Annotated in this window: 50 protein-coding genes, 2 tRNA genes, 2 pseudogenes and 1 riboswitch (2 of these 55 cut by a window edge); of the genes and pseudogenes, 34 read left to right on the forward strand and 20 right to left on the reverse strand. The window is 66.9% G+C overall.

The genetic code is table 11. The features are described from left to right. The 4 genes from GEMRO_RS0111825 to GEMRO_RS0111840 form a co-directional block, all read left to right on the forward strand. Window positions 1–524 carry the 3' portion of an ABC transporter permease gene (locus tag GEMRO_RS0111825; RefSeq protein ID WP_027134154.1) on the forward strand. The gene continues 466 nt to the left of window position 1, outside the view, so the window shows 524 of its 990 coding nt (coding positions 467–990); the start codon falls outside the window, past its left edge; it ends in the stop codon at window positions 522–524. Between the two features lie 81 nt (window positions 525–605). Further along, entirely contained in the window at window positions 606–1,622 is a 1,017-nt protein-coding gene (locus GEMRO_RS0111830; RefSeq protein WP_027134155.1) for a galactitol-1-phosphate 5-dehydrogenase, read from the forward strand. Between the two features lie 46 nt (window positions 1,623–1,668). Then, window positions 1,669–3,186: an FGGY-family carbohydrate kinase gene (locus tag GEMRO_RS0111835; protein ID WP_027134156.1), complete on the forward strand. Its 1,518-nt coding sequence runs from the start codon at window positions 1,669–1,671 to the stop codon at window positions 3,184–3,186. After that, entirely contained in the window at window positions 3,186–4,175 is a 990-nt protein-coding gene (locus GEMRO_RS0111840) for a sugar-binding transcriptional regulator (protein WP_051328980.1), read from the forward strand. The genes GEMRO_RS0111835 and GEMRO_RS0111840 overlap by 1 nt, the downstream gene beginning before the upstream one ends. Window positions 4,176–4,315: 140 nt before the next feature. Here GEMRO_RS0111840 and GEMRO_RS0111845 read toward each other — a convergent pair. Next, window positions 4,316–4,391 (reverse strand) — tRNA-Ala (locus GEMRO_RS0111845). Between the two features lie 147 nt (window positions 4,392–4,538). On the opposite strand from GEMRO_RS0111845, the gene GEMRO_RS0111850 reads away from it, so the two are divergent. The 5 genes from GEMRO_RS0111850 (at window position 4,539) to GEMRO_RS0111870 (ending at window position 7,871) form a co-directional block, all read left to right on the forward strand. Beyond that, window positions 4,539–4,862 carry a YggT family protein gene (locus GEMRO_RS0111850; protein WP_027134158.1) on the forward strand — a complete coding sequence of 108 codons (324 nt, stop codon included), beginning with the start codon at window positions 4,539–4,541 and terminating at the stop codon, window positions 4,860–4,862. 44 nt (window positions 4,863–4,906) lie between these two features. After that, complete coding sequence (locus tag GEMRO_RS29215) at window positions 4,907–5,173, forward strand: DUF167 family protein (RefSeq protein WP_169728371.1); 267 nt, start codon at window positions 4,907–4,909, stop codon at window positions 5,171–5,173. 67 nt (window positions 5,174–5,240) lie between these two features. Next, window positions 5,241–6,128 carry a bifunctional 5,10-methylenetetrahydrofolate dehydrogenase/5,10-methenyltetrahydrofolate cyclohydrolase gene (locus tag GEMRO_RS0111860; protein ID WP_027134159.1) on the forward strand — a complete coding sequence of 296 codons (888 nt, stop codon included), beginning with the start codon at window positions 5,241–5,243 and terminating at the stop codon, window positions 6,126–6,128. 195 nt (window positions 6,129–6,323) lie between these two features. Continuing rightward, a complete protein-coding gene (locus tag GEMRO_RS0111865; RefSeq protein ID WP_027134160.1) occupies window positions 6,324–6,992 on the forward strand; it encodes an MBL fold metallo-hydrolase in 669 nt (222 codons plus the stop codon). 93 nt (window positions 6,993–7,085) lie between these two features. Beyond that, window positions 7,086–7,871 (forward strand): DUF1194 domain-containing protein, encoded by a 786-nt coding sequence (locus GEMRO_RS0111870; RefSeq protein ID WP_027134161.1) that lies wholly within the window; start codon window positions 7,086–7,088, stop codon window positions 7,869–7,871. Window positions 7,872–7,936: 65 nt separating this feature from the next. Here GEMRO_RS0111870 and efp read toward each other — a convergent pair whose 3' ends face one another. Beyond that, complete coding sequence (efp, locus tag GEMRO_RS0111875) at window positions 7,937–8,506, reverse strand: elongation factor P (protein ID WP_027134162.1); 570 nt, start codon at window positions 8,504–8,506, stop codon at window positions 7,937–7,939. 129 nt (window positions 8,507–8,635) lie between these two features. On the opposite strand from efp, the gene epmA reads away from it, so the two are divergent. Then, window positions 8,636–9,688 carry an EF-P lysine aminoacylase EpmA gene (gene epmA / locus GEMRO_RS0111880; protein ID WP_027134163.1) on the forward strand — a complete coding sequence of 351 codons (1,053 nt, stop codon included), beginning with the start codon at window positions 8,636–8,638 and terminating at the stop codon, window positions 9,686–9,688. 354 nt (window positions 9,689–10,042) lie between these two features. Then, window positions 10,043–12,061 carry an acyltransferase family protein gene (locus GEMRO_RS32625; protein ID WP_084506849.1) on the forward strand — a complete coding sequence of 673 codons (2,019 nt, stop codon included), beginning with the start codon at window positions 10,043–10,045 and terminating at the stop codon, window positions 12,059–12,061. A gap of 557 nt (window positions 12,062–12,618) precedes the next feature. On the opposite strand, the gene GEMRO_RS29225 is transcribed toward GEMRO_RS32625, so the two are convergent. After that, window positions 12,619–14,433, reverse strand: coding sequence for an ABCB family ABC transporter ATP-binding protein/permease (locus tag GEMRO_RS29225; RefSeq protein ID WP_035485204.1), 1,815 nt, complete (start codon window positions 14,431–14,433; stop codon window positions 12,619–12,621). A 101-nt stretch (window positions 14,434–14,534) separates the two neighbouring features. Here GEMRO_RS29225 and GEMRO_RS0111895 point away from each other — a divergent pair, with 101 nt between their 5' ends. Next, on the forward strand, window positions 14,535–15,716 hold the full coding sequence (locus GEMRO_RS0111895; RefSeq protein ID WP_027134164.1) for a YbfB/YjiJ family MFS transporter: 1,182 nt from the start codon (window positions 14,535–14,537) through the stop codon (window positions 15,714–15,716). 63 nt (window positions 15,717–15,779) lie between these two features. Here GEMRO_RS0111895 and GEMRO_RS0111900 read toward each other — a convergent pair whose 3' ends face one another. Beyond that, the gene (locus GEMRO_RS0111900) at window positions 15,780–15,956 is read right to left on the reverse strand and encodes a DUF1328 domain-containing protein (protein WP_027134165.1); all 177 of its coding nucleotides are present in this window, start codon (window positions 15,954–15,956) and stop codon (window positions 15,780–15,782) included. Between the two features lie 151 nt (window positions 15,957–16,107). Between GEMRO_RS0111900 and GEMRO_RS0111905 the strand changes: the two genes are divergently transcribed. The 4 genes from GEMRO_RS0111905 to GEMRO_RS0111920 all read left to right on the forward strand — a co-directional run bounded on the left by GEMRO_RS0111905 (window position 16,108) and on the right by GEMRO_RS0111920 (window position 18,958). Then, window positions 16,108–16,443, forward strand: coding sequence for a Lin0512 family protein (locus GEMRO_RS0111905; protein WP_027134166.1), 336 nt, complete (start codon window positions 16,108–16,110; stop codon window positions 16,441–16,443). Between the two features lie 502 nt (window positions 16,444–16,945). Continuing rightward, on the forward strand, window positions 16,946–17,476 hold the full coding sequence (locus GEMRO_RS0111910; RefSeq protein WP_027134167.1) for a methanogen output domain 1-containing protein: 531 nt from the start codon (window positions 16,946–16,948) through the stop codon (window positions 17,474–17,476). Beyond that, a complete protein-coding gene (locus GEMRO_RS29230; RefSeq protein WP_051328983.1) occupies window positions 17,476–18,474 on the forward strand; it encodes a sensor histidine kinase in 999 nt (332 codons plus the stop codon). Before GEMRO_RS0111910 ends, GEMRO_RS29230 begins: the two co-directional genes overlap by 1 nt. Window positions 18,475–18,508: 34 nt before the next feature. After that, on the forward strand, window positions 18,509–18,958 hold the full coding sequence (locus GEMRO_RS0111920) for a response regulator (protein ID WP_027134168.1): 450 nt from the start codon (window positions 18,509–18,511) through the stop codon (window positions 18,956–18,958). Between the two features lie 6 nt (window positions 18,959–18,964). Here the strand turns inward: GEMRO_RS0111920 and GEMRO_RS0111925 are convergent, their stop codons facing one another. Continuing rightward, complete coding sequence (locus GEMRO_RS0111925; RefSeq protein WP_027134169.1) at window positions 18,965–20,353, reverse strand: aldehyde dehydrogenase family protein; 1,389 nt, start codon at window positions 20,351–20,353, stop codon at window positions 18,965–18,967. A gap of 131 nt (window positions 20,354–20,484) precedes the next feature. Between GEMRO_RS0111925 and GEMRO_RS0111930 the strand changes: the two genes are divergently transcribed. From GEMRO_RS0111930 to GEMRO_RS0111960, 7 genes and pseudogenes are all read left to right on the forward strand, one after another. Further along, window positions 20,485–20,560: transfer RNA gene (locus GEMRO_RS0111930), tRNA-Arg, on the forward strand. Between the two features lie 239 nt (window positions 20,561–20,799). Continuing rightward, window positions 20,800–21,807, forward strand: a complete 1,008-nt coding sequence (locus tag GEMRO_RS0111935; protein ID WP_027134170.1) for an alpha/beta fold hydrolase — start codon at window positions 20,800–20,802, stop codon at window positions 21,805–21,807. An 819-nt stretch (window positions 21,808–22,626) separates the two neighbouring features. Beyond that, window positions 22,627–22,881, forward strand: a pseudogene (locus GEMRO_RS35940) (amidase family protein); the annotation flags it as partial. Window positions 22,882–22,969: 88 nt separating this feature from the next. Continuing rightward, entirely contained in the window at window positions 22,970–23,641 is a 672-nt protein-coding gene (locus tag GEMRO_RS34205; protein WP_051328984.1) for an amidase family protein, read from the forward strand. A 244-nt stretch (window positions 23,642–23,885) separates the two neighbouring features. Next, a complete protein-coding gene (locus GEMRO_RS0111950; protein ID WP_027134171.1) occupies window positions 23,886–24,398 on the forward strand; it encodes a TRAP transporter small permease subunit in 513 nt (170 codons plus the stop codon). Next, window positions 24,395–25,720, forward strand: a complete 1,326-nt coding sequence (locus GEMRO_RS0111955) for a TRAP transporter large permease (protein WP_027134172.1) — start codon at window positions 24,395–24,397, stop codon at window positions 25,718–25,720. Before GEMRO_RS0111950 ends, GEMRO_RS0111955 begins: the two co-directional genes overlap by 4 nt. Window positions 25,721–25,823: 103 nt before the next feature. Next, the gene (locus GEMRO_RS0111960; protein WP_027134173.1) at window positions 25,824–26,876 is read left to right on the forward strand and encodes a TRAP transporter substrate-binding protein; all 1,053 of its coding nucleotides are present in this window, start codon (window positions 25,824–25,826) and stop codon (window positions 26,874–26,876) included. An 81-nt stretch (window positions 26,877–26,957) separates the two neighbouring features. Here GEMRO_RS0111960 and GEMRO_RS0111965 read toward each other — a convergent pair whose 3' ends face one another. Further along, entirely contained in the window at window positions 26,958–27,221 is a 264-nt protein-coding gene (locus GEMRO_RS0111965; protein WP_027134174.1) for a DUF4242 domain-containing protein, read from the reverse strand. A gap of 146 nt (window positions 27,222–27,367) precedes the next feature. Here GEMRO_RS0111965 and GEMRO_RS29240 point away from each other — a divergent pair, with 146 nt between their 5' ends. Beyond that, a complete protein-coding gene (locus GEMRO_RS29240; RefSeq protein ID WP_035485205.1) occupies window positions 27,368–28,246 on the forward strand; it encodes a LysR family transcriptional regulator in 879 nt (292 codons plus the stop codon). A 10-nt stretch (window positions 28,247–28,256) separates the two neighbouring features. Here the strand turns inward: GEMRO_RS29240 and GEMRO_RS0111975 are convergent, their stop codons facing one another. The 6 genes from GEMRO_RS0111975 to GEMRO_RS0112000 all read right to left on the reverse strand — a co-directional run bounded on the left by GEMRO_RS0111975 (window position 28,257) and on the right by GEMRO_RS0112000 (window position 34,665). Continuing rightward, window positions 28,257–29,153: an RNA polymerase factor sigma-32 gene (locus GEMRO_RS0111975; protein WP_027134175.1), complete on the reverse strand. Its 897-nt coding sequence runs from the start codon at window positions 29,151–29,153 to the stop codon at window positions 28,257–28,259. A gap of 67 nt (window positions 29,154–29,220) precedes the next feature. After that, complete coding sequence (gene lpxK / locus GEMRO_RS0111980) at window positions 29,221–30,201, reverse strand: tetraacyldisaccharide 4'-kinase (RefSeq protein ID WP_027134176.1); 981 nt, start codon at window positions 30,199–30,201, stop codon at window positions 29,221–29,223. 10 nt (window positions 30,202–30,211) lie between these two features. Then, entirely contained in the window at window positions 30,212–31,477 is a 1,266-nt protein-coding gene (locus tag GEMRO_RS0111985; RefSeq protein WP_027134177.1) for a 3-deoxy-D-manno-octulosonic acid transferase, read from the reverse strand. Next, the gene (locus GEMRO_RS29245; protein WP_169728372.1) at window positions 31,477–32,187 is read right to left on the reverse strand and encodes a lysophospholipid acyltransferase family protein; all 711 of its coding nucleotides are present in this window, start codon (window positions 32,185–32,187) and stop codon (window positions 31,477–31,479) included. The genes GEMRO_RS0111985 and GEMRO_RS29245 overlap by 1 nt, the downstream gene beginning before the upstream one ends. A 63-nt stretch (window positions 32,188–32,250) precedes the next feature. Continuing rightward, window positions 32,251–34,071 carry an ABC transporter ATP-binding protein gene (locus GEMRO_RS29250; protein ID WP_276202854.1) on the reverse strand — a complete coding sequence of 607 codons (1,821 nt, stop codon included), beginning with the start codon at window positions 34,069–34,071 and terminating at the stop codon, window positions 32,251–32,253. 3 nt (window positions 34,072–34,074) lie between these two features. Next, window positions 34,075–34,665 (reverse strand): class I SAM-dependent methyltransferase, encoded by a 591-nt coding sequence (locus GEMRO_RS0112000; RefSeq protein ID WP_027134178.1) that lies wholly within the window; start codon window positions 34,663–34,665, stop codon window positions 34,075–34,077. A gap of 296 nt (window positions 34,666–34,961) precedes the next feature. Between GEMRO_RS0112000 and GEMRO_RS0112005 the strand changes: the two genes are divergently transcribed. Beyond that, window positions 34,962–35,708: a sugar phosphate isomerase/epimerase family protein gene (locus GEMRO_RS0112005; RefSeq protein WP_027134179.1), complete on the forward strand. Its 747-nt coding sequence runs from the start codon at window positions 34,962–34,964 to the stop codon at window positions 35,706–35,708. Window positions 35,709–35,826: 118 nt separating this feature from the next. On the opposite strand, the gene GEMRO_RS29255 is transcribed toward GEMRO_RS0112005, so the two are convergent. Then, window positions 35,827–37,122, reverse strand: coding sequence for a M24 family metallopeptidase (locus tag GEMRO_RS29255; protein WP_084506850.1), 1,296 nt, complete (start codon window positions 37,120–37,122; stop codon window positions 35,827–35,829). A gap of 174 nt (window positions 37,123–37,296) precedes the next feature. Here GEMRO_RS29255 and GEMRO_RS29260 point away from each other — a divergent pair, with 174 nt between their 5' ends. The 4 genes from GEMRO_RS29260 to GEMRO_RS0112030 all read left to right on the forward strand — a co-directional run bounded on the left by GEMRO_RS29260 (window position 37,297) and on the right by GEMRO_RS0112030 (window position 44,996). Continuing rightward, window positions 37,297–42,117, forward strand: a complete 4,821-nt coding sequence (locus GEMRO_RS29260; RefSeq protein ID WP_169728373.1) for an NAD-glutamate dehydrogenase — start codon at window positions 37,297–37,299, stop codon at window positions 42,115–42,117. Between the two features lie 75 nt (window positions 42,118–42,192). Beyond that, window positions 42,193–43,266 (forward strand): NAD(P)/FAD-dependent oxidoreductase, encoded by a 1,074-nt coding sequence (locus GEMRO_RS0112020; RefSeq protein WP_027134180.1) that lies wholly within the window; start codon window positions 42,193–42,195, stop codon window positions 43,264–43,266. Between the two features lie 66 nt (window positions 43,267–43,332). After that, window positions 43,333–44,547: a chromate efflux transporter gene (chrA, locus tag GEMRO_RS0112025; RefSeq protein WP_035485206.1), complete on the forward strand. Its 1,215-nt coding sequence runs from the start codon at window positions 43,333–43,335 to the stop codon at window positions 44,545–44,547. Between the two features lie 65 nt (window positions 44,548–44,612). Next, a complete protein-coding gene (locus GEMRO_RS0112030; RefSeq protein WP_035485208.1) occupies window positions 44,613–44,996 on the forward strand; it encodes a VOC family protein in 384 nt (127 codons plus the stop codon). Between the two features lie 30 nt (window positions 44,997–45,026). On the opposite strand, the gene GEMRO_RS0112035 is transcribed toward GEMRO_RS0112030, so the two are convergent. After that, the gene (locus tag GEMRO_RS0112035) at window positions 45,027–45,251 is read right to left on the reverse strand and encodes a DUF3072 domain-containing protein (protein WP_027134183.1); all 225 of its coding nucleotides are present in this window, start codon (window positions 45,249–45,251) and stop codon (window positions 45,027–45,029) included. Window positions 45,252–45,336: 85 nt separating this feature from the next. Continuing rightward, window positions 45,337–45,918 carry a TetR/AcrR family transcriptional regulator gene (locus GEMRO_RS0112040; protein ID WP_027134184.1) on the reverse strand — a complete coding sequence of 194 codons (582 nt, stop codon included), beginning with the start codon at window positions 45,916–45,918 and terminating at the stop codon, window positions 45,337–45,339. 87 nt (window positions 45,919–46,005) lie between these two features. On the opposite strand from GEMRO_RS0112040, the gene GEMRO_RS29265 reads away from it, so the two are divergent. Then, window positions 46,006–46,812, forward strand: coding sequence for a crotonase/enoyl-CoA hydratase family protein (locus tag GEMRO_RS29265; RefSeq protein ID WP_035485211.1), 807 nt, complete (start codon window positions 46,006–46,008; stop codon window positions 46,810–46,812). Here the strand turns inward: GEMRO_RS29265 and GEMRO_RS0112050 are convergent. From GEMRO_RS0112050 to hutH, 3 genes are all read right to left on the reverse strand, one after another. Further along, complete coding sequence (locus GEMRO_RS0112050; protein WP_027134185.1) at window positions 46,772–47,302, reverse strand: hypothetical protein; 531 nt, start codon at window positions 47,300–47,302, stop codon at window positions 46,772–46,774. The two genes, GEMRO_RS29265 and GEMRO_RS0112050, sit on opposite strands and share 41 nt — an antisense overlap. A 137-nt stretch (window positions 47,303–47,439) precedes the next feature. Next, window positions 47,440–48,513, reverse strand: a complete 1,074-nt coding sequence (locus GEMRO_RS0112055; RefSeq protein ID WP_027134186.1) for an AI-2E family transporter — start codon at window positions 48,511–48,513, stop codon at window positions 47,440–47,442. A 97-nt stretch (window positions 48,514–48,610) separates the two neighbouring features. Beyond that, window positions 48,611–50,119: a histidine ammonia-lyase gene (hutH, locus tag GEMRO_RS29270; RefSeq protein WP_407645374.1), complete on the reverse strand. Its 1,509-nt coding sequence runs from the start codon at window positions 50,117–50,119 to the stop codon at window positions 48,611–48,613. Window positions 50,120–50,491: 372 nt separating this feature from the next. Between hutH and GEMRO_RS32630 the strand changes: the two genes are divergently transcribed. After that, window positions 50,492–52,984, forward strand: a complete 2,493-nt coding sequence (locus GEMRO_RS32630) for an ATP-binding protein (protein WP_051328989.1) — start codon at window positions 50,492–50,494, stop codon at window positions 52,982–52,984. A 194-nt stretch (window positions 52,985–53,178) separates the two neighbouring features. On the opposite strand, the gene GEMRO_RS0112070 is transcribed toward GEMRO_RS32630, so the two are convergent. Next, window positions 53,179–53,820, reverse strand: coding sequence for a TenA family protein (locus GEMRO_RS0112070; RefSeq protein WP_035485214.1), 642 nt, complete (start codon window positions 53,818–53,820; stop codon window positions 53,179–53,181). Between the two features lie 80 nt (window positions 53,821–53,900). Then, a riboswitch (TPP riboswitch) is annotated at window positions 53,901–54,022 on the reverse strand. Window positions 54,023–54,183: 161 nt separating this feature from the next. Here GEMRO_RS0112070 and GEMRO_RS0112075 point away from each other — a divergent pair. Then, entirely contained in the window at window positions 54,184–54,948 is a 765-nt protein-coding gene (locus GEMRO_RS0112075) for a glucose 1-dehydrogenase (protein ID WP_027134188.1), read from the forward strand. 114 nt (window positions 54,949–55,062) lie between these two features. On the opposite strand, the gene GEMRO_RS36060 is transcribed toward GEMRO_RS0112075, so the two are convergent. Then, window positions 55,063–55,728, reverse strand: coding sequence for a hypothetical protein (locus GEMRO_RS36060; RefSeq protein WP_240476674.1), 666 nt, complete (start codon window positions 55,726–55,728; stop codon window positions 55,063–55,065). Window positions 55,729–55,897: 169 nt separating this feature from the next. Here GEMRO_RS36060 and GEMRO_RS32635 point away from each other — a divergent pair, with 169 nt between their 5' ends. Both GEMRO_RS32635 and GEMRO_RS35820 read left to right on the forward strand, forming a co-directional pair. After that, window positions 55,898–56,191 (forward strand): hypothetical protein, encoded by a 294-nt coding sequence (locus GEMRO_RS32635; RefSeq protein WP_157505556.1) that lies wholly within the window; start codon window positions 55,898–55,900, stop codon window positions 56,189–56,191. Window positions 56,192–56,392: 201 nt separating this feature from the next. Beyond that, window positions 56,393–56,587: pseudogene (locus tag GEMRO_RS35820) on the forward strand (IS5/IS1182 family transposase); it runs 574 nt beyond the window's last position.

The following is a 56,587-nucleotide window of genomic DNA, read 5'->3' on the forward strand; positions in this document are numbered from 1 at the left end:
TACCGCTGGGCGAGCCCGGACAGGCGTTTCAGTCGTTCGGCTCCGGCTTCCTTTATGGCATCCCGCAGCCGGTGATCCTGATGTTCCTCGTGTTCATCGTCGGCGGGGTCGTGCTGAACTTCACCCGCTTTGGCCGGATCATCACGTCGATCGGTTCCAACGAGGAAGCCGTCCGACTCGCAGGCATCGCCGTGCCCCGCTACATCCTCGCGGTCTACGTGATCTCCGGCATGCTCGCCGCCACCGCCGGCATCATCTCGTCCAGCCGCACCGGCGTCGGCTCGGCGCAGGTCGGCGTGGGGGCGGAACTCAGCGTGATCGCCGCCGTGGTGATCGGCGGCGCCAGCCTGATGGGCGGACGCGGCAGCGCGTTCAACACGCTGCTGGGCGCGCTGGTCATGGGGATCATCGGCAACATCATGAACCTCGCTGGTGTGCCCGGCTATCACCAGCAGGTCTACATGGGCGCGATCATCGTCGTGGCGATGCTGCTGCAGTTCGGCGCCGGCTCGCTCAAACGCTGAGCCGCGCCTTCCACCGCAATGCGGGCGCCCGCCAACGGCCCGGCGATGGCGCTCGATCTACCGACAAGGACCAGACCAGCCATGCGCGCTGCCGTGATGTACCAGCCGGGCGATATCCGCCTGGAAGACCTGCCCAAGCCCTCGCCCGGCAAGGGCGAGGTCCTGTTGAAGGTCGCGGCGGTCGGCGTGTGCGGCTCGGACATCCCGCGCATGCTGATCAAGGGTGCGCACCGGATGCCGATCGTCTGCGGCCACGAATTCTCCGGGGAGGTCGTCGAGCTCGGCGAAGGTGTCGAGGGCTTTGCCGCCGGCGATCTGGTGGGCGTCGCGCCGATGCTTCCCTGCGGCGTCTGCGACCAGTGCGCCACCGGCAATTTCTCCCGATGCCGCGACTATGACTATTTCGGGAGCCGCCGCGATGGCGCCTATGCCGAGTTCGTCTGTGCGCCGACCGCAAACCTGCTGAAGGCGCGTCCGGGAACCGATTTGCGCGCCGTTGCGATGACCGACCCCGCCTCGATCGCGCTGCACGCGATCTGGAAGGCCAAGCCGACCCTGGGGGACCGCGGCGGCGTCATCGGCTGCGGGCCGATCGGCCTGTTCGCGATCCAGTGGATGAAGCTGATGGGATGCCGTGACATCGTCGCGGTGGATGTCTCGGAGCGCAAGCTCGAGCAGGCGCGCGAAGCCGGCGCCAGCCATACCTTCCTGGCCACGGCCGAGATCCCAAGCGACCTGAAATGCGACCTCATCGTGGAGGCGGCCGGGCACCCGTCTTCCATCAACCTTGCCGCCAACCTGGCGGCACCTGGCGGGCATGTCGTCTTCATCGGGATTCCCGTCGGCGACGTCACCCTCGCCAACAAGACCTTCCAGCACTTCCTGCGCCAGGAGGTGTCGCTGCATGGCGCCTGGAACTCCTTCGGAGCTCCCTATCCCGGTCCGCAATGGACAGTCACCCTGGACTATCTGTCCTCGGGCGCGCTGCGCTGGGAGTTCATGATCAGCCATGAGCTGAGCCTGGACGAGTTGCCGGGCATGTTCGGGAAGATCAAGGCGGGCGGGGAATTCTTCTCCAAGATCATGTTCCGGCCCTGAGGCCCGTCTTGGCGGGCGAGGACGACCAAGATCGGGGACGAGGCTGATGGCGCTGCTGCTGGGACTGGATTTCGGCACCGGAGGCGTGCGGGCTGGCCTGTATGATCTGGCCGCATGCCGGATGCTGGGCGAGCAGGAAGCCGCCTATGCCACGGCCTACCCCCAGCCGGGCTGGGCGGAGCAGTCGCCAACGGACTGGTGGCAGGCCGCCGGTGCCGCCACCCGTGCCCTCCTGCGGGCCGCCGGTCGTCCCGAGGTGGCCGGGATCTGCGTGGCCACGACAGCCTCGACAGTCATGGCTTGCCGCGAGGACGGCACCCCGCTGCGGCCGGCCCTGCTCTGGATGGATTGCCGCGCCGCCGAGCAGGCGGATCGCACAGCGCGCTCCGGCCATCCGGTCCTGGCCTATGCCGGCGGGGGCGATGCCGCCGAATGGCTGGTGCCGAAGGCGATGTGGCTGAAGGAGCATGAGCCGGACAGCTACCGGCAGGCCGGCATCATCTGCGAATGCCTGGACTATGTGAACTTTCTGCTCGCCGGCCGCTGGGTCGGATCGCGGATGAACGCGACCTGCAAGTGGAACTACGATTCCGTCGCCGCGCGGTTTCATGACGATCTCTTCGCCGAACTCGGTATCCCTGAGCTGCCGGACAAGCTCCCCCGCGAGATCGTCCCGGTGGGCGGCGCGATCGGCCGGATCCAGGCATCGGCGATGGAGCATCTGGGGCTCGCCAATCGGCCCGTTCTGGCGCAGGGTGGGATCGACGCCCATATCGGCATGGTCGGTGCCGCCACCATGGCGCCGGGCGAACTTCTGATGATCGGCGGAACCTCGGTCGTGCAGCTTTTCCAGCTCGCGGCCGGGCAGGCTGTTCCCGGCTTCTGGGGACCCTATCCGCATGCGCTGGTGGATGACCACTGGCTGGTCGAGGCGGGGCAGGTCTCGGCCGGGTCGATCCTTTCCTGGTATGCCAACGATATGTTCGGCCTGGACCGCCAGGGCATGGCTGAACTGGTAGAGGCCGCATCTCGCATCGAGGTCGGCGGCACCGGGTTGTTGACCCTGGACTTCTTCATGGGCAACCGCACTCCCTACCGGGATCCGCATCTGCGCGGTACCGTATTGGGCCTGTCGCTGGGGCATGACCGGGCAGACCTCTATCGCTCGGCGGTGGAGGGGGTGGCGCTCGGCTCCGCGAACGTGCTTCGGCGCATGGGCGAACTCGGCATCGATTGCCGGCGGATCGTGAGCGCTGGCGGGTTCGAGAAGAACCGGCTCTGGCTTCAGGCCACCGTCGATGCGATCGGGCTGCCGATGGAACTTGCCAGCGGGACCAACCTGTCGATTCTGGGGGCGGCCGCCTGCGCCGCGAACGGCGCCGGGCTTACCTCCGACCTCTTTGCGGCATCGGCGGCCGTCATGCCGGCGACGGTAACCGTCGAACCCGACCTCACGGCGCACGAGCGGTATCAGGCCCTCCTGGAGGACTATCTCGAAGCGACCCGCCTGCTGGCGCCGCTGTCCCGGCGTCTGGCGGCAGCGCAGCGCACGGGCCACGCCTGATGACCGGCCCGTTGGTCCAGCGGGATGTCCATCTGCGGGACCTGTCGGCGGACGATCGCATCCAGCTGATGGTCCAGGTCGCCAAGCGCTACTATCACCAGGACATGACGATCAACGTGATCGCCAAGGAACTGGGGCTCACCCGCTGGCAGGCGAGCCGGCTGCTCACGGATGCCCGGGACAGCGGGATCGTCCGGATCGAGATCGTCCCGCCAACCCCCCGCAGGCCCGACCTGGAGAGCCGGTTGCAGCGCCGCTTCGGGCTGAAGGACGCTGCGATCGTGCCGGTCGATCCCGAGGGCAGCGACGACCTGATGCTGGACAGCGTCGCCCAGGCGGCCGGCCGGTTCCTCGCGGGTCTGGACCGCTTCCCGCTGATCGGGGTGTCGTGGGGACGGACCATGAGCGCAGTGGCGCGCCGTCTGCCGCCGTTCTGGAACGACGGGGTTGAGGTAGTGATGCTGAACGGCGCCATGAACGTGCGCGCCTCGGCCACGCGCACCAACAACGTCGCCGAACTGTTCGCGCGTGCCGCCAACGGTCATGCCACGCTGCTTCCCGTCCCGGCGATCCTGGGCAAGGCGGCGACCCGCGTGGCGCTGGAGCAGGATCCCACGATCGCGAGCGTCCTGGACCTGGGGCGCCGCTCCCAGCTGGTCTGCTTCGGCCTGGGCGCGCTCACCCCGGACTCGGTCCTGGTCCAGTCCGGCTTCGTCTCGGAGGGCGAGGCCCGCGACCTGCAGGCGAGGGGGGCCGTCGGCGACATCCTGAGCCGCTTCATCGATGCCGACGGAAAGATCATCGATCACGACCTCGACGACCGCACAATCGGTGCCAGCCTCGCCTCCTGCCGCGACCGCACCTATTCGATCGGCGTGGGCGCCGGCCCCGCCAAGCATGCGGTGACTCTCGCCTGCCTGCGCGCAGGCTACATCAACGTCCTGGTGACGGACGAGCAGACTGCCCTGTTCCTGCTGGAAGCGTCCTGAAAACCGTCACGCCGGGCCAATGGCCTGGACGCACCCGTGGCATCCTGAAAATCAGATACGCCATCCGTGCGCAGAAGTTCACTCCTGCGCCCTGTTCGGCCGACGGTCGCACAGAAAAATTCAACTATTGGAAACTGGGGTGGTGGAGCCGATCGGGATCGAACCGACGACCTCTAGAGTGCGATTCTAGCGCTCTCCCAACTGAGCTACGGCCCCGCTCCGGGGGCGGGGTATCCAGGATGGATGGCTGGCTGTCAAGCGGCAACCGCGACGAAGGGGGTCTGGTGCGGGCCGGACGTTCCGATATAGTCCGGCCGACGCTCCCCCTGGGGCGTCTTTTGGGACAACGGGCCTGGCAGGACGATGTACGCACTCGCGAATCTGATCGACACCGCGGTCAGCATCTACCTCACTTTGCTGTTCGCCTCGGTCATTCTCACCTGGCTCGTGCAGTTCAACATCGTCAATCCGCGCCAGCCGCTGGTCCACACCATCGGCACGTTCCTGTACCGGATCACTGAGCCGGCGCTGGCTCCCATCCGCCGGTTCCTGCCGAACTTCGGCGGGATCGACATCAGCCCGGTCATCCTGATCCTGATCATCCATTTCGCCCGCAACCTGATCGTCTACGACATCATCCTGCCGATGGCCTATCGCGGCGACGTCCAGGTGATCCCGGGCAGCTGAGCTTGCCGGCCTGGCGCCCGCAGTCCGGGGCGGTGGAGGTGGCCGTGCGTGCCAAGCCCCGCTCCGGCCGCAACGGCATCGAGGGCCAGGTGCTGGACGCGGACGGGCAGGCATGGCTTGTGGTGCGGGTCACTGCCGTGGCCGAGGACAACAAGGCCAACCAGGCGGTGGCGGAGGAACTGGCCAGGGTGCTGGGGGTAGGCCGCTCGGCGGTCAGCCTCGTCGCGGGCGGCGCCGCGCGGCGCAAGCGGTTCCGGATCGAAGGAGAGCCGGCCCGACTGCTGGCCGCCCTGGAAGAGATCGGGCGATGATCCGGGAAAGCGTGGATGGTACCCGATCACCGCCCCCTTCGCGATGCCCAGCAGGAGAGACAGGTCCATGACCAGGATCATTGACGGCAAGGCTGCCGCCAGCCGTCTGCGCGAGAGGGTGAAGGAGCGGGTCGGCTCGTTCGTGGCCGGAGGTGGCCCGGTGCCCGGCCTGACCGTGGTGCTGGTGGGGCGTCATCCGGCGAGTCTCGCCTATGTCGGCACCAAGACACGGATGGCCGCGGAGGTGGGCATGAACGGCCGCCTGCTGGAACTGCCGGAATCGACCACGACCGAGCAGTTGCTGGGCGTGATCGCCACCCTGAACGAGGCAGAGGATGTCCACGGCATCCTGGTGCAGTTGCCCTTGCCCGGCCATGTTGACGAGAGCGCGGTGCTCGACGCGATCCGGCCCGACAAGGACGTCGACGGATTCCATCCACTCAATGTCGGGCGGCTGTTCTCGGCCTCGGGCGGGATTCCGGAGGACCTCCTGCTGCCCTGCACGCCCAAGGGCTGCCTGATCCTGCTGCGCGAGACGTTGGGCGACCTGCGCGGCAGGCGGGCAGTCGTGGTCGGCCGCTCGAACATCGTCGGCAAGCCGGTGGCAGCCCTGCTGCTTGCGGCCGACTGCACCGTCACCATCGCCCATTCGCGCACCACCGACCTGCCATCGCTTTGCCGTACCGCCGACATCCTGGTGGCGGCGGTTGGCCGCCCGCAGATGATCCGGGGCGACTGGGTCGCCGAGGGGGCGACCGTGATCGATGTCGGCATCAATCGGGTCGAGCAGCCGGACGGTGCCTCGCGCCTGGTGGGCGATGTGGCGTTCGACGAGGCGGCCGAGCGAGCCGGCGCCATCACTCCTGTTCCGGGCGGGGTTGGCCCGATGACGGTGGCCTGCCTGCTGGACAACACGCTGATTGCCGCCGGTGCGTCGCAAGGCATGCCGGCTTGACCTGTCTGGGCAGTGGTGCATGACGTGCTGCATTCTCCGGCTCTGGCCGGACGACGGGGCGTGAAACCCTGTCGCTCTGTCCAGAGATTGGATCAAACATGGCCGGCCGGTAGGATTGGACCGGCGGCGACGCTTGTCGTATCCGCACCTCCTGGTCACCCTGATCCGGCTCGTGGACCTGGAGATTTCCCCATCATGTGTGCGCTCAAGGCTGTCGTCGTTCCAGTCACCCCGTTCCGGCAGAACTGCACCATTCTGTTCAACGATGAGAGCGGCACCGGCACCGTGATTGATCCCGGCGGTGACGTGCCGATGATCCTGGCGGCGATCTCGCGCCATGGCATCAAGGTCGAGCAGATCCTGCTGACCCACGGCCATGTCGATCATGCCGCCGGCGCCGACCTGCTGCGCGAGCAGTTGAACGACAGCCGGGCGGAGGGCTCCACGCCGGTGCCGATCGTCGGCCCGGACCGGCGTGATGCATTCCTGCTGCAGGGACTTGCGGCGCAGGCCACGCAGTTCGGGATCGAAGGCGCGCGCGATGTGGAGCCGGATCGCTGGCTTGCCGAAGGCGACCGGGTCGCCATCGCCGGGTTTGACTTCGACGTGCTGCATTGCCCCGGTCACACACCGGGCCATCTGGTTTTCGTGGCGCCGCAACTCCACTTCGCGATCCTGGGCGATGTCCTGTTCAAGGGATCGGTGGGACGCACCGACTTTCCTTATGGGAATACCCGGGCCTTGTTGGATTCGATCGCCGAGAAGATCCTGCCGCTCGGCGATGACATCGCCTTCATCTGCGGCCACGGCCCGGGCTCCACCATCGGGGCCGAGCGCCAGGGAAACCCGTTCCTGCGCGGCTGACCGCTGCCGACAGCACCGGCTTGTTCCGATCCGAGGTTGACCGAAAGCCGGTCCGATCACAGTGTGATCGACTAGCTCGGGCAGGATATGGACATGGGCGGTCGGTTCCTTTGCGTCTGCAGTGTCGTGGCGTCGCTGGCATCGGCATCCGCGAGCGCTGCGGATCTGCCGGTCGATCTCGAACTGGTCCTGGCGGTGGACGTTTCGGGTTCCATGGACCTGGACGAGCAGCGCCTGCAGCGGGCCGGCTACCTGCAGGCGATCACCCACGGCAACGTTCTGGATGCCATCCTGTCCGGTCCACGCCAGCGGATCGCACTCACCTACATGGAATGGGCAGGACCGGGCGCGCAGTCGGTGGTGGTGCCCTGGCATCTGGTCGATGATGCCGAGGCGGCGGAGCGGTTCGCCGACCAACTGGCCGATGCGCCGCTCGGGCGGACCCGATACACCTCGATCTCGGCAGCCCTGCAGTTTGCCGCCAGCCTGTTCGACGGAAACGGCTTTGCCGGCGACCGGCAGGTCATCGACATCTCCGGGGACGGGCCGAACAATTCGGGCGCAGCGGTGACGCCGGTACGCGACGATCTGGCCGATCGCGGCATCGTGGTGAACGGTCTGCCGATCATGATCAAGAGTTCGCAGCTGCCGACCGTGACCGGCTTCGACCTGGATGTGTACTACGAGGATTGCGTTATCACGGGCCCCGGCGCATTCGTGGTGCCGGTACGGGCCCTGGGCGACTTCACCGACGCGATCCGCCAGAAGATGATGCTGGAGATCGCGCAGGTTCCGGGGCCTGTCCTAGTTGCGGCGCAAGCCCGGATCGACTGCGGGATCGGGGAGAAAATGCGCGGCAACTGGTACCGCAGCCCCTGACCTTCGCCATCTCCAGCCGGGCGGGTCTACGGTCCGGCCGGAGATGGGCGCGCGGGATACCCGCCTCAGTCCTTGGCGCGCTCCAGGTAGGAGCCGTCGTCCGTATTGATCACCACCCGGGTGCCGGTCGAGATGTGCGGCGGAACCGCGGTCTTCACGCCGTTGGAGAGCACCGCCGGCTTGTAGGACGAGGATGCGGTCTGGCCCTTGACCGTCGGTTCGGTCTCGACGACCTCCAGCGTCACGCGGCTGGGCAACTGGAATGCAATCGCCACGCCCTCGTGCAGGCTGAGCGAGACGGTCATGTTCTCCTGGAGATACGGCGCGCTGTCGCCGATGACGTCCTTCGCTACCTGGACCTGCTCATAATTGTCGGGGTTCATGAAGTGGAACCCGTCCGTGTCCTCGTAGAGATAGGTATAGGGACGATCTTCGACATAGGCGCGCTCGACCTGCTCGGTCGTGCGGTAGCGCTCGGAGATCTTCACCCCGTCCGAGATCCGGCGCAGGTCGAGCTGGGTTACGGGTGTGCCCTTGCCCGGGTGGATGTTCTGGGCGGTGAGCACCGTGTAGAGCCTGCCGTCGATGTCGACGACAGTGCCCTTGCGCAGGCTGCTCGCCAGGACCTTGACCATGACCTGTCCTAATTCGCTACGTGTTCGAGGCGCACCGGCAGGTTCGCCGGGCGAGTTTTGTCGCGATTAGACGCAAGCGAGGTTGCGGTCCAGCCTCGCGTGACCCTGAAGGAAAGGCCTCTCCGTTCCATGCCGACCTCTTCGCCCTGGTGGCAACCGCACATCCACGCCGACCGGCGCTCGTTTCTGCTCGGCCGCAATCGAATTCGCGATGCTCTGCGGCACTGGTTCGCTTCGCAAGGATTCACGGAGGTCGACCCGTGCTGCCTGCAGGTCTCGCCGGGCAACGAAGCGCATCTCCACGCCTTCTCGACAGAAGCCCTAGCCACGGACGGTTGTTCCCTGGGGAGGCTGCACCTGCACACCTCTCCTGAGTTTGCCATGAAGAAGCTGCTGGCGGCCGGAAGCGGCGACATCGTCGCCTTCGCCCACGTGTTCCGCAACCGTGAGCGCGGACCATTGCACCATCCCGAGTTCACCATGATCGAATGGTACCGGACCCATGCGGATTACACCGCCCTCATGGCGGATTGCAGCGAGATCCTCGGCATGGCCGCCGAGGCCGCCGGGACGAGGCGGCTGACATGGCGGACCTGGTCGGCCGATCCGTTTCAGGCCCCGCTGCGGCTCAGCCTTGCCGAAGCGTTCGCGCGGGAGAAGATCGACCTGCTTGCTACTGTCGCTCCGGACGGCAGGACGGACCGCGACGCGCTGGCCGCGGCAGCCAAGGAAGCGGGGATCCGGCTCTCTGCGGATGATGGGTGGGGCGACATCTTCTCACGCGTCCTGGTAGAGCGGGTCGAGCCTGGCCTTGGCAGCGGCCGAGCCACGATCCTGTACGACTATCCCATCCCGGAAGCAGCACTCGCCCGCCCGAGCCCGAATGATCCGAGGGTTGCCGAGCGCTTCGAACTCTATGCTTGCGGTGTCGAACTCGCCAATGCGTTCGGCGAACTCACCGATCCGGAAGAGCAGCGTCGCCGCTTCGATGCCGACATGGACGAGATGCAGCGCATTTACGGCTACCGCTACCCGTTGGACGAGGAACTCCTCAAGGCATTGCCGCTGATGCCAAGCAGCGCGGGCATTGCCCTGGGGTTCGACCGGCTGGCGATGCTGGCAACGGCGGCGCCATCGATTGAGCATGTGCAATGGGCGCCGGTTGCACAGGAATCCCGCTGACCTGCATGCGCACCCAAGGGGGCATTCCGGAACATCCGCTGCAGCAGGGCTTGCAACTTTCATTGATGAAGGATAAATTACAAAAAATACATAAAAGGCAGCCTTCGGCGACCATATTCTCGGAGACGCCTCTATGATGATTTACCTATTGCGGCATGCTCACCAAAACGACATGACGTTAATGCGAGATGAGCTCGCTCCTGTTTGAAGTAAATTAATCTAGGTTTCAGCATCGCTACACCATCTCGGGCACTCTTGCTTGAGAATGACGTCTATTTCAGACGGCATTTTGTCATGCATCGGCTATGGCAGGAGAGCGTATGCTGATTAATACATAATCGGATTGTATCATCCATGGATATCTCGGTCCGTTATCGAGCCGACATTGACGGGTTGCGCGCGGTCGCCGTAACCAGCGTCGTCCTGTTCCATCTGGGGCTGGCGCAGGTTCCGGGCGGCTTTGTCGGGGTCGACGTCTTCTTCGTCATCTCGGGCTTCCTGATCACCCGGCTCATCTGTGCCGAGATGGATCGCGGCACGTTCTCGATCACCCGGTTCTACGAGCGGCGCGCGCGTCGGATCCTGCCGGCCCTGTTCGTGATGATGGCGGTCACGACAGCCCTGGCCAGCATCCTGATGGTCCCGGCCATCTTCCAGTTCTACGGTGCCTCGGTGGTCGCTGCGGCGCTGTCGGTGTCCAACGTGTTCTTCTGGCTGATGGGGGGGTACTTCACCGTCGCCTCCTCGTCGCGGCCACTCCTGCACACCTGGTCCCTGGGGGTCGAGGAACAGTTCTACATCCTGTTCCCGCTCCTGCTCCTGCTGTTCCGCCGCCGATCGACCCTGCCCTGGGGGACGATCATTCTGCCCGTCGTGGTGGCCTCCCTGCTGTTCTCGATCTTCCAGGTCCGCGAGGCTCCCCGAGCCGCGTTCTTTCTGCCCTTCGCGCGGTTCTGGGAACTGATGATCGGTTCCATGCTGGCAGTCGGGATGATTCCCGGCTCGACCAGGCGCCTCGTGAACGAAGGGCTCGCCGGGTTCGGGTTGGCGCTCATTCTCGGCTCGGTGTTGTTCTTCGACGAGGCGATGCCCTTCCCGGGAGAGGCCGCTCTGCTGCCCTGTCTGGGCGCCGCGCTGATCATTCATGCGGGAAGCCAGGGATCCACCTGGACTGGCAGGCTGCTCTCCGCGGGGCCGATGGTCTTCGTCGGCCTGATTTCCTATTCTCTTTATCTCTGGCACTGGCCCCTGATCGTGTTCGCCCAGAACTTCGTGCTCCAGCGCGACCTCCATCTGTTGGAGATGGGGCTGCTTCTGCTGGCGACCCTGGGGATCAGCATTCTGTCCTGGCGCTTCGTCGAACGGCCGTTCCGTCATGGGACCGCCAGGCCACCGATCATGGTGCTCAAGACCGCGACAGCCGGGATGGCGGCATTTGCTGTGCTTGGCTTCGGGGTCTGGCTGGGCCAGGGCTGGCCCGGGCGGTTCAGCGAGCCGGTGCAGCAGTTCGCCATGGCCGTCCATGACCGCAACCCGAAGCGAGAAGACTGCGACTCCCGTTCGCCCGAAGAAGTGCGCGCAGGGCGAGTCTGCCGGATCGGGGAGCACGGCGCCCGTCCCACGTTCGCGGTGGTGGGAGACAGCTTCGGCGACGCGATGATGCCCGGGATCGAAGCGGCCGCACGCCAGGGCGGGAAGGCCGGCATCGTGCTGACGCGCTCGGGATGCAACCCCTTGTTCGGCATCAGGCAGTCCGACCCCGAATGCCGTGTCCACATGGATGCCGTCCTGGATTTCCTCGCCAAGTCGAAGGACGTCGAGGATGTCGTCTTTGTCGGCCGATGGACCAGGATCGCCGAGGGGACCCGGTTCGGCGTCCGGCACATGGAGGATGCCTTCATCCTGGACGACCAGTCCCGGGAGCGCAGCCATGCCGAGAATCGACGGGTCTTCGCGCGGGCGGTCCATCGGATCCCCCGCCTGCTGCCTTCCAAGACGATCTATGTCACCGCATTCATCCCGGAGCAGTCGGTCAATGTTCCACAGGCAGCCTTCCTGGCAGCCTTGGCCGGCGAAACACCGGAGATCGGGGTCGATCGGAGGACGTTCGATGTCCGGCAGGCCTATGTTCGGCGCGTTCTTTCCGAGGCTTCGAAGGAGGACGGGATCCGGGTGCTAGACGTCGGAAATTATCTTTGTGATCGCGAGCAGTGCCGCGCGACCGAGGAGGGTCGGGCTCTTTACTTCGACGACAACCATGTCACCCGTTCAGCTGCCCTCAAATATCACCGAATCTTCAGGCCGGTTTTCGGGGAGGGCATCCGGGAAGCCTCGGCCGAGCGAGAACTCGGCGCCCCGAGCAGCAAGTTCTAGGCATCCCGCGTCAACGACCGCGGATGCTCCTGAAAAAAAGTGGCCGGATCTTTCGACCCGGCCGAGTAGATCAGGGAGGCTAAATGCCTGGAACACGAACCGATGGTCCATGCGTCCGGCTGGGCCGGAGCGGACGAAAAGGGAGCTAGGCTCGCACCTTGCCGACCGCGGCAGCGCACTCCAGACCATGCTCTGCTGCACCGCGATATCGGGCGGCGCCCGGAGATTGGCAATCCCGGTTTATCGATAGCTGTCATGCATGATCAAACAGGATGGAACTGTCAGATAGCCGGGGACGTCGCCACTTCACCCGCCGCTCCCGCACGGCGAAGCGGATGGCACGGCAAGGATGACGCCGGAACCGGTCCGGCCGGCTCAACGCTATCGCCGGTTGCAGCCTATCTGCCTTTCGGGGGGGAGATGGTGAAGCTGCCGGCCCAGCCCGGTCCTGAGACCGCGGGGTCACATCCAGGGCCGCTGTCGGGACCTGCACGTGCCGAAGGCCGGGAGGCACATGCCCCCTCCACGAAGGACGGCGCAGCTCCGCTCCTGCCGCTTCAGGACGAGGCGACCGCAGCCGCCGTGGATTGGCGAGCCCAGAGGTCGGCGTACAGGCCGCCACGCGCCAGCAGGTCGGCATGGGTGCCGCGTTCGACGATCCTGCCCTCGTCGAGCACCAGGATCAGATCGGCGTCCACGATCGTCGACAGGCGATGCGCCACCACCAGCGAACTCACCCCTGCCACCAGTCGGGCGAGATTGGCCTGCACGGCTTCCTCGGTCGCTGCATCCAGGGCGGACGTCGCCTCGTCCAGGATCACGATCCGCGGCCGCTTGAGGATCGCCCGCGCTATCGCCACCCGCTGCTTTTCCCCACCCGAAAGCTTCAGTCCGCGCTCCCCCACCAGCGTGGCATATCCGTCCGGAAGCGTGTGGATGAACTGGTCCAGTTCCGCGGCGCGCGCGGCTTCCTGGATCTCCCTCTTGGATGCCTCGGGACGGCCGAAACCAATATTGTAGCCGATGCTCTCGTTGAACAGCACCGTGTCCTGCGGGACCACCGCAATCGCGGCGCGCAGGCTGTCCTGGGTGGCCTCGCGGATGTCCTGGCTATCCACCAGCACCCGCCCGCTGGTCGGGTCATAGAAGCGGAACAGGAGGCGGGTGATCGTCGATTTGCCGGATCCGGTAGGGCCCACCAGCGCAACCTTCTGCCCGGGCAGGACGGTGAAACTGACATCGTGCAGAATTGCCCGCTGGTCGTTGTAGGCAAAGCCGACGTTCTCGAAGCGGACCTCGCCTGCTCCAGCTTGCAGCGGCCTGGCGCCCGGACGATCGGAGATCTCCGGAGTCTCGCCCAGCAGATCGATCAGCAGTTCCAGGTCGACCAGCGCCTGCTTGATCGACCGGTAGAGCTGTCCCAGCCGCTCCATGGGCCGGATCAGCTGGAGCAGATAGGTATTCACCAGGACGAGGCTGCCGATCGTCATGCTGCCGTTCTGCACGCGTCCCGCCGCCGAGAACAGGATCACCGCCATGCCGATGCCAAGGATCGTCACCAGGACGATTCCGGTAATGCTGCGGAAGGTCAGCGCCCGCACGGTCAGGCGCTCGACCTCGGCCAGGCTTGCATCGTAGCGCGCGGCGACATGGTCCTCGTTGCCGAAATACTTGACCGTCTCGTAGTTGAGCAGGCTGTCGATGGCTTCCCCGTGGGCGGCCGCACTGCGGCCCGCCGCCAGCTTCTGGTGGCTGCGCAGCCATTCCGAGCCCACCACGAGCACGACCAGGTACACCGCCAGGGTCGCGAACAGCACCAGGGCGAAGAACGGCTCGACCCGCACCAGCATCACCGCCGCAACGAACAGGATCTCGATCAGGAGGGGAAGGATCAGGAACACGACGTTGAACAGGACCTCGCGCAGGCCGGTCAGGCCGTTCGCGAGCACGCTGCCGATCTGCCCGGTGCGACGGTCCAGATGGAAGCGCAGCGACAGGCCATGCAGGTGCTCCAGCGCCTTCAGGCCGAAGCGGCGCCGTAGTCGTTGCTCGAGGGGGCCATAGAACATCCAGCGGAGCTCGTTGCCCAGGCGAGAGAACCATTGCAGCAGCACGTAGCCGGCGAGGATCGCGGCAGGTGCTGCGATGTCCGCATGCGCTCCGGCCAATTGGTCGACGAGTGCGGCAAAGAGCAGCGGCACCAGCGCGTTGATGCCTGCGGCGCTGGCCAGCAGGCCGATCGTGCCGGCGAAGCGCAGGCGATATCCAGGAAGATCGCGTGGCCAGAAGACCTTGAGGAGCTGGTAGACGGAGGGGATCTGTCGCTGGGAGGCGGCGCCCTCCTGAACGAGCGCCTGGAGGTCGCGGGACAAGGAAGTCTCCTGGAGGCGGCGCGGCGGTCGGGATCGTGGTACGCCCGGCGTGCGGCGGCAAGGTGCCGGCCCCTGGGAAGCAGTGCCGGATCGGCTTCACGATGTCCTTCTCCCTCCAACGCAGTGCAGGTCCGGCCCTGGGCCCCCTGGTCCTCGCGGGGCTCGCCGCCCTTCTGACCGGCATCGGCCTCGGCCGCTTCGCCTATGCCGCCCTGGTGCCCGGGATGATCGGCGAGGGCCACGTGGATGTTGCCGGTGCCGGCTATCTCGCCGCTGCCAATGTCGGGGGCTACCTGATCGGCGCGGCCGGGGGAGGGCGGATCGGCAGGCGGTTCGGAACCGTCCATGCCCTGCGCGGCTCGATGATCGGGACGGTGCTGGCGCTGCTGGCCTGTGCCGTTCCATTTTCTTTGGCATGGCTGATTGTGGCGCGCCTGGTAGCCGGCATTACCGGCGGCTTCCTGATGGTGCTGGCGGCACCGGCGGTGCTGGCGCGGATACCAGCGGAGCGGCGGGGAAGCGCTGGCGGCATCCTGTTCACCGGCATCGGCCTGGGCATCACGTTCTCGGGGGTGGTGGTGCCGCTGCTGGCCGACCTGGGGACTGGTCCCGCCTGGGCAGTGCTGGCGCTCCTGGGAGCCGGGCTCACCGTCCTGACCTGGAACGCATGGCCCGGCCAGCCGGTGGAGGCCGCGGCTTCCGGCGCGCCCGCAGCGGCACCGCAGGCGCGACCGCGCCTGATGCTGCTGGGCGTGGCCTATGCCAGCGATGCCATCGGCTTCGTCCCCCACACGGTCTACTGGGTGGACTTTGTGGCGCGCGATCTCGGCTACGGGATCGGCATGGGCGGGATCCAATGGAGCCTGTTCGGCCTGGGCGCGGCCGCCGGCCCGGCCGTGATGGGCATGGTCGCGCAGCGGATAGGCTTTGGGCGGGCGTTCGTCCTGGCGCTCGGCATCAAGGCTGCGGCGGTGATCCTGCCGGTGCTCTCGCCATCGGTTCCGGCGCTGGTGGTATCCTCGATCCTGGTCGGCGCCCTCACGCCGGCGTCTGCCTCCCTGGCCGCCGGTCGCATCACCGAACTGCTGCAGACGGACCGGCGCCAGCAGGCCTGGGCGCAGATGACCATGCTGTTCGCCCTCGTCCAGGCGCTGGGTGCTGTGGTCATGGCGGAACTCGCCGCAGCCACCCACCAGATGGCGCTGCTGTTCCTGCTGGGCGGCTCCCTCCTGGCTCTCGGCGCAGGAGCCGCAGAAATCCATCGGCGTCTTCTCGATCGGTGATCATGCGAACGGGTCCGCCACACTTGTGGCGGACCCGGCATCGCTTCATGAGCCGTCGCGAGCTTAAACCCGCGTGCCCCGGCCGCGGAAGAAGTACATCAGCAGGCTGACCACGAGCAGCACGAGGAAAATGAAGAACAGTATCTGCGCGATGCCCGCAGAAGCCGATGCGATGCCGCCGAAACCAAACAGCCCAGCGACCAGCGCTATGACAAGGAAGATGAGCGCCCAGTAGAGCATGGTCCGCACCTCGGATTTTGTTTTCTCTACCAAGAAGAGTTCAGGACCCTGCTTGGTGCATGCCCTAATAAGTGGCGGCGCAGTCCATGGTTCCCGGTGGTCGATCCCGACAGATCGTGTCAAGCTCCGGGCGACACCAGGGAGAAATGACATGAATCGGTTGATGTTCGTCGAGCTCGGGATGGGTGCGGATCTCCAGGGGCAGGACCCGACCCGGGCTTCGGTCAAGGCGGTCAAGGACGCGATCGGCCACAACTATCTTCCGGCGATGCGTGCTCTGGTCGATGAGGGCCATACCATGAAGGTTCATGTTCGCCTGGGTGTGCCGGCTGCCGCCGGGCAGGTTGACATGGAGACCGTGAAGGCCGCCTTGCCCCATGGCGAGGTGACGCTGGAAGTGGTGGAGGGCGGCATGCTCACCCCGTCCGGAACACCGGAACATGGCCACATCTGCATGGTGGTCGCCGCGATCGAGGTGGGCGTCTGAAGCTTCTTCGAGCCTGATGGCCGGCCACCCCCAGACCAGCAGATATGGACCCAACTTCGCGACGCGAGCTGCAGCCTGTCGCTGCAGCTCGTTCAAACAATGAACCTCAGGCTCTCGTGGCTGATCCTGATTCTACCCGCGCGACGCGGCTCGCCTGTCCCGCAGCGTACTCCTGACGCCAAGAAGTCGACCAGCCACCCCCAACAGGAAGCACCGCTTCCTCGCCTGCCGGTTTACCCGCTCCTATGGTTCCTTTGCGGTCACGGCACCGAGGAGCAACCCACCTGCGGTCTCGGGCTACCAACTGATGTTCGTGATTGATCGGGCGGAGGGGCCGTCGCTGGGAGAGTTCATGCCCCGGTAGGGGACGCCGGCCTGACCCGGGGCCGGGCAAGTCCCAAACCGGCGTTCCGCTGCGTTGTCAGGGCTGGCTTCGCCGGCACTCAGTGCATAATGATATGGATGAGGCCGCTATCGGAATGACCCTCCAAGGGAACCCAGCATGAGCCCGCGACCCGCCAGCCCTGCCGATGCTCCCATCGATCTGGAGCGGGACGTCTTCCTGCGCATGCTGCTGAGGGAACTGTCCGGCACGCTTCAGGATGTGGTCGGCCTGGAGGAGGCCTCCGGCTATATCAGCGTCGTCGGCGCCGCTGTCGGTGCACATCTCGATGGAGTGTATCGCAAGGCGCTGCAGGTGGACCACCTCTCCCGCGAGCAGGTCGGCCAGGTCCTGGTCGATCTCAAGCAGCGCATCAACGGCGACTTCTACATCGCCGAGGAACGCGAGGACCGGATCGTCTTTGCCAGCCGGTCCTGCCCATTCGGGGCCTTCGTCGAGGGCCGGCCATCCTTGTGCATGATGACGTCCAACGTCTTCGGCTACATGGCGGCGGAAAATCTGGGCTATGCGCGCGTTCAGATCGACAAGGCGATCGCGCGCGGCGACGATGGTTGCCTGGTCACGGTCTTCCTGCGTCCTTCAGAACAGAATGACGAGGCGCGAGAATATTTCCGGCGTGATGAGTTATAGTGGATCCGATCGCGCGCCTGTTTCAGGATCCCATCCTGCTGTTCGACCGCCACGGTGCTCTGCTGGAGATGAACCGGCCGGCGCGGACCCTGCTGGGGATTGTTCTGGCTCCGGGAAATGAGAGCCGGTTTGACCAGATCGAGGGCCTGCGAGCCCTGCTGACGCTGGCCTCAGGTGCTGGTGAGCCCGTCGTGGGCGGGCTCCGGCTGCAGACTGCCTCCGGGGAGGATTTGCGGGTTCGGGCACGGGCCGTCGTGACGCTCCGCTCCGGCGAGAGGCGCGAGTTCGCCGTCCAGCTCCTGAACAAGGCTAAGGACGAGTTTTCGATCCTCTCTCAGCGCGTGGTGGATCTCAATCGCGAGATCGTGGCCCGTCGAGGCACCCAGGCGCGCCTGGAGGATACGCTGGCGCACAACCAGGTCCTCTACCGCGAGCTGCAGCATCGGGTGAAGAACCACCTGCAGATGATGCTGGGGATGTTCTCGGTTGCACGGCGTGAAGCCGAGGATCCGGGCCAACGGGCGGTGATCCGCAACCTCGAGCTGAAGATGCGGGCGATCGGCGAAGCTCAGCACCTGATGTATCTGTCCGACAGTTCCACCAGCGTCGCGGCGGATGCGTTGCTCAAGGCCCTGGGAGAATTCTTCCAGGCCCTGGCCGGAGAGGAGGCCCAGGTCACCGTAGCCGCTCAGCCCATCCAGATCCCGAACGACATGGCGTTTCCGCTGGCGCTGATCGTCAATGAACTCCTGTCGAACGCCGTGAAATATGGCCTGACGGATGGTCGTGGCAGAATCGAGGTCGTCCTCCGTCAGATCGGACCCGACCTGGAGCTTGAAGTGCAGGACAGTGGCACCGGGTTCGTGCCTCCGCCGCCTGGCAGGCGTTCCTCCGGGCTCGGCCTTGTTCGTGGCCTGTGCCGCCAGATTGGGGCGCAGCTGATCATTTCTTCAGGGGCTGGTGCGAGCGTGCTAGTGCGAATAGCCCTGCCGGCATGATACCGATCTCCGCGTAACGCGTCTGGCAGGCCGAATGACGGGAGTGGATCAAGGCGGGGAGAAGCCGCCGGCAGCGCCGGACGGTGCAGTGGAGCTCAGCCCTGAGAAGGAGAGGCGAGGGCGCGTCCTGATCGTGGAGGACAACTGGCTGATTGCGGTTGAACTGGAGTCGGTTCTGGAAGAAGCCGGCTACGCGGTTGTGGGCTTGGCGATGAGTGCCGACGAGGCGGTCGAGATGGGGGCTGCCCAACGGCCGGACCTCGTTCTGATGGATATCCGGCTCCGCGGCGATCGCGACGGCATCGATGCGGCGACCGAACTGCGCGACCGCTACGACGTCCCCTCGGTTTTCACCACGGCGCATGGCGAGCCCGAAACCCGGGCGCGCGGCCAGGCCGCACGCCCGCTCGGCTGGATCATCAAGCCGATCACCGGCGCCGATCTCGTCCTGAGGCTGGACGAGATCCAGCGTGCCGGCCCCTGATCCTGGTCAGAGCTTTTCGCGCAGATGGAAGGATTTCGGCCGGGTCAGATGGTCGTAGGCGAACTTCGACAACGACACGCCCCGGCCTGTGTCCTTCACGCCCGTCCATGCCAGGGCGGGATCAAGATAGTCGCACCGGTTCATGAACACGGTGCCCGTCTCCAGCCGGTCGCCAATTTGTTCGGCTGCCTCGGTGTCCGAGGTCCAAACCGCCGCCGTCAGCCCGTAGGGGCTGTCGTTCATCAGCGCCACCGCCTCTTCGTCGCTCTCCACCTTCATCACCCCGACGACCGGGCCAAAGCTCTCGTCGCGCATCACCGCCATCTGATGGTCGACCCCGACCAGCACCTGCGGCGCAAGGTAGGGCGAGCCAGGCTCGTCCATGGGGAACGCCCGGCTGTCCACGAGGGACCTGGCCCCCTTCCCGACCGCGTCTGCAATCTGGCTGCGCACGAAATCCGCGGCGCGTGTCTTCGCCATCGGGCCGATATTGGTTTCGGGATTGGTGGGATCGCCCAGGCGATAGCCGGCCGCGAAGCTCGCCAGGCCGTCGATGAAGGCGTCGTAGACCTGGGCGTGGACATAGAGCCGTTCGATCCCGCAGCAGCACTGGCCGGAATTGAAGAACGCCCCGTCGCCGAGCGTCTCGATGGCATGCTGCAGGTTGGCATCGGGCCGGACATAGCCGGGATCCTTGCCGCCGAGTTCCAGCGTGGTCGAGATGAACGTCTCGCCTGCCGCCCGCGCCACCTCGTGGCCGCCGCCCACCGAGCCGGTAAAGCTGACATGGTTGACCGCCCCGGACCGGATGATCTGGAGCGCGTCGGCGTGACCGACATGGAGGAACTGGAACACGCCCTCGGGTAGGCCGGCTTCCTTGAACGCCTGGGCGAACCGCTCCGCCGTCAATGGCGTCTGGGCGCTGTGCTTCAGGATCACGGCGTTGCCGGCGAGGATGGACGGCACCACCGCGTTGACCGCCGTCAGGTACGGATAGTTCCAGGGGGCGATCACGAACACCACGCCCACCGGCACCTTGCGGATGAAGCGGGTGAAGCCCGGCTTGTCGGTGAAGCCGGTATCGGCCAGGCCCTCGGGCGCCACCTCCATCATGTAGCGGGCACGTTCGGCGAACCCGCCCAGTTCCCCACCCGTCTGGGTGATGGGCCGCCCCATCTGCCAGGTGATTTCCTCGCCGATCGCGTCCTTGTGCGCCTGCATCGCCTCCACAAACCGGCCGGCGATCGCGATCCGCTCGGCGAGCGGCACCTGCCGCCATTTGGCCTGGGCTGTCCGCGCCGCATCCAGCGCGCGCTGGATCGCCGCACCTTCGGCGAGTTCGCGCTCGACATAGACGGACTGGTCGACGGGGGAGATGGTGCGCTGGACGGTCATGACGGCCCGTTTTTCCTGGGATGCGTTAGGCAGACAAACTCTAGCTCCCCGCTCCCTCGCGCGCATCCCCTCTGCCGTGCCCAGCAGCAGGCTTGCTCTCCTCCCCGGGTGGCGCTAACAACGCGGCCGACGCGCCCGTAGCTCAGCGGATAGAGCGCTTGCCTCCGGAGCAAGAGGTCGCAGGTTCGATTCCTGCCGGGCGCGCCAGCTCCTCCAGATCTAGCTCCTTTCTTGGTTGCCTGCCTGGGGCGGGATATCAGTCGCCCGGACACCGCCATTCGCGGCTCAGCCATGTGCCAAGGGCGGTCCCGTCCATCGGTGCCGGCTCGCGAACCGCGAGGGATGGCTCCCGCACCTCGCCGGGGATTTGGGTGTGGTCCTGCGCCGCCGGTTGCGGCAGCTTCTCCTTTCAGCCGGATGCATGACCCGGGGGAGGAACAGGGCACATGAGCGACTACACGTCCTTTGAAGTGGCGAACTTCCAGCTTGAGAAGGGCGGCGTGCTGCCGACGGCGCGGCTCGCCTACGCTACCCGCGGCAAGCTCAACGCCGCCCGCGACAACGCCATCCTGGTGCCGAGCTGGTACACCGGCACCCATGACGACTGCGAGACCTATCTGCTCGGCGAGGGGCGGGCGCTCGACCCCGGCAAGTATTTCATCATCCTGACGAACCTTCTCGGGAATGGTCTTTCCTCGTCGCCCAGCAACAGTGAGGCTCCGGTGGAGCGCGGCCGCTTTCCCAAGGTCACTATCCAGGACAATGTCCGCCTGCAGCACCGGATGATCACCGAGCAACTCGGCATCGAGCGGCTGCGGCTGGTCACCGGCTTCTCGATGGGCGCCTGCCAGACCTTCCAGTGGGCATCGCAATACCCGGACATGGTGCAGAACGCCTGCCCGATCGCCGGCTCGGCCAGGACCGGCAACTACAACAAGGTGTTCCTGCTGGCCCTGCGTCGCGCCCTGCAGCTCGACCCCGCCTTCGCCGAAGGCTTCTACGACCGCCCGCCGGTCAACGGCCTGCGCGCCTTCGCGGCGATCTATGCCGGCTGGGGCACGTCCGAGCCGTTCTACCGGGAGAGCGTGTTCGGCGCCCTGGGCTCGCGCAACACGGTGGAGCATGTCGCCGATTTCTGGGAGCCCTTCTTCATGCGCTGCGATGCCAACAACCTGCTCTCGCAGCTCTGGACCTGGGAGAACGGCGACATCAGCGCGAACTCCACCTTCGGCGGCGACCTCGGTGCGGCCCTGGGGGCCATCAAGTCCCGCACGATCATCGTGCCGATCGACAACGACCGATACTTCCCGCCGGTGGACAGTCACAATGAGGCTCGCCAGATCGCGCAGGCCAAGGTGGCGGTGGTGGCGTCGCCATGGGGGCACATGGCTGCGATGAACCCAGGCGATTCAGGCCAGATCGATGCTCCCCTGAGGGAACTGCTGGCGGACTGACCTGCACCGCCCGCGTCGGTCTGGAAGCGGCGCGGGCGGGTTTCTCGGTCAGCCGGGCTGCGTGGCGCGCCAGGTCGCCAGCATCGCGTCGGCCGCGCAGATTCTGTCCTGCATGGTGGTGGCTCTCGAGGTCACCGAGATGCGCACGATGTGCTGGCCGCACCACTGGGAGCCACCGGCAAAGCAGATCCCCTCCGCCTGGATCCGGGCAATCGTGGCGGCGGTCAGACGGCGGCTACTCCCACCGGATCGAAGCCACGCAGCACCCAGCCGAAGAAGTGTCGGCCCGTGATCGGACGCAGGCCGGGCTCCGCGTGGCGCACGAGCGCTTCGACGACATCCATCGCCGCCACGCCGTCGGCAGGCAGGTCAGAGGGAAAATGCTCGGACGGTTCCGCATACGTCTAACATGGCTCCAACAGGTCGTCGTCGACCTTTGAGTGTGGCAGCGGATCGCCAGTTCGGCTGCTGAGCGCAGGGTCCCTAGACTAGTCCATCCGACATGCCGCTGACTTTCCTGCACCCGAGCCTATGGAACAGCGCCATTCTAGAACGGCATCTTCTGGCGATCGCCTGCTCTCACAGGATGGGGAGCCTCGTTTCCAGACAATGGCATAGCGCTTGCTGTCTGCGGCCCGTTCGGACAGACAGAGGCCGACTTGATGATTTCCCGTTTGCTTGGCCGCAGCGCCCTGAGCCTTTCGATCGGCGTGCTCGTCAGCAACGTCACCCCGCCCGCGATGGCTGCCGAGTTCGTCCTGGAGGAGGCGACCTCGCCTGCCATGCGCTGGCCCAGGCGTATCTGCGGCCGGTGCCCTGATCCCGAGGAGGTCGAACCTTCAGGAATTCGCGAGGGGGAAACACCACCAGTTCGCTTGGTGGGCAGACCCTCATCCCTACGACCTGACCGGCACCCCGGGCGGCTTCAGCGGCGGGACCGGTGCATCGATCGCCGCCAATTTCGGCATGGTCGGCACCGGCAGCGATACCGGGCACTCGATTCGTTCGCCGGCTTCAGCCCAGAGCTTGGTGGGCATCCGAACGTCCCGTGGCCCGATCACCCGCACGGTTGAGGATGCTGCCCGGATGCTCGGCGTGATGGCCGGCTACGACCCGGCCGATCCGATCACCGCGGCGGGTGTGGGACGCCATCCGGAGAGCTATGTCGGGTATCTGGATGCCGATGCACTGCGCGGGGGCCCGGATCGGCGTCCTGCAGGACTTCCTTGGCTCCGAGGACATTCACCAGCTGATCAACGCCGCGGCCAGGGAGGCTGCCGACCTCATGCGTTCGCTGGGCGCCGAGGTGGTCGACTTCTCGATCCCGGACCTTGCCGATCTGACCGCCGGTATGGGCACCAGCGACTACGAGACCCGGATCGCCATGAATGCCTATCTGGCCAGGAGCGGCGACGGCGCGCCCTTCACGACCCTGGACAGCGGCAAGGTCGACCCCGTCATCGAGAAGAGCCTGCGTTCCGCCGTCGGCAACGAGGGAGGCATGGAGGATCCGGCCTACCAGGCGATCTTCCGCAAGCGTGACGAGTTGCAGAAGGCGGTCCTGGCGGCGATGGCGGAGAACGACCTGGATGCCATCCTCTACCCGCACCAGCGGCGCCTGGTCGCCCCGGCAGGTGAGTCGCAACTGGAGCGCAACGGCGCTCCGTCGAACGCGACCGGCTTCCCGGCGATCACCTTCCCGGGCGGCTTCGCGGAAGCCACCGACACGGCGCCGATCGGCATGGAATTGCTGGGGCGGCTCTTCGCCGAGGGGGAGCTGAACGGGCTGGCCTATGCCTTCGAGCGGGGCGTGCCGCTGCTGGCGCAGGACTGACCAATTGTTCGCCGGCAGGGCAGCGCCCGCCTGCGGCGTCCTGGTCGGACAGCCGCACCACGTCACGGACTTGGTCCGGCATGCGCGCCAGGGGCGGAATAATTGGCCCCGGTCATCCGGCTTGACGCTCCCGCCATTTCCGAAAAGATGCCCTGGCCTCGGGGGAGCCGCTCGTCCGTCACCGCACGTGCGCGACATTCCAGCGAGGATCCAGGCAGGTGACGGACCAGGGTGGGAGCGGACATTGCCGAACGCGATCAGGACCTATGTGCGGTGGGTAGACGCCTTCAACCGCACCGTAGGTCGGCTCGTCATGTATCTGATTTTCGTGATGATGGGGATTCTCTTATACTCTTCCATTTCTCGCACGTTCTTCAATGAGCCGATCAGCTGGGTCATGGAAATGGCCCAGTTCATCATGACGGGCTACTATCTTCTTGGTGGGGCCTATTCCATGCAGACGGACTCCCATGTTCGCATGGATCTGCTCTACGGTCGCTGGTCGCCCAAGCGGCAGGCCATCACTGACGTCATCACCATCTTCTTCTTGATCTTCTATCTGGTCTTCCTGCTGGTCGGGGCGATCTCCAGTACCGAGTACGCAATCAGCTACGGCCAGAAGAACTATACTGCCTGGGCACCACCCCTGGCGCCGATCAAGATCATCATGTCGATTGGCATCTTTCTCATGCTGCTCCAGGCTATCGCGACCTTCTTCAAGGACTGGGCGCGGATGCGCGGGGAGACCTTGGCATGAGCCAGGAATACATCTCCCTCCTGATGTTCTCGTCGCTGATGCTCCTGCTGCTCACCGGGCAGCGCGTGTTCGGAGCGATCGGGTTCGTCGGTGCCGCGGCCGCGCTGCTCCTGTGGGGCGACGGCGCCACCGAAATGCCGTTCAGTTCCGCCATCACGGTGATGAACTGGTATCCGCTGCTCACCCTGCCGCTGTTCATTTACATGGGCTACGTCCTGTCGGAATCGGGAATCGCCAGCGACCTGTACCGGATGTTCCATGTCTGGATGGGCCCGGTGCGTGGCGGGCTCGCACTTGGCACCATCGGCCTGATGGTGGTGATCTCGGCCATGAACGGACTGAGCGTCGCCGGCATGGCGATCGGCGCCAGCGTGGCCCTGCCGGAGCTCCTGCGCCGCGGCTACGATAAGGTGATGGTCACCGGCATCGTCCAGGCCGGAAGCTCCCTGGGCATCCTGGTGCCGCCCAGCGTCGTGCTGGTGCTCTATGCGATGATCGCCCGCCAGCCGGTCCTGCAGCTTTGGCTGGCCGGCGTGTTCCCGGGGCTGCTGATGGCGGCGTTCTTCGCGATCTACATCTATATCCGCTGCCGCCTGCAGCCCCATTTAGGCCCGGCGCTGCCGGCCGAGGAACGCCGGGAGATCAGCCGGGCGGAAAAGCTGCAGCTCCTGCGGGCAGGTTTTCTGCCGCTCGCGATCTTCGCCTCGATGATGGGCCTGTTCCTGACCGGCGTGACCAGCCTGGTCGAGAGCGCCGCTGTCGGCGCCGCCGCCGCCACCGTGGCAGCACTCGTCAAGCGGCGGCTGACCTGGCCGGTGATGGAGAGCACCGTCCGCCAGACGCTCGGCATCAGCTGCATGTTCCTGTGGATCATCCTGGCCGCCTTGTGCTTCGGCGCCGTCTATGACGGCTTGGGAGCCGTGCGCGCCCTGGAGACGCTGTTCCTGGACCGGCTGGCGCTGGAGCCCTGGCAGGTCATGGCGCTGATGCTGCTCTCGTTCATCGTGCTCGGCATGTTCCTGGACGACACCGCGATGCTGGTGATCGTGGCGCCGCTCTACATCCCGATCGTGATCGAGCTCGGCTTCAACGCGATCTGGTTCGGCATCCTCTACACGATCACCTGCCAGATCGCCTACATCACCCCGCCGTTCGGCTATAACCTGTTCCTGATGCGCGCCATGGCGCCGCCCGAAATCACGCTGGGCGACATCTACCGATCGATCGTCCCCTTCGTGATGATCATGGTCCTTTCCTTGGGGATCATCATGGCCTTCCCACAGATCGCCTTGTGGTTGCCTGGCCTTTACTCCGGCGGATGACCGTCGTCTCCCAATCCAGGTGCTGCCATGTGGATTGGGGAAGACCTGTGCCGTCGGTTGTGCTTCGATCGACGGCACGATGAACCTGAAAAGCGGGATCGACATGGCGAAGAGACGCGATTTCGTCACGAAGGCCGGACTGGCGACCGTTGCCGCGGTCGGCACCTCGACCATTGCAGCTCCTTATGTGAAGGCGCAGTCGCCGATCAAATGGCGGATGCAGACCTATGCCGGCCCCGCGCTGGCCGAGCACGTGATCAAGCCGTCGATCGACGCCTTCAACAAGGCTGCCAACGGCGAGATGGAGATCGAGCTCTACTTCTCCGACCAGCTGGTGCCGCAGGGCGAACTGTTCCGGGCGGTGCAGCGCGGCACCATCGACGCCTGCCAGAGCGACGACGACTCGATGGCGTCCCCGGTCGATGTCGCGATCTTCGGCGCCTATTTCCCGTTCGCCTCCCGCTACAGCCTGGACGTTCCCGCACTCTGGCACGGCTATGGCCTGAAGGAGATCTGGGAAGAAGCCTATGGCGAGGTCGACGGCGTCACCTGGCTGGGGACCGGCTCCTGGGATCCCTGCAACTTCGCCACCACCAAGCCGATCCGCAGCGTCGCCGACCTCAAGGGCCTGCGCGTGTTCACCTTCCCGACCGGCGGCCGGTTCCTGCAGCGCTTCGGCGTGGTGCCGGTGACCCTGCCTTGGGAGGACATCGAGGTCGCCATGCAGACCGGCGAGCTGGACGGCATCGCCTGGTGCGGCATGACCGAACTCTACACAGTCGGCTGGGCCGACGTGACCAAGTACTACCTCACCAACAACATCTCGGGCGCCTGGGCCGGCTCCTACTTCGCCAACACCGAGCGGTGGAACGAGGTCCCCGACCATCTCAAGACCCTGTTCCAGCTCTCCATGGACAGCTCGAACTACTATCGCCAGCACTGGTACTGGTGGGGCGAGGCGCATTACCGCGCGACGGGGGGTAAGCTGGAGCTGACCACCATTCCCGAAGGCGAATGGAAGCAGGTCCAGGACGAGGCAATGGTGTTCTGGGACGAGATCGCCGCCACCAGCGACCGCAACGCCAAGGTGGTGCAGATCCTCAAGGACTATATCGCGGTCATGGAAAAGGCCGGCCCGCCCTACCGCTACGCCTGAGCCGGCGGCGGCATCGCCCGAACGCTCGGATCCTCCGGGGCAGGCCGCCCCGGAGGATCTCGGACAGGCTAAACAGGACGATCAGGGCGTCAGGTCGAGGGCAGGAACGACCCGCTGGTAAGGCAGTCCGGCCTCGTCGTTGAGCTTCTGGACGGCGGCGGCCGATTCGGCCTCGAACAGGCACATGCAGCGCCCGTCCTCCGGCGCGAAGGTCGACCGGATGTAGCGGATCTTGGTGCCGTCCGCCGACATCTCCTGCGCCTTGCCGATCGCAGCCTTCTGGGCATTGCCGAGGGCGTCCATCCCGATGCCCTGGAGATCGCGCTCCACCATGAAGACCGACATCCCGCTGATCCCTTGGTTGATCTTGATGGTCCGATAAGAGCGTGGATGAAGCCCTGGGAGAACGACCGGATGGGCATGGTTCGATAGCCGACGGTTATCAACGGACCTGCTAGGCTCTCGGGCGAGGCCTTGGGAGTGGGCACGCCATGGAGATGTACCAGATCCGCTATGCGCTTGCGGCGGCGCAGACGCTGAACTTCACCAAGGCGGCCCTGGCCTGCAACGTCTCCCAGCCGGCGCTGACCAAGGCGATCAAGATGATCGAGGCGGAACTCGGCGGGCAGTTGTTCCATCGCGAGGGCAAGCGGATCCTGCTCAGTGATTTTGGCCGCACGCTGCTGCCGCATCTGCAGGGAATCGCCAGGGAAGCAGAGGCCACCCGCGCCCTGGCCGACAATTTCCGGCTGCTGAACCATGTTCCGGTAAGGCTGGGTGTCATGTCCACCATCGGGCCGGTGCGGCTGTCTCGCTTCCTGGCCACTTTCCAGCGACACTACCCGGGCGTCGAGGTAGCGGTCAGCGAGGCGCCCTTGAGTGACCTGGAGGAGCGGCTGGAAAGGGCCGATCTGGACTTGGCAATCCTGAACCGCCGCAACGGCCTGAACGCCTCTTTCAACGCCCAGGACCTGTACCAGGAGCGCTACGTGGTGGTGTTCCCGCCCGACCACCGCATGGCCGCACTGAACGCGGTGAGCCTCGTGGACCTCGCCGACGAGCCTTATGTCGACCGGCTGAGCTGCGAGATGCGCGAGATGGTCCTCGCGGTCTGCCAAAGCCAGAGCGTGACGCTGTACGCTCGCTTCCGCTCCGAGCGGGAAGACTGGGTCCAGTCGATGGTGATGGCCGGCATCGGTTTTGCCTTCATGCCGGAATGCTCGGTGACCCTGCCGGGCCTGTTGCAGCGCCCGCTGATCAACCCCGAAATTATCCGGACCATAGCGCTGGCCACGGTACCGGGCCGACCCTGCAGCCCCGCCACGGCCGCCCTTGTTCGGGCGGCCCGTGAATTCGAATGGCCGGGCTGAGAGCCTGAGTTCAGGCGAAGGCGCCCACGAGGATCGCCTCGTCGGCGGGGTCCTTGACCCGGCGCATCAGGGCGCTCTTCAGCTTCTGGAGAGCACGGTGCTCGATTTGGCGGACGCGCTCCTTGCTGATGCCCAGGCGACGGCCAAGTTCTTCCAGCGTCGAGCCTTCGTCGCGAAGCCGCCGCTCGCGGATGATGATCTGCTCGCGTTCGGAGAGTTCCGCCAGCGAACTGGCGATCCACTTGGTCCGGGTGCGGCTGTCATGGCCGTCCTGCAACGCCTCCTCCGGGGTCGGCCGCTCGTCGGCGATGAAGTCCTGGCCGGTGCTCTCGCCCTCGAAGCCGATCGGCGCATTGAGCGACTGGTCGGAGCCGGACAGGCGCTGCTCCATCGAAAGAACGTCGGCCAGCCCCACCGACAGCTCCTGGGCGATGCTGACGCGGTCATCGTCGTCGAGTTGCTGCTTGCGGCCGCCCTCGATCCGGGCCCGCAGCCGACGCAGGTTGAAGAAGAGCGATTTCTGCGCGGCCGTGGTGCCGGTGCGGACGATCGACCAGTTGCGCAGCACGAAGTCCTGCATGGCCGAGCGGATCCACCAGGCGGCATAGGTCGAGAAGCGGACATCGCGCTCCGGCTCGAACCGGGCCGCCGCCTGCATCAGGCCGACCATCCCCTCCTGGACCAGATCGGGCATGGGCAGGCCGTAGTTTCGGTACCGGCTTGCCGTGGCGACCACCAGCCGGAGATAGGATGTCACAAGTTCGTGAAGTGCGGCCTGGTCATTGTCTTCCCGCCACCGACGCGCCAGTTGCAGCTCATGGTCGCGATCCAGCATGGGGGCGGCCATGGCACCCTGCACAAAACGCCGGTCCGCACGCTGGGCCGACATGGTGTCGATCATACTCATCAGGTGCCTCCGATCGAGAGCCCGTATCCATGAGGGCGACCATCACACCCCCAGACCGGCTGTCGCGTCAGCGCTCCGATGCAGGCGTGATCAATCCCTTCAACAAGGCCTGAACGCGCGGGCGGTTCCACCAACAAATTGTAACGGACAATGTAACGATTTCGCTTCGATCCGCGGGCGACAGTCGCACCAGGTCCTTCTCCGTGGTGACGAGCCGTGCCCGGTTGCGCTTTGCCACCGCACGCAGGTCGTGAAGCTCGCTGGCCGTGAATCGGTGGTGATCCGGAAAGGCTCTTGTCCCGACCACCTGCACGCCAGCGGCACGCAAGCTGTCGAAGAACTTTTCCGGACGTCCGATTCCGGCGAAGGCGAACGTCGTTCCCTCACGCAACGATACGAGCGCCTCGAGCGGATGGATCAGCCTTGCCGACAGAACCGGCAGTTCCGTCTTCGCCGCCAGGCCCTGGCGGTCCTCGCCGATCATCACCAGTGCGTCGGCCCGCTCCAGTGCATCGGGGAAGCGCTCGCGCAGCGGACCCGCCGGAAACACCTTGCCGTTGCCGATCCCGGCCGGGCCATCCACCACCAGCCAGGACATCGACTTCGCCAGGCCCGGGTTCTGGAAGCCGTCGTCCATCAGCAGGATACGGGCGCCTGCCGCGACGGCCGCCCGCGCGCTCGCTACCCGGTCCGGCCCGGCCCAGACGACCGCCTCGCGGGCCAGCAGCAGGGGCTCGTCGCCCACCAGGCCGGCATCATGGCGCTGCGGGTCCACCCGCAGCGAGCCGGAAACGCTGCCGCCATAGCCGCGGGTGATCACGTGCGGCTCGATGCCGAACTCGCTGCGCAGGATCTGCGCGAGCGATCGGACGACCGGGGTCTTACCGGCTCCGCCAAGGGTGGGGTTGCCGATGCACAGGGTCGGAACCCCCAGCTGCAGGCCAGGCCGTTTCGCCCTAGCCGTCACGATCTGCCCGTACAACGCGCCAAGCGGGCCCAGGGCGGACGCGAGCGCACCCTCGCGAGCCCAGAACGCGGGTGCCTTCATGGCGGCCGGGTCACGTCTGGGCCGGCAGGACCGGCAGCAGCGCCTCCAGCATCCGCTCGAGCACGCCGGCCCGCTCCGCCGCGAAGGTCGCCGCTGCCTGGCCCAGCCGCTCGATCTCCGGCCGGTTATCCAGGAGCCGGCCGACCTGCTCCGCCAGGGTCGTCTCGTCCCCGACCTGTACCGCGCCACCGGCGGCGATGAGCCCGCGGGCGATCTCGTCGAAGTTCCAGACATGCGGGCCCAGCAGCACCGCACAACCCAGCCGCGCCGGCTCCAGGGGGTTCTGGCCGCCGTGGCGGACCAGGGAGCCTCCCACGAAGACCAAGGGGCAGGCCCGGTAGAAGAGGCCGAGCTCTCCCAGGGTGTCGGCCAGATAGATGCCATGCGAGGCCAATGCCTCTCCCGCGGAACGCCGGGCTACCCCGATGCCAGCCGATCGCAGGGCATGGGTGATCTCGGCCCCCCGGTTCGGGTGCCGCGGAGCAATAATGGTCACCAGATCCGGAAACGCGCTCCGCAGCGCCCGGTGGACCTGGAGCGCGGCTGCCTCCTCGCCCTCGTGGGTGCTCGCGGCCAGCCAGGCAGGCCGCCCGGCCAGCGACCGTTCCAGCACCTCCAATTCGACCGGATCGGCCGGCAGGGGAGGGGCCGCATATTTCAGGTTGCCGGGCGTCACGACCCTGCGGGCTCCAAGCGCCGCCAGCCGGGTGGCGTCCTGTTGGCTTTGCGCCAGCACCAGCCGGAACGATCCGAGCAGTCTGGCGATCGATGCGCCCGCCCAGCGCCAACGGCGGAACGAGCGCTCCGACATCCGGGCATTGAGGAGCACGGTCGGAATGTCTTGGGCCGCGAGCATCGAGAGCATGTTGGGCCAGATCTCGCTCTCGACCATGATGGCGAGATCCGGGCGCCAGCGTTCCAGGAACCGGCCGACCACGTCGGGCAGGTCGACGGGCGCAAAGCGGTGCAGCACGCCCTCGGGCAGCCGCTTGGCCATCAGGGCGGCGGAGGTGACGGTGCCGGTGGTCACCAGGAAACGCAGATCCGGTCGGGCTGCCAGCAGGCTGTCCAGGAGCGGCAGGATCGAGAGCGACTCGCCGACGCTGGCGGCATGAACCCAGACCAGCGGGCCCTGCGGACGGATCGAATCGTCGACGCCCAGCCGCTCCGGCCAACGCTCGGGATGCTCCTTGCCGCGACCGCGTCGTCGTTCCAGATGGCCGCGGACCAGTGGTGCTGCGATCGTCGTGGCGAGACGCCAGCAGGTGATCAGCATCAGGCGCGAGCAGGACCGCCCAGCGGTTCCTTCGCCGGTGTCCTGCGCGGGGCCGGCGGGGTGGGCGACCGGCCGCAGCGCCGGTCCGCCTCGTCCATCAGCGCGTTCATCGCATCCTCGTACTGCAACTCCAGGCGCGCCAGTTCGTCCTTGTCGGCATCCTTGGGTACGCGGATCGGCTCGCCCAGCATCAGCACCCCGCGGGTCCAGGGAGCCGGGATCAGCATCCTGTCCCAGTTGTCCAGCTGCTTGCCCCAGCGGCAGGAGCCGGTAGCCGGTATTACCGGGCAACCGCTGTGCTTGGCCAGGAGCATGATGCCGCCCTGCACCCGCTGCCGGGGGCCCTTGCCGCCGTCCGCGGCGATGGCGATACTCTGGCCGTCCTTCAGCGTCCGGCGGATCTCCCGGAACGCCTCGGTGCCGCCCGTCCGGCTCGACCCCATGATGGTCTTCACGCCGATCAGGTTCAGCGCGCGCGCCATCATGGCGCCGTCGCGGTGCGGGCTGCTCAGCGAATAGGCCGGCGTGGCCGGATCCTTGCCCGTCTCCCGCAGGACCCCCCGCCAGAGCAGCGGCAGGAACAGCAACCTCCCATGCCAGTAGCCGGCGAGCACGCCTTCGTTGCTCGCTATGATCGCCCGGGTTTCCGGGGGAGCATGGAATTCCATCCGCGTGGTCTTATGCAGGAATTCGACGGTGCCGGCGATCATGCCGGCGATCCGTCGCTGCGATGACGGAGCCTTGCCGATCTGCTTGAGCAGCCTCATTGCCCGTCAGGCCCGAAGCAGGGCGGGCACCGCCGTCCCGGGCAGGTCGGCGCCGGAGCCTTCCTCGAACTGAAGTTCGTAGAGGCGCGCATAGATCCCTCCGGCCTGCACCAGCGACGCATGATCGCCCATCTCGACGATCCGGCCCTTGTCCAGCACCGCGATCTTGTCGGCATGCACGACCGTCGAGAGCCGGTGCGCGATCACGATCGTGGTGCGGTTCTCCATCAACCGCTCCAGGGCATCCTGGATCTGCCGCTCGCTTTCCGTGTCGAGAGCCGAGGTCGCCTCGTCCAGCAGCAGGATCGGCGCCTTCTTGAGCATTGCCCGGGCGATCGACAGGCGCTGACGCTGCCCGCCGGAGAGGCGGATGCCCGAGCCACCGATCCGGGTATCGTAGCCTTCGCGCAGCGCCATGATGAAGTCATGCGCCGCGGCCGCCTTTGCCGCCTCCTCGATCTCCGCGTCGGTGGCGTCCAGACGGCCATAGGCGATGTTGGCCCGCACGGTGTCGTCGAACAGGCTGACCTCCTGGCTGACCAGGGCAATCTGCGCGCGCAGGGAAGCCTGGGTGACCTCGCGGATCTCGTGTCCGTCTACCGTGATCCGCCCGCCCTGGGGCTCCCAGAAACGCAGCAGCAGGTTGATCAGCGTCGACTTGCCCGAACCTGAGGGACCCACCAGCGCGACAGTGCTGCCGGCAGGCACATCCAGGGTCAGGCCGGCGATGGCCGGCACTTCCGAATGGTAGGAGAAAGTCAGGTTGTCGAAGCGGACATGGCCCTCGACCGCCGGCAGCGCCACAGCATCGGGCGCATCCTGGATGGCCGGGCGCCGGTCGATCACCGCATAGACCCGGTCGGCTGCGGCCAGGCCTTCCTGCAGGGAATTGTTGAGCTTGGCGATGCTCTTGAGGGGCTGGTAGGCCATCAGCAGCGCGGTGATGAAGCTGAAGAACGTGCCGGGCGTGGTGTTGCCGGCAAGCACCTGGCTGCCACCATAGCCGATCACCGCCGCGATGGCGACGCCGCCCAGGGTCTCCATCACCGGAGCCGTCGCCGCCCGGATGCGCGCCGCCTTCAACTGCAGCGCATACTGTCCCTCGATCAGGTCGTGGATCCGCTCGATCTCGAACGATTCCCGGTCATACGCCTTCACCTGGCGTATCCCCTGGAACGTCTGCTCGAGGCGGCCGGTGATCCGACCCATCTGCGCCTGCGCCTGGCCCACGACCTTACGCACCCGCTTGCCGAGCTTGGTGATCGGCCAGTAGGCGAGCGGGAAGCCGACGAAGGCGATCGTGGCGAGCGTCCAGTCCTGGTAGAACATCAGGGCCACCAGGAAGATCACCGACAGGCCATCGCGCGCCATGCCGGTCAGGACCGAGGTCAGGGCAACCCGGAGCGCCGCCACGTCGTAGGTGATCCGGGAGATCAGCCCGCCGGTGCCTTCGGTGACGAAGAAGCCCAGGTCGGAACGGATCGTGTGGCGGAACAGGCGGGCCTGGATGTCGGCCACGACGCGATTGCCGGCGTCGGCCATCATCCGGTCCTGCACGAACGACGCGACGCCCTTGACCAGGGCCAGCGCCAGCACGGCCAGCGGCACCAGCGCCAGCATGGTGGCGTCCCTTTGCAGGAACACCTTGTCGAGGACCGGCTCGATCAGCCAGGCATTGCCGGCGGTGGTCGCGGCGACCAGCACCATGGCCACCGTGGCAATGGCGAGCTTGCCGACCAGCCCTCGGACATGTTCACGCAGGAGGCGGCGGAGCAGCGCTCGCCAGTGGCCTTCCGCTCGGTTGAGCGGTGGGGTCGCCTTCTTGATGGCTCAGGCGCCCTGGTCTGGCGTGCCCGTGTACTTCCAGACGTAAGCCGGCGGCATGTTGTTCAGCACGAAGCCAGCCAGCTTCGCGTTCAGGCCGTAACGGCGATGCGGGATCGGAGAGATGGGCGAATAGCTGTACTGGAGCATCACGCCCTTGGGACCGACAATCTTCAGGCCGCCCTTGTAGATCGCCTCGCGGAAGCCGTCGGGCATGCCCACCATCGGCAGGCCGGAGATGATCGTGGAGACCTTGCGCACCCCGTGCTTGCTCAGGATCTGGGCAAGCTTGGTGGCATCGCCACGCACCACGGTGGCACCCATGAACCGGGTGCTGAGGTACTTGTGCAGCTTCTCGTCGAGCTCCACCACCACCAGCGCCTCGCGCGGGATGCCGGAGTCAACCAGGCCCTGGGTAATTGCGCCAGTGCCGCCGCCGAGTTCCACAATCTTCTCGCCCGGCTGCCAGACCACCTGCTCGGCGATCTTCTTGGCCAGCGACTGCGACGAGGGAATGATCGACCCCATCGATTTCGGCGACCGGAGCCAGGTCTTGAAGAAGAGCTCGCTCTCTTTGAACAGCTCGATCCGTTGCATCACGTCTCCTCGGACCGGCTTACGTGCCGGCCGCCTTTTTCCAGGCGACACCTCCGCTACCCGCGGGGTTCGGCAGATGAAATAGAAACGACCCACCTTCAGGTCGAGGGCAGGGTCGCGGCGAGCGGTAAATAGGCATGACCACCCGCCTATGCAAAGTGGCTGATCGAGAAACTTCCATGAAATGTGGCTAATGCACAATTTTCACGCGCGAGTCTCGGAGTTCGGGCACCTTGCCTAGGTCCAAGACGTTTAAGCTCGGACCAGGGTTCCGGCCATAACAAGGAAAAGCGGCCATGCCTATCGTCCCCGGCTTCCAGCTCGTCGCCACGCGGTCGTTTCCCCCGCTGGCCGCACGCCTGCACGAGCTGGCGGAGCTGGGCTACGTCAAGGTCGAGCCGTATGACGCCCTGTTGCGCGATCCTGGCGGGCTCGCCTCGATGTTCAACCATGCCAACCTCACCTGCCCGAGCATCCATGCGGAGCTGCCGCGGTTTCGGACCGACGTGCAGCGGGTGATCGGGATGGCCGACATCCTGCGGGCCGGAACGGTGGTGATCCCGAAGCTCACCGTGGCGGACCATCCCCAGGATACGCCCGGCTGGATGCGCTTTGCGGCGGAACTGGCCGGCTATGCGATCAAGCTCAAGACCGCCGGCAAGCGGCTCGCCTGGCATAACCGGGAGTTGGAGTTCGCGCCTCTGCCGGATGGCAGCACGCCCATCGAGCACCTGTTCGAGGCCAGCCCAGACATCCTCTGGGAGATCGACCTCGCCTGGGTGGTTCGGGCCGGTCAGGATCCGACGGCCTGGATCGAGCGATGGCCGGAACGGATCGTCGCCGTCCACCTCAAGGACATCGCGCAGAGCAGCTCGGGCGCCGAGTGGGTCTGGGCCGATCTTGGACACGGGATGCTCGACTGGGACCTGATCGTGCCGGCGCTGAAGAAGGCGGGCTGCCAGCACTGGTACGCCGAGCACGGAGCGCCCCTCGACTTCGACCGCTGCGCCATGCGGGCCATCGAGACGATGCGGAGCTGGTGATGGAGCCGTCAACCGGCGGATGAGCAGGACGCTTGGTTGCCGGCGATGATCCTTCCTCCCAGCCGGTGCTCGCATCGCCGCAAGGGTTTGGTCTCGTGGGCGCCCGGCTCCTGCGTCCCTATGCTTCCAGGGCGTCCAGGAAGGGAGAACGCGACAGGACCTCTGCGCCACTGCTCGTGATCAGGACCTGCTGCTCCAGCTTCACGCCCTCGGCTCCGCCCACCGCTCCGATATAGCTTTCCACCGACACCACCATGTTCTCCTCGAACACGCCGTCATAGCCCCAGTCGGCGAAGTCCTGGGCATAGACGATGGCAGGGTACTCATCGACCATGCCGACCCCGTGGATCAGGGTCATGTAGCGGTTGGCGACATAGGCTTCCGGGACCTGCCATGCCCGCTCGACGAAGTCGCGGAACCCGAGACCGGCGTGGAGCAGGCCGATGTTGTGCAGCACCTGCTCCTGGGCGATCTCGTAGAGCGTCCGCTGCTCGTCCGAGGGGCGGCGCCCGGGGCAGAGTTGGGTGCGGGAGATGTCGGCGAGATAGCCGTGGGGCCCGACCATGTCGGTGTCGAACCCGACCAGGTCGCCCGGCTGGATCACCCTCTCCGAGCATTCCTGGAACCACGGGTTGGTCCGCTCGCCCGAGGCCAGCAGCCGGCACTCAATCCACTCGCCCCCATGGGTGATGTTGGTGGTATGGAGGATGCTCCAGAGCTGGTTCTCGCTGATCCCGGGCTCCAGCGCCGCACGCATCCGGTCCACTGCTAGGTCGCACACTGACATGGCGTGGCGCAGGCAGGTCACCTCCTCGGGCAGCTTCACCATCCGCGCCTGTTCGACCACCTCCTGGGCGTCGAACAGGGCGATGTCGCGCGCCATGAGCCGGGTCGTCCCGGCGGGATTGCAGCGGTCCACGGCGAGGCGCCGGTTGCCGCCACCATGACGCTCGACCAGCCACGCCACTTCCTCCGCCCAGATCCTGGCCTTCTCCTCCAGGCGCGGCCCGGCGATGAAGTACGTCCAGCCGGTCCCGATCCGCAGCTCGTCTACGCTGGCAAGACCTTCGCCCAGATGGCGGCTGGCAGCGAACTCGAACAGCACGACCGGCCCCTCGGTGGCGACGAACACGTAGCGGCCGCCTTCCCGCATCGTCCAGATCGCCATGTTCCTGGCGCCCGTGGCATAGCGGATGTTGATCGGATCGGAGAGCAGGGCTCCTGCGTAGTCGCGCTTCTTCAGTTCTGCCCGCAGCCGCTCCAGCCGACCCTGCCGCAGTCGCTCCTCATCGATCTCGCCGATCCTCCGGATCAGGTCGGCATCCACCGGATCGACCTGCCACTCCGGCTGGCTGGGGGATGCCGTCCTGCCGGTACCGGCAATCCTGCTGGTGTAGGAGCGATCGTACGCCATGTGCCCCCGCGCGTCCGGCCTCCTTCGCTCATGCGCCGCCTGACACTTCCATGCAAGACGGGCCGCGGCGGTGCGGGTCAAAGGCAGATGGCGACGTTCGGCCGCTCGCCTTGCCATGGTCACGGCCCGACCTCATCATCCTGATTGCCGAGCCAACAAACGGGAGGCCAGACGGTGGACGAAACACAAGGTTCGGAATTCGAGCCGCTGGCAGTGGTGGATCAACTCGTCACCAGCCGGGTGCCGCCCGGTGAGCGCGACCTGGTGGAGGCCTTCGTCGAGCGCTTCTTCGACGGCGTCGCCGAGGAAGACATCGCTGCCCATGATCCGGCCGACCTCTACGGCCTGGCGATCAGCCATCTGGACCTCGCCCACGACCGCAAGCCGGGTGCCACCAGGATCCGGATCTTCAATCCCGGCATCGAGCGGCATGGCTTCACCGCCGCCCACACCCTCGTCCAGATCGTCAACGACGACATGCCGTTCCTGGTGGACAGCGTGCATATCGCGGTCGGTCGGGCCGGCCTTGCCATTCACCTGACCATCCACCCGGTGATCTCTGTTCGCCGCGACGCCGAGGGCCGGCTTGAGGGCATCGGCGAAGGTGGCCAATCCGAGAGTTTCATCCTGGTCGAGGTCGACCGTCGTACCGACCAGGACGCTCTTGACCGCCTGGAATCGGAGATCCTCCGCGGCATTGAGGACGTGCGCCGGGCGGTCCGCGACTGGAAACCGATGCTGGCCCGGGTCGCCGAGGCTGCCGCGGGCCTGATCCATGTGCCAGGTGAGAACGCTTCGACGGAGAGCGGCCAGGGGCCTGTCGATGTCGAGGAGCCGGTGGCGTTCCTGCACTGGCTGGCCGACAACCATTTCACGTTGCTTGGCTATGCCGCCTACGATCTGGTCGAGGAAGAGGCGGGGCCGGAACTGATGCGGGTGCCCGGCTCGGCGCTGGGCATTCTTTCGGCCAGCCAGGATGCGCGGGTGCCGTCTGATCGGCCGGTCATGTCGACCAGCTTCGCCGCCCTGCCGGTAGAGATACGGCGCAAGGCCTTCCGGCCGCTGCCGCCCATCACCGTCACCAAGGCCAACACCCGGGCCACCGTCCACCGCGCCTCCTATCTCGATTACGTCGGCGTGAAGCGCTACGACGAGCATGGCGCCGTGATCGGCGAGCACCGCTTTCTCGGCCTGTTCACCTCGGTCGCCTACAGCCTGCCGCCCCAGGTCATCCCGCTCCTGCGCGGCAAGGTGCGGGCTGTCACCGAGACGATGAAGCTGCCGCCCCATGGCCATGCCGCCAAGGCTCTCGCCCATATCCTGAGCTCGCTGCCCCGCGACGAGCTGTTCCAGATGGATGTGCCGCGCCTGCGGGAAACGGCCCGGGCCGTCCTGCAGATGCAGGATCGCTCGCGCCTGAAGCTGTTCCTGCGGCAGGACCGCTTCTCCCGGTTCTTCTCGGTCTTGCTCTACGTTCCCCGCGAGCGCTGGACGACCGCCATGCGCGAGCGGATCCAGCGGATCCTGCTGCGCCGGCTGAACGGGGTGGACTGCGAATTCCAGGCCCAGCTGGGCGACAGCCCGCTGGCCCTCATCCTGTTCATCATCCGCTCCCAGGACCCCGGCGAACTCTCGATCACCGCGGAGGACCTAGAGGCGGAGATCACCCAGGCGACGCGGCCCTGGGGAGAAAGCCTGCGCGATGCGCTGGTCGAAGCCCATGGCGAGGAGCGCGGGGTCCACCTGTTCAGCCGCTACGCGGCATCGTTCCCGGTCTCCTATCAGGAGCGCCACCAGCCGCGGGCCGCGGTCGCCGACATCGACCGGATCGATGCGCTCCAGCAAGGCGGCGCCAGCCTGTCCGTGGCGCTGTCCCGGCCTCTGGAGATCCGCGGCAACCGGATCCGCCTGAAGCTGGCCCATGCCGGCCAGCGGGTGGCCCTGGCCGATGTCCTGCCGATCCTGGAGGATCTGGGCCTGCGCGCCCTGGCCGAGGACTCCTATCCCGTCGCCGGCCAGGATGGGCAGCCCTTCTGGCTGCACGACTTCGAGGCGGAGCCGGTGTTTGCGGGAACAATCGACCTGGATGTGGTCGGGCCCCATTTCGAGGAGGCATTCCGGCGGATCTTCGACGGCGACATCGAGACCGACGGCTTCAACCGCCTGATCCTGGCTGCCTCGCTCAATGCCGACCAGGTCGTGATCCTGCGCGCCATCTGCAAGTATCAGCTTCAGGTCGGCCTGCCGTTCAGCCAGCCATACGTCGAGCAGACCGTGGTGGCCAATCCGGATGTGGCACGCGACTTGGTCGAGCTATTCCACGTCCGGTTCGACCCCTCCATCCAGGGCGACCGGCAGGCCGCGCAGGCGGAGCTGGTCGAGCGGATCACCCAAGGCCTCACCCAGGTCGCGGTTCTGGACGAAGACCGGATCCTGCGCCGGTTCCTGGGCACCATCCAGGCCATGCTGCGCACCAACGCGTTCCGGCCGGGGCGGCGCTCGCTTTCCTTCAAGCTGGACAGCGCGGCCGTCCCTGGCATGCCGCAGCCGGCTCCCTGGCGCGAGATCTTCGTCTATGCGGCCGATGTCGAGGCCGTGCACCTGCGCGGCGGACCGATCTCGCGTGGCGGCATCCGCTGGTCGGACCGCCGGGAGGACTTCCGGACCGAGATCCTTGGCCTGGTCAAGGCGCAGATGGTCAAGAACGCGGTGATCGTGCCGGTGGGGGCGAAGGGCGGCTTCATCGTCAAGCGCCCTCCCAAGAACACCGACCGCCAGGCGATCTACGACGAGGGGGTGCGCTGCTACCGGACCTTCCTGGACGGCATGCTCGACCTGACCGACGACATCCAGGGCGACACGACCGTGCCGCCCGAACGGGTGGTCCGCCACGACACCGACGATCCCTATCTGGTGGTTGCCGCCGACAAGGGCACCGCCACCTTCTCCGACATCGCCAATGCGCTGGCGACCGGCCGCTCGTTCTGGCTGGGCGACGCGTTCGCCTCGGGCGGTTCGGCAGGCTACGACCACAAGAAGATGGGGATCACCGCCAAGGGTGCCTGGGAGTCGGTGCGCCGCCACTTCCGTGAGATGGGCGTCGACCCAGAACGGGACCCGATCAGCGTGGTCGGCATCGGCGACATGTCCGGCGACGTGTTCGGCAACGGGATGCTGCTCAGCCGCTCGATCCGGCTGGTGGCGGCGTTCGACCACCGCCACATCTTCCTGGACCCTGATCCAGATGCCGAACAAACATTCCGGGAGCGCCAGCGCCTGTTCGAGCTGCCGCGCTCGTCCTGGGACGATTTCGACCGCAGCCTGATCAGCAAGGGCGGCGGTGTCTTCTCCCGCCAGTTGAAGGCGATCCCGCTCTCGCCCGAGATCCGTGCGGTGCTCGGGATCGAAGCCGGCAGCCTCACCCCGTTCGAGCTGATGAGCGCCATCCTCAAGGCGCCGGTCGACCTGTTCTGGAATGGCGGCATCGGCACCTACATCAAGGCTGCCGCCGAGAGCCACCGGGACGCCCAGGACCGCGCCAACGATCCGATTCGCGTCAACGGCGAGGACCTGCGCTGCAAGGTGGTCGCGGAGGGCGGCAATCTGGGAGTGACCCAGCGCGGCCGGATCGCGTTCGCCCGCAAGGGCGGACGGATCGGCACCGACTTCGTCGACAACTCGGCCGGGGTCGACTGTTCGGACCACGAGGTCAACATCAAGATCCTGACCGGCTCGGTGGAGCAGGCCGGCGATCTCACCCGCAAGCAGCGCGACCTGATGCTGCGCGAGATGACCGACGAGGTCGCCGAACTGGTCCTGCGCGACAACACCCTGCAGAACCTGGCGCTCTCCACCACCGAGCACCGGGGACTGGAACTGCTCGACAGCCAGATCGGCCTGATCCGTTCCCTGGAGCGCAGCGGCCGGCTGGTGCGCCAGCTCGAGTTCCTGCCTTCCGACGACAATTTGGCCGAGCGCCGCCGAGATGGGGTCGGCCTGACCCGTCCGGAGCTGGCCGTGCTGCTGGCCTATGCCAAGATGGACCTGTTCGACGCCTTGTGCGACGGCAGCACCATCGACGATCCCATGCTGGCCGGCGAACGCCTTCGCTATTTCCCGCGCCTGATCCGCAAGCGCTTCCCCGAAGCGGTCGCCAGGCACCGGCTGGGCCGGGAGATCGTGGCGACCCGGCTGGCCAACGGGATGGTCAACCGGGCCGGGATCTCGTTCGCTCAGGATCTCGCCAACGAGACCGGCGCCTCCTTCGACGAGATCGCCCGGGGCTACCTGATCGTGCGCGAGGGTTTCGAACTCACGCCGGTCTGGGGGGCAGTCGAGAACCTGCCGGCGAGTGTCGGGCGGCAGCAGATCGCGCTCCTCACGGATCTCACCCGCACCACCGCCGAGGCGGTCCGCTGGACGATCGTCCATGACCTGAGCAACCGGCCGCTGCGGGAGACCGCCGAGCGGCTGCAGGCAGGAATCCGCACCTTGCGCGAGCAGATCGAGGGGCTGGCCCCGCCGGCGCTGAAGGAGACTTTGGCCGGACGCTGCCAGGAACTGCGCGGCCTGGGGCTGGACGCCGACGCCGCCAGCCGGCTCGCGGTCCTGCCGCTCACGACCGTGCTGCTCGACGCCCTCGATACCGCGTATAGCACCGGGGTGCCGGTCGAGCGCTCCACCGAGATCCGTCTGGCGCTGGACGAGACCCTAGACTGCCACCGCATCGACGTGCTGATCGAGCGGATCAGCGTGCGCAGTTCCTGGGATCACGAGGCGAAGGCGGCGCTGCGCGACGAACTGGCGGAGATGGTGCGGCGGGCCGCCCACGATGTCCTTGCCAAGCACGAGCCGCTGGACGCATGGCGGGAACGCCGGCGGAACGCCATCGAGCGCTATCTTGCGGTGCTGGCGCGTGCAGAAAACGAGCCGACCATCGACCCGGCCATCGTCGGCTCGGTGATCCGCTCGCTCGGCAGGCTCACGGCGGGCTGACCCTGGCCGGCATTCGTCTCCAGAGTGCGGCCAGCCTCGTGGCTGGCCGCGCCATCCAGGGAATGTTCGTCTGCCATGACCGCTCCGCAGAAGTTCGTGGTCGTCGGTGCCGGGATCATCGGCGCGTCGATCGCCTGGCACCTCGTCGCGTCCGGTGCGGAGGTGACGGTGATCGATGCAGGGGGAGGGGGCGGGATCGCCACGCCCAACTCGTTCGCCTGGATCAACGCGCACTGGCGCAATCCCGAGCCCTATCTGCGGCTGCGCATGCGCAGCATGGCCGAGTGGCGCCGCCTGGCAGCCGAGGTGCCGGCCCTGCCGCTTAGCTGGACCGGCTCGCTCGACTGGGACCTATCTCCTGCGGAGATCGATGACTGCGTCCGGCAGCAGAGCGCGCGTGGCTACGAGATCCGTTCGGTGGGCCGCCCCGAGGCCGCCGCAATCGAGCCGAACCTGGTCGACCCTCCCGAACGCGCGCTGCATGCCGCAGGCGAAGGCGCGGTAGAACCGCGCCGTGCCGCCCAGGTCCTTCTGGCCGATGCCGAACGCCGCGGAGCCATTTTCCGACGGAACGCGGCGGCGATCCGCCTCGTAATCCGCCATGGCCGCACCACCGGCATCCAGCTGTCGAATGGCGAACTGGCCGCCGATCGGGTGGTTCTGGCGGCCGGCGCCAGGACCGCCGAACTCACCGCCACCACCGGGGTATCCCTGCCGCTGACCACCCCGCCAGGCCTGCTGGTCCATGCCCATCCGCACATGAAGCTCCTGGAAGGGCTGGTGCTCACGCCGAACCTGCACATGCGGCAGACGGTGGATGGGCGGATCGTGGCGGGAGCGGATTTCGGGGGAAGCGATCCAGGCGACGCGGCGGATGATGAAGCGGCCGCCCTGTTCGCGCGGGTGAAGGCGATGCTCCGGGGCGGGGAGGCACTGACGCTCGACCGTTACAGCGTCGGCTATCGCCCGACACCTGCCGACGGCTTCCCGGTGGTGGGCCAGCCTTCCGGTGATCCCGGCCTTTATCTGGCTGTCCTCCACTCCGGCATCACCCTGGCTCCCGTGGTCGGCTCGGTAGCCGCCGAGGAGATGCTGACCGGGCGGCGCGACCCGTTGATGGATCCCTACGCTGCGGCCCGCTTCGGCTGAGACGTCGTCATCCCGTTGTCACCGCCCGAACCTACCGAAGGCGGCGCCATTGCGCGCGAGGCCTGCTTGAGCGACCGAATTGCAGTGACCGTCACGAGGCAGGGCGCAGCAGGGGAGGTGTTCCGGGCCTTCCTCAAGCTTGGCCTGACGTCCTTTGGCGGTCCGATCGCCCATCTGGGCTATTTCCGGGATGAACTGGTGGTCCGCCGTCGCTGGATCGACGAGGCGGGCTATGCCGACCTGCTGGCGCTCTGCCAGTTCCTGCCCGGCCCCGCCAGCAGCCAGGCGGGCTTCGCGCTGGGCCTCCTGCGCGGTGGGCCGCTGGGGGCGCTGGCCGCCTTCACCGCGTTCACCCTGCCGTCCGCGCTGATCCTGGTCCTGTTCGCGGCGGGGGCGTCGCTGTTCGATGGACAGGTGGGCCACGGCATCCTGCACGGGCTGAAGCTGGTCGCCGTGGCGGTGGTGGCCCAGGCGGTGTGGGGGATGGCCAGGAGCCTGTGCCCGGACCGCTCCCGCGCCGGAATTGCGGTGGCGGCCGTGCTGACCGTCACCTTCGCGGCAGGCGCGCTCGGCCAGGTCGCCGCCATCCTGCTGGGCGGACTGGCGGGGCTGGCGCTGTGCCGGCACCAGGATGCCGCTCCCGCCAGGAATCTGGCCTTCCCGATCTCCCGGCCGGTCGGGGCCGCGGCGCTGGCCATGTTCTTCCTGTTGCTGGCGCTTCTCCCGCTGGCAGCGGCGAGCCTGCCCTTCCACGGCCTGGCCCTGTTCGACGCCTTCTACCGCTCCGGCGCCCTGGTGTTCGGCGGCGGGCATGTCGTCCTGCCTCTGCTGGAAGCCGAGGTGGTCGCCCCAGGCTGGATCGGCGCCGACGGATTCCTGGCAGGCTATGGCGCCGCCCAGGCAGTGCCGGGGCCGCTCTTCACCTTTGCCGCCTATCTGGGCGCTGCCATGGAGCCGGCGCCGAACGGTATCGCCGGTGCATTCCTTTGTCTCGTGGCGATCTTCCTGCCGGGCTTCCTGCTGCTGGTGGGCGCCTTGCCGTTCTGGGATGCCTTGCGCACCCGCCCGATGGCCCGCGCCGCCATGCGCGGCGCCAACGCGGCGGTGGTCGGCCTGCTCGGCGCCGCCCTCTACGACCCGGTCTGGACCAGCGCCGTGCATGTGCCGGAGGATTTCGCGCTGGCGGTGCTGGGATTCGTGCTGCTCACCGTGGGGAAGGCGCCCCCATGGCTTGTGGTTGGCCTGACCGTTCTGGGCGGCATTCTTCTGCAGGTCATCTAGCCGGAGGACTCGACCTTGCCAGGCGTTCCACGCAGAGGTCGCTGGAACGTGGAAGGAGGCGGCTGATGATCACCCGGATCGATCATTTCGTTTTGACGGTGCGCTCGCTGGACGCCACCTGCGACTTCTACCGGCGCGTCCTGGGCCTGCGGCGCGTGGACAGCCCCAACCGGCCGACCGCCCTCGTCTTCGGCGCGCAGAAGATCAACGTTCATGAGGCGGGCCACGAGTTCGAGCCGAAGGCGAGCAGACCAACGCCTGGCTCGGCCGACTTCTGCCTGATCACCGAGCAGCCCCTCGACACGCTGCGGGCCCACCTGAACGCCGAGGGCGTTTCCGTCGAACTCGGCCCGGTCTCCCGGACCGGTGCTCTCGGCCCGATGACCTCCCTCTATTTCCGCGACCCCGACCAGAACCTGGTCGAGGTCAGTGTGTATGAGGGAGGCTGACGAAAGGGTTCCTGGTCGAGATCAGGTTACCTAGCGACCGAGCTTCGTCTTCAACTCGTCGATCATCTTGGACGCCTCGGCCTTGGTCATATCTTTGGAGGGAGCATCGACCTTGGCCTCCTCGCACAAGGTGGTCAGGTACGATGCCTGGGCCCCGGTCATCGGCTCCTCGCCCGACACCCAGTTGTCGGGATCCTTCTCGGTGTTGGAGCCGGGGTGCGAATCGAGCTTCGGGTTCTCGGTCTGGTCGGCCATGGCATCCTCGTATGTTCCTGCTCCGTTCCAACGCTCCGGCAGGCGTGCGGGTTCCATGGCCGGCCCGTTCCGCCAGACTCCCCTGTCATCGCGCCGGCAGGACCGCCTCGATCAGGGTGAAGGCTGCCTGGCCGGCCGTTTCCATGTAGGAGGGGTCGCGATGCAGCAGCACCACGGCGAACGAGCCATCGAGGAGGAGGACGACCTGACGCGCAAGGCCTGATCCGTCCTGGATCCCCTCTGCCTCGAACGTCTGGCGCAGCCACGCCTCGAAGCGCTTCTTGTGCGCGGCTCCGATCTTCATGGCCGGGTGTCCCGGAAGATTGGCCAGCTCCGCCGACGTGCGCAGGAAACCGCAGCCCTTCCAGCGCGGGTGGCGCGCCGAGCGGGCGAGGTTCTCGAAGATCGCCCGCACCTTGCTGGCCACTCCCCCGTCGGCCTCGGCGAACCAGCGTTGGAACAGAACCAGGTTCGGCTGGTCCCGTGCCTCCAGATAGGCCGCCACCAGATCGTCCTTGCTGGCGAAGTGATAGTAGAGCGTGCGCTTGGTCACCCCGGCCTTCTCGGCCACGGCGTCGACGCTGACGCCACGGATGCCCTGCCCATAGAACAGGCTGCTGGCCGCAGCGACGATCCGGGTGCGGGTGGGGACGGAGGTCTTCGGCATGATGAAAAGTATACCGACCAGTGAGTATGCTCAACCCGGTTCCGGACCTAGCTTCCCGTGCGATCGCAACCTTCTGGGGGAGCCGGCATGACCGTGCTCGTGGAGATCCAGGACCGCATCGCCCTCGTGACGCTGGACCGTCCGGACAAGCTGAACGCCCTCAACTTCGCTACCATCGACCGCCTGCTCGACCTGCTTGACGCGTTCGAGGTCGACGACCGGATCGGCGCGGTGATCCTGACCGGGGCCGGTGACCGGGCCTTTTCCGCAGGTGCCGACATCGCGGAGTTCGCCGTCAGCGTCCGCGCTGGAAGCGCCGTGGCGCTCCGGGACTTCGTCCGCCGCGGCCAGAGCCTGACCGCGCGCCTGGAGGCTTTCCCCAAGCCGGTCATCGCGGCGGTGAACGGGCTCGCCTTCGGCGGTGGCTGCGAGATCACCGAGGCGGTGCATCTGGCCGTGGCCAGCGAACGCGCCCTGTTCGCCAAGCCGGAGATCCAGCTCGGCATGGTGCCGACCTTCGGCGGAACCCAGCGCCTGCCGCGCCTGGCCGGCCGCAAGCGGGCGCTAGAACTGCTGCTGACCGGGGATCCCTTCACCCCGGAGCACGCCCTGGAACTCGGCCTGGTCAACCAGGTGGTTCCCCATGGCGAGCTTCTGCCGTCTGCCCGCCATCTGGCCACGAGGATCCTGCGCCACGAGCCTTCGGCGATTGCCGGCGCCATTGCCGCGGTGACCCGCGGCCTGAACGCCAGCATCGCCGAAGGGTTGCAGATCGAGGCCGAGCAGTTCGCCCGGCTGGCGCCCACCAGGACTCTGGCCGATGGACTTGCGGGCTGGCTGGCCCGCAAGGAGATCAGCGCATCACGATCAGCGACATGTCATCCAGCCGGGTGATCCCGGCATTGCCGCCATTCACCCGGACCCGAATGGTGTGCGTCCCTGCCACGGGCAGGTTGATGGTTCCGATGGTGGCGGCACTGACCCAGCCATCCAGGGTGAAGTTGCCCGAACTCGCCGTGCTGGTGCCGTTCCCCGAGCACAGGGCGTTGTCGCCATTGGACGGCGCGACGACCGTCTCCGGCGTGCCCCCCGCCGGGTTGACCAGGATGTCGATATTGACCCAGCGCGAGGGACTGCCCTCCACCGCGCATTCGGCATTGAAGAAGATCGCCACGCGCGTATTGCGCTGCGACGTCGTGAACTGGAACTGGGTGCCGCCTGCGGCACCGCCGTTGAAGTCGACCAGATAGGTGGCGCCGCCGTAGACGGCCGGGCTGGTCCTGGTCTGGGCGACCAGGACCTCGGCGCTCGCGGCGGATGCCCAGGAACATGCTGCGATGCCGGTGAGCAGCGACAGGATGGTCCGGCTGCGGTTCGTCGTCATTTCCAGTCTCCCAGAGCTTTGTCTTCGGAACCAGGGCACTATAGGCCAGACGAGAACTTCCACCTGTGATGTCGAGCACCTTCGACATGCTCACTCACTGGACGCTCGGCGGCCGGGGCGGGCCGGCAGGAGCGGGGTTATTCCGGCAAGATGATCTTCCGGCTGCTTTCGCGCCGATGCTGGGTCCATTCCAGGATCAGCGTGTAGATCACCGCCAGCAGCGTCGGCCCGAGGAACACCCCCAGCAGCCCGAACGCCAGCGCCCCGCCAAGAACGCCGATCAGCACCAGCACGATCGGGGTCTGGGTGGCGCCGACCCGGTGAATCAGCCAGGGCCGGATCACGTTGTCCGAACTCGATACCGGGATGGCGCCCCACAGGATCATGAAGATCGCCCAGAAGCCCTCGTCCTGCTGGAACAGCCACAGGGCAGCGGGAATCCAGACCAGCGGCGGCCCGATCGGCGTCAGGGACATGATGGCGGTCAGGATGCCCAGGAAGGTCGGCGCCGGCAGGCCGGCGATCCAGTAGCCCAGTGCTGCGACCACGCCCTGGATCACGGCGGTGCCCAGCATGCCGTACACCACCCCTTTCACCGTGCTGCCGGCGACGTCCATCAGGTGGCGCGCCCGCGATCCCGCCAGCCGCTCCAGCCCGTCCTCGGCGCGCGCGGCGATCGCCTCGCCGTCACGGTAGAGAAAGTACATGATGAGCAGGCTGAACAGCAGCTCGATCAGGCCGCCACCTATCCCGATGCCGGCGGCAAAGGCCAGTTGCGCCACGTTCTCGGCATAGGGTGCCAGATAGCGAAGGACCGCCAGCCCGCCCTGGGCGGCGTCGCGCCATTCGGCCGCGACCAGCTCGCCGACCATCGGAATGCTCTCGATCCAGCTTGGCGGCGGCGGCAGGCCCGCGGCGAACACGGCACGCATCCAGCGGATGCCCAGCGTGATCTGGTTGCCCATCGAGGGAACCAGCGCCGCCAGCGGCACCACCAGGATCAGCAGCGCGCTGAACACCATGACCAGCGAGGCCAGGCTGGGCGACAGGCGACGCTGCCGCAGCCAGCGATAGGCCGGCCAGGTCGTATAGACCAGGATCACCGCCCAGATCGACGCGGACAGGAACGGCTGCACGATCACGAAACAAGCGACCAGCAGGATCGCGAGGGCCGCGGTGCCGAGCACCTGTTCAAGGCTGAGCTGGTTCATCGTCTCCGCCGGTTCCGGCAGCAGGATGGGTCGGTGATCCGGCAGCGCCGGTGATCGGGCAAAGCGGATATCGGCAGCTGCGGTTGCATGATCGTGATCATATGGCAGCCAGATGGCCTACCCGCACCGCCTCGGCGACGCCGCTGATCTCCCGGCCAAGCTCGCGGTCGTCCTCCAGCTTGGGGCTGATCGCGCGGATCCGGGCGAACGCCTTCTCCAGCCGCGGCGAGGAGCGCAGCGGCCGGCGGAACTCGATGCCCTGCGCTGCCGCCATCAACTCGACCGCCAGGACGTGGGCCAGATTCTCCGCCATGTCGGACAGTCGCCGGGCGGCATAGGTGGCCATGCTCACATGGTCCTCCTGGTTGGCCGAGGTCGGCAGGCTCTCCACCGCCACCGGGTTGGCCAGGTGCTTGTTCTCCATCTGCAGCGCCGCTGCGGTCACCTGCGCGATCATGAAGCCGGAGTTGAGCCCGGGCGAGGGGGTGAGGAACGCCGGCAGCAGCGAGAAGCTCGGGTCGATCAGCAGCGCGATGCGCCGCTCGGAGATCGACCCGATCTCCGCCATGGCCAGGGCGATCCGGTCGGCCGCCATCGCCACCGGCTCGGCATGGAAGTTGCCGCCGGACAGGATCAGGCCGTCCTCCGGAAACACCAGCGGATTGTCGGAGACCCCATTGGCCTCGCGCTCCAGGATCCCTGCCGCATCGGACAAGAGGTCCCAGCACGCCCCCATGACCTGGGGCTGGCAGCGCAGGCAGTAGGGATCCTGCACCCGGTCGTCCCCGAAGCGGTGGCTCTCCCGGATCTCGCTGCCCTCCAGCAGCAGCGCCAGTTCGGCGGCGACGATGCCCTGGCCGATCTGGTTGCGCAGCTTCTGGATGCGCGGATCGAACGGCGTGTCTGATCCCTTGGCCGCGTCCACGGTCATGGCTCCTGCCAGGAGCCCGGACTTGAGCAGGGCCTGGGCCTGCCACCAGCCTGTGATCGCCAGGGCGGTCGAGACCTGGGTGCCGTTCAGCAGCGCCAGCCCCTCCTTGGCGCCGAGCGTCAGCGGCTGGAGCCCGATCCTTGCCAGCGCCTCGTCCGCCGGCAGCGTCTCGCCCTTCAGCCGGATCTGGCCGACCCCGATCAGCGCCCCGCTCATGTGCGCCAGCGGTGCGAGGTCGCCGGATGCGCCGACCGATCCCTTGGCCGGGATCACCGGCAGCGCGTCGTGGCGCAGCATGGTGAGCAGCGCCTCGATCGTCTCGACCTTCACCCCGGAATGGCCATGCGCGAGGGAGGCTGCCTTCAGCACGAGCACGAGGCGCACCACCAGGTCGTCCAGCGGCCGGCCGACCCCGCACATGTGGCTCAGGACCAGCCGCTTCTGCAGTTCCTCGACCTGGGCCGGGGAGATCCGGGTCTGCGCCAGCTTGCCGAAGCCGGTATTGACGCCATAGGTCGCCGCATCGGCCGCCGCGGCATCCGCCACCAGCCTGGCCGCCGCCTCGATCTTCGGCCGGAACGATTCGTCCAGCACGAGGTCGAGGCCCGGAGCCGCAACCCAACGTGCCAGTTCATCCAGCACCAGCCTGCCCGGAATCAGCACCGGCATGCCCAACCTCCAGCTTCGCGGTTTCCCCTGCTCTTAGGCCTGCATCCGCACAGGCGCCATGGCCGTCCGCCGTGCGGCGGCGCTTTCGGGCGGTTGCAGCCGCATGGCGGGATTGCTGCGCATCATGGCCTGTCGTGGGCGCCCGGCAGCGGCGAGCGATAGCCGCTCCCGGATCGACATACTTCAGAAAGAAAAAATATTCGTAACAGTACTTCGGCCTGCTACTCGAAGCGGATCTTCAGTGTTAGCATCTGTGTCACAGAGGTGAGGTGAAAGCATCTGCCTCTACTGTCAGGTTTCCGATCCTAAGAGTAATCTGTGGCAGGTGGCTCAGCGTCAGCACTTTCAGCATGGTTGGCTGCCCAGCGACCGTGGCGGATGGCCCTGCTCAGCGGAGCGTTCACCCTTGCCCTGTGCGCCGGCCTGGGCTGGGTGCTGCTCGACCGGGATCGTGCGCAGATCCTGACAGCTGCCCAGAAGGATCTGGCTAGCACCAGTTCCACCGCTGCCGGAACAGTCCGCCGCACCCTGGGCACGCTCGATCTGGTGGTGTCCCTGGCGGTCGACGACTTCCAGTCGGGAACCCTCGGCCGGGAGGCGGTCTATCAGCAGCTCACCCGCCGGGCGAGCCAGGATGAGCAGGTCGAATCCCTCGCGACTCTGGTGATGGCGGACGCGGACGGCATCATCGTGCGCAGCCGTAATGATGATGCCGTTGGTCTCGATCTGAGCGACCGGACCTATTTCAGGAAGCATTCCGACGCCGCCACTCCGGGGATGCTGATCGGCTCGCCGATCATCACCCGCATCGCTCCCTATCGCTGGATCGTGCCGATCAGCTGGGCGTTGCGGGACCCCGATGGTCGGCCAGCGGGCGTGCTGGCGGTGGCGGCGGGCCTGCATCTCTACGCGGGCGTGTTCGACGGGCTTCTCGACGCCCGCGACCAGACCATCAGCCTGGTGGACGGCGACGGGGTGCTCTACGCGCTCGATGGCCGGCACTGGCCAGATCCCGAGACCGCGCCCCGACCGCCGGCGGCCCTGGACGCCTGGCGTTCGCTTGACACGACCCATAACGGCCAGACGGTCACCGCCGATGCCGTGATCGCCTGGGCTCACGTGCCGGGTACCGGCCTGCAGGTCGTCACCTCGGAGCCGTTGGCCGATCGGCTGGGGCCATGGTGGCTGCGCCTGTACGTGGCGCTGGCGGTGATCCTGCTCCTGGCCCTTTCCACCGGCTATCTCAGCTGGCTGCGGCAGCGCAGTGCCCAATCCCTGCGGGCGGCGGCGCAGGCGGCCGAGGCGGCGGCGAAGGAGGCCAGGCGGGCGCAGGCCGAGGCGGAGCATGCGGAGCGGGCGAAGTCGCAGTTCCTGGCGGCGATGAGCCATGAGATCCGCACCCCCATGACGGGCGTGCTGGGCATGGCGGAACTGCTTGCGGCCGAGCCCCTGCAGCCCCGCCAGCGCGGCTACGTCCAGGCGATCCGAACCTCCGGACAGCATCTTCTGGGCGTGATCAACGATATTCTGGACTTCTCGCGCTTCGATGCCGGCGGGTTGACGCTGGAGAAGGTGGACTTTTCGCTTCAAGGCTTCATCGAGCAGCTCCGCTCGATCATGGCGCCGCTGGCAACCGAGCGTGGCCTGACCCTGGACTTCGATCTGGACCCTCAGGCGCCGATGGTGGTGAGGGGCGATCCGACCCGGTTGCGGCAGATCCTGGTCAACCTGATCGGCAATGGGCTGAAGTTCACGAGCCAGGGCGGCGTTCAGGTCCGGATCGGCTGCCGGAACGGTCCTGACGCCCTGTTGCTGTTCCGCTTCGAGGTCGAGGATAGCGGGATCGGTATCCCGGAGGATCGACAATCAGAGCTGTTCCAGCCCTTCATGCAGGCTGACCGCTCGACCGCCCGGAAATATGGCGGCAGCGGCCTGGGGCTGGCGATCTGCCGGCAGCTCGTCACCACCATGGGCGGAGAGATCGGCATCAGGAGCCGAATGGGGCAGGGCAGCACGTTCTGGTTCGAGGTGCTCCTGGCGCCAGGGGATGCCGTGGCGGTCACGGCGAGATCCAAGCTCGATCCCGCGATGATCCGGCCGCTGCGCATCCTGGTGGCCGAGGATGTCGAGGTGAACCGCGACCTCCTTCAGGCAACCTTGTCCCGCCATGACCACACGGTCGTTTTCGCCGAGAACGGGGAGCAGGCGGTGTCGGCGGCGCAATCCCAACGCTTCGACGTGATCCTGATGGATGTGCAGATGCCGGCCATGGACGGGATCGAGGCGACCCGCCGGATCCGGGCCATGCCTCCTCCAGGCGGCAGCGTGCCGATCCTGGCGCTTACCGCCAACGTGATGGAGGCGGAGCGAGAACGCTGCCTTTCCGTGGGCATGAACGGCGTGCTGACCAAGCCCATCGCCTGGGATGAACTGTTCCGCGCTCTGGCCGCCATCGCCTCACAAGGCCAAGCGGGCGCCAGGGCGGATGATCCGCCGGCCATGCCGGCCCCCGATCCGGCAGGCCCTGGCGCCGTGCTCTTCGACCAGGCGCGGATCGAGGGGCTGGAAGTCATGGCGGGCCGGGCCAGGCTCGTGCGTTTCCTGGACGATGCGCTGGCCTCGGCGGAGCAGATCGCGGGGGAGATGGTCAGGCGAGCCGCCGATCCCGCCGAGGTCGCGAAGCTCGCCCATCGCCTGGCCGGCAGCGCGCCCAGCTTCGGGCTGGTGCAGATCGGGGAGATCGCCCGCAGCATCGAGGACGAGGCCAGGAACGGCCGCGAACTCAGGGATCACCTGCTGCGACTAAACCAGGCGATCGGCCGGACGCGGGACGAACTGGTGCATCGGCAGTTCCTGAACGTGCCGGCCTGATCAGCCGGCAGCGAGCAGCTGCTTCTCGCGACCCTGGCCAGGGTCGGGACGAACGATGCCGTTGGGCCAGCTGGACGGATGCACATCTGGTCCCGCCACTTCCTGTGTGCGGCATGTCGCATCGTTCCACGGAGCCGCAGCTTGGCCGAGGCGGGCGCCGAGGCTCGCCTCAGGATTGGCTGCAGACCGGCCGGTCAGGCATAGGCCGCGTCGAAGAACGCCCGCTCCAGCGCGACCGAGCGGCGGAAGAAATCCTGGCACCGCTCCCGCTCCGACGGGCCGACCCGGTCGAGTTCGCTGCGCAGGAAGGTCACGAGGTCGCGGAAATCCGCATTGTCGTGCAGGGTGATCCACTCTGCATGGATGAAGTTCTGCGGCAAGGGCGACGGCGCTTGGCCGGCCCAGTCGAGATAGAGCCACTCCGCCACGGTCAGCACGGACAGCGCCGCCGCATAGCTGCAGGTCTGCGCCGCTTCCTGCATGATCGCCTTGAAGCCAGCGGTCGGTGCCTTGTCGGGAATGCGCGCGCGGTCCTCCGCCGTGATGCCGAGCGCGTCGAAGGAGCGCAGGAAGTAGGTGTTCTCCTCGCCCGAGACGAGGCCGATGAAGCGGCCGAGCCGGATCCGCGACTCGAACCGGTCGGAGCTGGCGACCGCTGCGCCCAGGAGTTGCAGGAAGCTGTCGAGGAAGCGGTGATCCTGGACCAGGTAGCTGCCCATCGCCGGATCGGCGATGCTGCCCTCGAACAACTCGGCCACGAAGCGGTGGCCCACCGCCGCGGACCAGTCGGGCTCGCTGGCTTCACGCAGTTCATCGCTGAATCGGATCGTCGACATCGTTCCACTCCACGGTCGCTGGGCCGCCGGATCCAGGTGCATCGGGAGGAGCAGGGGCGGCCTTGGGCGCAGGAGCACGCGACGGTGACGACCACCATTCCCTTCGCCAGCATGACCTGGATCAGGTTCGACGGGTCGCCATGCCGCCGTTCTGGCGCCGATGGCCTCTCAGTCCCCTGCCGGGACTCCCCTTGGTCCCTTAAGCCTAGTAGGAGCGCAGGCTGAGGGAAAGCATCCAGCGACGGCGGCGGGCAACTCTTCCGGCGGTACATGGAAGCAAGGAGCCGGTGCCGCTGCGCATCCGGCTTGCGCCCTGGCCGGGATCGGTCTTCACCCCTTCAACACACGAAGCGGAGGCCATCCATGTCCAACCTGTTTGATCTGACCGGCAAGGTCGCCCTGGTGACCGGCGCATCCCGCGGGCTGGGCTTCGCCATGGCCGAGGGTCTGGCCGAGCACGGCGCAACCGTCGTCCTGAACGGCCGCGATCCGGCCAGCCTGGAGGAGCGGGCGACCGCCCTGCGGGGGCGTGGCCTCAAGGCGGAGGCAGCCGCGTTCGACGTGAGCGATGCGAAAGCCGTGGCGGCGGGCGTGGCCGAGGTGGCCGGGCGGCATGGTCGCCTCGACATCCTGGTCAACAATGCCGGCATCCAGCACCGGGCCCCGGTGGCCGAGTGGACTGACGAGGATTTCGACCGGGTGATCTCGACCAACCTGTCGGCCTGCTTCCGGATGGCGCGCGAGGCGGCCAAGGTGATGCTGGGGCAGGGCGGCGGCAGCATCATCAATACCGGCTCGGTCATCTCGATCCTGGGCCGGCCGGGCATCCACGCCTATGCCGCGGCCAAGGCCGGCCTGCACGGGATGACCAGGTCGCTCGCCGCGGAACTGGCCCGTCAGGGTGTGCGGGTCAACGCGATCGGGCCGGGCTACTTCACCACCGAGATGAACCAGAAGCTCCTGGACGATCAGGCGTTCACCGCCTGGGTCGAGGCCCGCACCCCCGCCGGCCGATGGGCCGAGCCTGCCGAGCTGAAAGGGGCGGCGGTGTTCCTTGCCTCCGACGCGGCCAGCTACGTGCATGGACACGTGCTGATGGTCGACGGCGGGATCTCCACCAGCCTCTAGGGCCGGATCTCCCCGGCTCGCCAAGCGGGCGGAGCAGGGGGTGGAGGTCCCGGTCACGGCGGGACCTCCGTGGCGCTGGCTGGCGGCGCAGAGAAGGGGAGCGACGGGCCAGGCTCATGGCGGGCACAGGACAATGCCACCCGCTTTTGCCGAAGCGTCACCCAACCATTTTGGGGGAGGGCGAAGCTTCCGGAAGCCGCTCGGCCTCCAGCAGGTGCCGGCCAGCGCACCCACGGCCTGGCTGTGGTTTCTGAGACGGTTGTTCATCGCCCGTGAAAGCCTGAAGGTGGTCATTGCCAGGCAAAGCACCGCCGGCGACGACGATGAGCAGCCCGCACCAGAACGCGCGAACGACGCCACTTGGTCGAGCCGCGATGGTTCGGCAAATTCGGGCAGAAGGCCGGCCGGCTCCTGAGGTGGCAACCGGCTTCGGCATCTCCAGCCGCACGGCGCGCCCATGGCTGGCCCGCTTTTCGGGCGGAAGGCGCAGCTGGTTTTGAGAAGCGCGCCTCCCGCCCGGGCTCGGATCAAGGAGCGGATGGGTTGTGGCCCTGATGGGCGGTGCAGCTGCGCCGGGAAGACCGCCTGACCGGCGAGGACATCGCCATCCGGCTCGGTCTCGCCTGCTCCACGGTCGCCGGATGGCTGACGCGGATGAGGCTCGGGCGGCTCGAAGCCCTGGAGCCTCGGCGGCCGGTACGGCGACATCAGGGCGATCGGCCCGGTGAACTCCTGCAGCTCGACATCAAGGATCTGGCTCGGCGCGAGGGCGTCGGCCACCGCATCACCGGTGGTCGGCGCGGCGTCAACCGAGGTATAGGGCGACGACGTCCGGCACGGTGCCATCAATGGATACCACCCGGCTCGCCCATGTGGACGTCCCGCCAAACGGCGGTGGTCAGCCACGCGGTTCCTCGTCCGTGCCCTGCACTGGTTCCGGGACCGCGGCGTGCGGGTGGAGCAGGTGATGACCGGCAATCGATGGTCGGTAGATTATCGACCGGATCTCCAAGCAAGGCACGGCCAGGAGGCCTTGAATGGCGCCGGCCATCTTGCCCGCCTGATCCGCAAGGTCTTGCGGCTGCTCATAATTTGCCACCTCCGCACCCGGCCCTACACGCCCAAGACCCACGGCAAGGCCGAGCGCTTCATGCAGAACCTGCTATGCAAACCGGCCTATGCCATCCCGTTCCGGTCCTCCGAGCAGCGAGCCGCCGATCTGCTCCGTTGGCTTGCCTGGTAAAATCAGCACAGAGCCCATGCTACCTCAGCCCAACGCTCACCCGCTCAGGTCCTCGCTGGAACAAGCTGAGAAGAAATCACGGCTAGGCAGCAAGCTCGTCCGATCTTCTACAGCTTCATGGTTTTCGGTCGGCTGATCAGTGATGTAAGACTGGGGGATCTGGCGAACGCCCATCTGTACTGGCTGTCAGACAGGGGCTAGGTGCGGATCAAGCCGCATCTACCGCATGGCCAGCCGGGACGGCCCCAGAGGACGATCGGCGGGATCCTGCACATGCTCAAGACCGGCTGGCGCCGCCGGGGTCTCCTGACCCTGGTCCCTCCGGGCGATGGATCCTCCGCCTCCTGCGGATCATGGCGGGACGTCCGCCTGCCCACCGGCCGGCCATGACCATCC

Source organism: Geminicoccus roseus DSM 18922, from assembly GCF_000427665.1.
GTDB lineage: Bacteria > Pseudomonadota > Alphaproteobacteria > Geminicoccales > Geminicoccaceae > Geminicoccus > Geminicoccus roseus.

Bases quoted from the DNA above. Each gene is read 5' to 3' on its own strand.
- GEMRO_RS0111830 (WP_027134155.1), top strand. From the start codon at position 606: ATGCGCGCTGCCGTGATGTACCAGCCGGGCGATATCCGCCTGGAAGAC.
- GEMRO_RS0111835 (WP_027134156.1), top strand. From the start codon at position 1,669: ATGGCGCTGCTGCTGGGACTGGATTTCGGCACCGGAGGCGTGCGGGCT.
- GEMRO_RS0111840 (WP_051328980.1), top strand. From the start codon at position 3,186: ATGACCGGCCCGTTGGTCCAGCGGGATGTCCATCTGCGGGACCTGTCG.
- GEMRO_RS0111850 (WP_027134158.1), top strand. From the start codon at position 4,539: ATGTACGCACTCGCGAATCTGATCGACACCGCGGTCAGCATCTACCTC.
- GEMRO_RS0111860 (WP_027134159.1), top strand. From the start codon at position 5,241: ATGACCAGGATCATTGACGGCAAGGCTGCCGCCAGCCGTCTGCGCGAG.
- GEMRO_RS0111865 (WP_027134160.1), top strand. From the start codon at position 6,324: ATGTGTGCGCTCAAGGCTGTCGTCGTTCCAGTCACCCCGTTCCGGCAG.
- GEMRO_RS0111870 (WP_027134161.1), top strand. From the start codon at position 7,086: ATGGGCGGTCGGTTCCTTTGCGTCTGCAGTGTCGTGGCGTCGCTGGCA.
- efp (WP_027134162.1), bottom strand. From the start codon at position 8,506: ATGGTCAAGGTCCTGGCGAGCAGCCTGCGCAAGGGCACTGTCGTCGAC.
- epmA (WP_027134163.1), top strand. From the start codon at position 8,636: ATGCCGACCTCTTCGCCCTGGTGGCAACCGCACATCCACGCCGACCGG.
- GEMRO_RS32625 (WP_084506849.1), top strand. From the start codon at position 10,043: ATGGATATCTCGGTCCGTTATCGAGCCGACATTGACGGGTTGCGCGCG.
- GEMRO_RS0111895 (WP_027134164.1), top strand. From the start codon at position 14,535: ATGTCCTTCTCCCTCCAACGCAGTGCAGGTCCGGCCCTGGGCCCCCTG.
- GEMRO_RS0111900 (WP_027134165.1), bottom strand. From the start codon at position 15,956: ATGCTCTACTGGGCGCTCATCTTCCTTGTCATAGCGCTGGTCGCTGGG.
- GEMRO_RS0111905 (WP_027134166.1), top strand. From the start codon at position 16,108: ATGAATCGGTTGATGTTCGTCGAGCTCGGGATGGGTGCGGATCTCCAG.
- GEMRO_RS0111910 (WP_027134167.1), top strand. From the start codon at position 16,946: ATGAGCCCGCGACCCGCCAGCCCTGCCGATGCTCCCATCGATCTGGAG.
- GEMRO_RS0111920 (WP_027134168.1), top strand. From the start codon at position 18,509: ATGACGGGAGTGGATCAAGGCGGGGAGAAGCCGCCGGCAGCGCCGGAC.
- GEMRO_RS0111925 (WP_027134169.1), bottom strand. From the start codon at position 20,353: ATGACCGTCCAGCGCACCATCTCCCCCGTCGACCAGTCCGTCTATGTC.
- GEMRO_RS0111935 (WP_027134170.1), top strand. From the start codon at position 20,800: ATGAGCGACTACACGTCCTTTGAAGTGGCGAACTTCCAGCTTGAGAAG.
- GEMRO_RS34205 (WP_051328984.1), top strand. From the start codon at position 22,970: ATGTCGGGTATCTGGATGCCGATGCACTGCGCGGGGGCCCGGATCGGC.
- GEMRO_RS0111955 (WP_027134172.1), top strand. From the start codon at position 24,395: ATGAGCCAGGAATACATCTCCCTCCTGATGTTCTCGTCGCTGATGCTC.
- GEMRO_RS0111960 (WP_027134173.1), top strand. From the start codon at position 25,824: ATGGCGAAGAGACGCGATTTCGTCACGAAGGCCGGACTGGCGACCGTT.
- GEMRO_RS0111965 (WP_027134174.1), bottom strand. From the start codon at position 27,221: ATGTCGGTCTTCATGGTGGAGCGCGATCTCCAGGGCATCGGGATGGAC.
- GEMRO_RS29240 (WP_035485205.1), top strand. From the start codon at position 27,368: ATGGAGATGTACCAGATCCGCTATGCGCTTGCGGCGGCGCAGACGCTG.
- GEMRO_RS0111975 (WP_027134175.1), bottom strand. From the start codon at position 29,153: ATGAGTATGATCGACACCATGTCGGCCCAGCGTGCGGACCGGCGTTTT.
- lpxK (WP_027134176.1), bottom strand. From the start codon at position 30,201: ATGAAGGCACCCGCGTTCTGGGCTCGCGAGGGTGCGCTCGCGTCCGCC.
- GEMRO_RS0111985 (WP_027134177.1), bottom strand. From the start codon at position 31,477: ATGCTGATCACCTGCTGGCGTCTCGCCACGACGATCGCAGCACCACTG.
- GEMRO_RS29245 (WP_169728372.1), bottom strand. From the start codon at position 32,187: ATGATCGCCGGCACCGTCGAATTCCTGCATAAGACCACGCGGATGGAA.
- GEMRO_RS0112000 (WP_027134178.1), bottom strand. From the start codon at position 34,665: ATGCAACGGATCGAGCTGTTCAAAGAGAGCGAGCTCTTCTTCAAGACC.
- GEMRO_RS0112005 (WP_027134179.1), top strand. From the start codon at position 34,962: ATGCCTATCGTCCCCGGCTTCCAGCTCGTCGCCACGCGGTCGTTTCCC.
- GEMRO_RS29255 (WP_084506850.1), bottom strand. From the start codon at position 37,122: ATGGCGTACGATCGCTCCTACACCAGCAGGATTGCCGGTACCGGCAGG.
- GEMRO_RS0112020 (WP_027134180.1), top strand. From the start codon at position 42,193: ATGACCGCTCCGCAGAAGTTCGTGGTCGTCGGTGCCGGGATCATCGGC.
- GEMRO_RS0112030 (WP_035485208.1), top strand. From the start codon at position 44,613: ATGATCACCCGGATCGATCATTTCGTTTTGACGGTGCGCTCGCTGGAC.
- GEMRO_RS0112035 (WP_027134183.1), bottom strand. From the start codon at position 45,251: ATGGCCGACCAGACCGAGAACCCGAAGCTCGATTCGCACCCCGGCTCC.
- GEMRO_RS0112040 (WP_027134184.1), bottom strand. From the start codon at position 45,918: ATGCCGAAGACCTCCGTCCCCACCCGCACCCGGATCGTCGCTGCGGCC.
- GEMRO_RS29265 (WP_035485211.1), top strand. From the start codon at position 46,006: ATGACCGTGCTCGTGGAGATCCAGGACCGCATCGCCCTCGTGACGCTG.
- GEMRO_RS0112050 (WP_027134185.1), bottom strand. From the start codon at position 47,302: ATGACGACGAACCGCAGCCGGACCATCCTGTCGCTGCTCACCGGCATC.
- GEMRO_RS0112055 (WP_027134186.1), bottom strand. From the start codon at position 48,513: ATGAACCAGCTCAGCCTTGAACAGGTGCTCGGCACCGCGGCCCTCGCG.
- GEMRO_RS32630 (WP_051328989.1), top strand. From the start codon at position 50,492: ATGGCCCTGCTCAGCGGAGCGTTCACCCTTGCCCTGTGCGCCGGCCTG.
- GEMRO_RS0112070 (WP_035485214.1), bottom strand. From the start codon at position 53,820: ATGTCGACGATCCGATTCAGCGATGAACTGCGTGAAGCCAGCGAGCCC.
- GEMRO_RS0112075 (WP_027134188.1), top strand. From the start codon at position 54,184: ATGTCCAACCTGTTTGATCTGACCGGCAAGGTCGCCCTGGTGACCGGC.